General features: G+C 69.9%; 44 protein-coding genes, 1 tRNA gene and 3 pseudogenes. 21 read left to right on the top strand and 27 right to left on the bottom strand.

What is annotated here, in order from left to right; genetic code table 11:
* Positions 1 to 27: 27 nt before the first annotated feature.
* Complete coding sequence (locus D3105_RS13730; protein ID WP_240646898.1) at positions 28 to 891, top strand: D-alanyl-D-alanine carboxypeptidase family protein; 864 nt, start codon at positions 28 to 30, stop codon at positions 889 to 891.
* Between the two features lie 18 nt (positions 892 to 909).
* Here D3105_RS13730 and D3105_RS13725 read toward each other — a convergent pair whose 3' ends face one another.
* Together D3105_RS13725 and D3105_RS35305 are read right to left on the bottom strand one after the other, a co-directional pair.
* On the bottom strand, positions 910 to 2,022 hold the full coding sequence (locus D3105_RS13725; RefSeq protein WP_118903513.1) for an NADH:flavin oxidoreductase: 1,113 nt from the start codon (positions 2,020 to 2,022) through the stop codon (positions 910 to 912).
* Positions 2,023 to 2,193: 171 nt separating this feature from the next.
* Positions 2,194 to 2,400 (bottom strand): hypothetical protein, encoded by a 207-nt coding sequence (locus D3105_RS35305; RefSeq protein WP_240646896.1) that lies wholly within the window; start codon positions 2,398 to 2,400, stop codon positions 2,194 to 2,196.
* A gap of 455 nt (positions 2,401 to 2,855) precedes the next feature.
* On the opposite strand from D3105_RS35305, the gene D3105_RS13715 reads away from it, so the two are divergent.
* The 3 genes from D3105_RS13715 (at position 2,856) to D3105_RS13705 (ending at position 4,513) form a co-directional block, all read left to right on the top strand.
* Positions 2,856 to 3,581 (top strand): DUF3159 domain-containing protein, encoded by a 726-nt coding sequence (locus D3105_RS13715; RefSeq protein ID WP_118903510.1) that lies wholly within the window; start codon positions 2,856 to 2,858, stop codon positions 3,579 to 3,581.
* 93 nt (positions 3,582 to 3,674) lie between these two features.
* Complete coding sequence (locus D3105_RS13710; protein ID WP_118903509.1) at positions 3,675 to 3,890, top strand: DUF4287 domain-containing protein; 216 nt, start codon at positions 3,675 to 3,677, stop codon at positions 3,888 to 3,890.
* Positions 3,891 to 4,084: 194 nt separating this feature from the next.
* Positions 4,085 to 4,513, top strand: a complete 429-nt coding sequence (locus D3105_RS13705) for a hypothetical protein (RefSeq protein WP_118903508.1) — start codon at positions 4,085 to 4,087, stop codon at positions 4,511 to 4,513.
* Between the two features lie 25 nt (positions 4,514 to 4,538).
* On the opposite strand, the gene D3105_RS13700 is transcribed toward D3105_RS13705, so the two are convergent.
* Positions 4,539 to 5,213: a response regulator gene (locus tag D3105_RS13700; RefSeq protein WP_165891010.1), complete on the bottom strand. Its 675-nt coding sequence runs from the start codon at positions 5,211 to 5,213 to the stop codon at positions 4,539 to 4,541.
* Positions 5,214 to 5,431: 218 nt separating this feature from the next.
* On the opposite strand from D3105_RS13700, the gene D3105_RS13695 reads away from it, so the two are divergent.
* From D3105_RS13695 to D3105_RS13685, 3 genes are all read left to right on the top strand, one after another.
* Positions 5,432 to 6,409 (top strand): ATP-binding cassette domain-containing protein, encoded by a 978-nt coding sequence (locus D3105_RS13695; RefSeq protein ID WP_118903506.1) that lies wholly within the window; start codon positions 5,432 to 5,434, stop codon positions 6,407 to 6,409.
* Entirely contained in the window at positions 6,406 to 7,245 is an 840-nt protein-coding gene (locus tag D3105_RS13690; RefSeq protein ID WP_118903505.1) for an ABC transporter permease, read from the top strand. Before D3105_RS13695 ends, D3105_RS13690 begins: the two co-directional genes overlap by 4 nt.
* A gap of 152 nt (positions 7,246 to 7,397) precedes the next feature.
* On the top strand, positions 7,398 to 9,035 hold the full coding sequence (locus D3105_RS13685) for a sensor histidine kinase (RefSeq protein WP_240646897.1): 1,638 nt from the start codon (positions 7,398 to 7,400) through the stop codon (positions 9,033 to 9,035).
* On the opposite strand, the gene D3105_RS34925 is transcribed toward D3105_RS13685, so the two are convergent.
* From D3105_RS34925 to D3105_RS13645, 7 genes are all read right to left on the bottom strand, one after another.
* Positions 9,019 to 9,549 carry a hypothetical protein gene (locus tag D3105_RS34925; RefSeq protein ID WP_240646895.1) on the bottom strand — a complete coding sequence of 177 codons (531 nt, stop codon included), beginning with the start codon at positions 9,547 to 9,549 and terminating at the stop codon, positions 9,019 to 9,021. The two genes, D3105_RS13685 and D3105_RS34925, sit on opposite strands and share 17 nt — an antisense overlap.
* A 160-nt stretch (positions 9,550 to 9,709) precedes the next feature.
* Entirely contained in the window at positions 9,710 to 9,967 is a 258-nt protein-coding gene (locus D3105_RS13675; protein WP_118903504.1) for a DUF6243 family protein, read from the bottom strand.
* A 534-nt stretch (positions 9,968 to 10,501) separates the two neighbouring features.
* Positions 10,502 to 10,873: a DUF6193 family natural product biosynthesis protein gene (locus D3105_RS13665; protein ID WP_118903503.1), complete on the bottom strand. Its 372-nt coding sequence runs from the start codon at positions 10,871 to 10,873 to the stop codon at positions 10,502 to 10,504.
* Between the two features lie 203 nt (positions 10,874 to 11,076).
* A complete protein-coding gene (locus D3105_RS13660; RefSeq protein ID WP_118903502.1) occupies positions 11,077 to 14,805 on the bottom strand; it encodes an SAV_2336 N-terminal domain-related protein in 3,729 nt (1,242 codons plus the stop codon).
* Positions 14,806 to 14,807: 2 nt separating this feature from the next.
* Positions 14,808 to 15,800 carry an AAA family ATPase gene (locus D3105_RS13655; RefSeq protein WP_118903501.1) on the bottom strand — a complete coding sequence of 331 codons (993 nt, stop codon included), beginning with the start codon at positions 15,798 to 15,800 and terminating at the stop codon, positions 14,808 to 14,810.
* Entirely contained in the window at positions 15,797 to 17,938 is a 2,142-nt protein-coding gene (locus tag D3105_RS13650) for a trypsin-like peptidase domain-containing protein (protein WP_165891009.1), read from the bottom strand. Before D3105_RS13650 ends, D3105_RS13655 begins: the two co-directional genes overlap by 4 nt.
* A gap of 58 nt (positions 17,939 to 17,996) precedes the next feature.
* Positions 17,997 to 18,365: a CU044_2847 family protein gene (locus D3105_RS13645; protein ID WP_240646894.1), complete on the bottom strand. Its 369-nt coding sequence runs from the start codon at positions 18,363 to 18,365 to the stop codon at positions 17,997 to 17,999.
* Positions 18,366 to 18,518: 153 nt separating this feature from the next.
* Between D3105_RS13645 and D3105_RS13640 the strand changes: the two genes are divergently transcribed.
* The gene (locus D3105_RS13640) at positions 18,519 to 18,899 is read left to right on the top strand and encodes a hypothetical protein (RefSeq protein ID WP_123947577.1); all 381 of its coding nucleotides are present in this window, start codon (positions 18,519 to 18,521) and stop codon (positions 18,897 to 18,899) included.
* A gap of 107 nt (positions 18,900 to 19,006) precedes the next feature.
* On the opposite strand, the gene D3105_RS13635 is transcribed toward D3105_RS13640, so the two are convergent.
* Both D3105_RS13635 and D3105_RS13630 read right to left on the bottom strand, forming a co-directional pair.
* Positions 19,007 to 19,345, bottom strand: coding sequence for a thioredoxin family protein (locus D3105_RS13635; protein WP_118903497.1), 339 nt, complete (start codon positions 19,343 to 19,345; stop codon positions 19,007 to 19,009).
* A 264-nt stretch (positions 19,346 to 19,609) separates the two neighbouring features.
* The gene (locus tag D3105_RS13630; protein WP_118903496.1) at positions 19,610 to 20,749 is read right to left on the bottom strand and encodes a PucR family transcriptional regulator; all 1,140 of its coding nucleotides are present in this window, start codon (positions 20,747 to 20,749) and stop codon (positions 19,610 to 19,612) included.
* A gap of 131 nt (positions 20,750 to 20,880) precedes the next feature.
* On the opposite strand from D3105_RS13630, the gene D3105_RS13625 reads away from it, so the two are divergent.
* The 3 genes from D3105_RS13625 (at position 20,881) to D3105_RS13615 (ending at position 23,298) form a co-directional block, all read left to right on the top strand.
* Positions 20,881 to 21,891, top strand: a complete 1,011-nt coding sequence (locus D3105_RS13625) for a ferredoxin reductase (protein WP_118903495.1) — start codon at positions 20,881 to 20,883, stop codon at positions 21,889 to 21,891.
* Positions 21,892 to 21,898: 7 nt separating this feature from the next.
* Positions 21,899 to 23,017 (top strand): fatty acid desaturase family protein, encoded by a 1,119-nt coding sequence (locus D3105_RS13620; protein WP_118903494.1) that lies wholly within the window; start codon positions 21,899 to 21,901, stop codon positions 23,015 to 23,017.
* A 62-nt stretch (positions 23,018 to 23,079) separates the two neighbouring features.
* Positions 23,080 to 23,298 (top strand): hypothetical protein, encoded by a 219-nt coding sequence (locus tag D3105_RS13615; RefSeq protein ID WP_240646893.1) that lies wholly within the window; start codon positions 23,080 to 23,082, stop codon positions 23,296 to 23,298.
* A 202-nt stretch (positions 23,299 to 23,500) separates the two neighbouring features.
* Here the strand turns inward: D3105_RS13615 and D3105_RS13610 are convergent, their stop codons facing one another.
* The 3 genes and pseudogenes from D3105_RS13610 to D3105_RS13600 form a co-directional block, all read right to left on the bottom strand.
* Positions 23,501 to 24,880 (bottom strand): FAD-binding oxidoreductase, encoded by a 1,380-nt coding sequence (locus D3105_RS13610; protein ID WP_206272729.1) that lies wholly within the window; start codon positions 24,878 to 24,880, stop codon positions 23,501 to 23,503.
* A 586-nt stretch (positions 24,881 to 25,466) separates the two neighbouring features.
* The gene (locus D3105_RS13605; protein WP_240646892.1) at positions 25,467 to 25,745 is read right to left on the bottom strand and encodes a hypothetical protein; all 279 of its coding nucleotides are present in this window, start codon (positions 25,743 to 25,745) and stop codon (positions 25,467 to 25,469) included.
* A gap of 278 nt (positions 25,746 to 26,023) precedes the next feature.
* Positions 26,024 to 26,322: pseudogene (locus D3105_RS13600) on the bottom strand (hypothetical protein).
* A gap of 124 nt (positions 26,323 to 26,446) precedes the next feature.
* Between D3105_RS13600 and D3105_RS13595 the strand changes: the two are divergent.
* Positions 26,447 to 27,079: an RNA polymerase sigma factor gene (locus tag D3105_RS13595; RefSeq protein WP_118903491.1), complete on the top strand. Its 633-nt coding sequence runs from the start codon at positions 26,447 to 26,449 to the stop codon at positions 27,077 to 27,079.
* The gene (locus tag D3105_RS13590; protein WP_118903490.1) at positions 27,072 to 28,043 is read left to right on the top strand and encodes a CU044_5270 family protein; all 972 of its coding nucleotides are present in this window, start codon (positions 27,072 to 27,074) and stop codon (positions 28,041 to 28,043) included. Before D3105_RS13595 ends, D3105_RS13590 begins: the two co-directional genes overlap by 8 nt.
* Positions 28,044 to 28,080: 37 nt before the next feature.
* On the opposite strand, the pseudogene D3105_RS13585 reads toward D3105_RS13590, so the two are convergent.
* From D3105_RS13585 to D3105_RS13540, 10 genes and pseudogenes are all read right to left on the bottom strand, one after another.
* Positions 28,081 to 28,419 (bottom strand): annotated as a pseudogene (locus D3105_RS13585) (hypothetical protein); the annotation flags it as partial.
* Positions 28,416 to 28,763 carry a transcriptional regulator gene (locus D3105_RS13580; RefSeq protein WP_118903489.1) on the bottom strand — a complete coding sequence of 116 codons (348 nt, stop codon included), beginning with the start codon at positions 28,761 to 28,763 and terminating at the stop codon, positions 28,416 to 28,418. The pseudogene D3105_RS13585 and the gene D3105_RS13580, both read right to left, overlap by 4 nt.
* Positions 28,764 to 29,087: 324 nt before the next feature.
* Positions 29,088 to 29,489 carry a DNA-binding protein gene (locus tag D3105_RS13575; protein ID WP_118903488.1) on the bottom strand — a complete coding sequence of 134 codons (402 nt, stop codon included), beginning with the start codon at positions 29,487 to 29,489 and terminating at the stop codon, positions 29,088 to 29,090.
* Entirely contained in the window at positions 29,486 to 29,734 is a 249-nt protein-coding gene (locus D3105_RS13570) for a type II toxin-antitoxin system CcdA family antitoxin (RefSeq protein WP_118903487.1), read from the bottom strand. Before D3105_RS13570 ends, D3105_RS13575 begins: the two co-directional genes overlap by 4 nt.
* A gap of 501 nt (positions 29,735 to 30,235) precedes the next feature.
* Positions 30,236 to 30,631, bottom strand: a complete 396-nt coding sequence (locus D3105_RS13565; protein ID WP_030815686.1) for an Imm7 family immunity protein — start codon at positions 30,629 to 30,631, stop codon at positions 30,236 to 30,238.
* 5 nt (positions 30,632 to 30,636) lie between these two features.
* A pseudogene (locus D3105_RS13560) lies at positions 30,637 to 31,334 on the bottom strand (restriction endonuclease fold toxin); the annotation flags it as partial.
* Positions 31,335 to 31,701: 367 nt separating this feature from the next.
* Complete coding sequence (locus tag D3105_RS35300) at positions 31,702 to 31,845, bottom strand: hypothetical protein (protein ID WP_240646890.1); 144 nt, start codon at positions 31,843 to 31,845, stop codon at positions 31,702 to 31,704.
* Between the two features lie 179 nt (positions 31,846 to 32,024).
* Positions 32,025 to 32,396: a DUF6193 family natural product biosynthesis protein gene (locus tag D3105_RS13550; protein ID WP_118903486.1), complete on the bottom strand. Its 372-nt coding sequence runs from the start codon at positions 32,394 to 32,396 to the stop codon at positions 32,025 to 32,027.
* 6 nt (positions 32,397 to 32,402) lie between these two features.
* Positions 32,403 to 37,208 carry an RHS repeat-associated core domain-containing protein gene (locus D3105_RS13545; protein ID WP_118903485.1) on the bottom strand — a complete coding sequence of 1,602 codons (4,806 nt, stop codon included), beginning with the start codon at positions 37,206 to 37,208 and terminating at the stop codon, positions 32,403 to 32,405.
* 406 nt (positions 37,209 to 37,614) lie between these two features.
* A tRNA-Gly gene (locus tag D3105_RS13540) sits at positions 37,615 to 37,688 on the bottom strand.
* Between the two features lie 558 nt (positions 37,689 to 38,246).
* On the opposite strand from D3105_RS13540, the gene dcd reads away from it, so the two are divergent.
* Both dcd and D3105_RS13530 read left to right on the top strand, forming a co-directional pair.
* Positions 38,247 to 38,822, top strand: a complete 576-nt coding sequence (gene dcd, locus D3105_RS13535; RefSeq protein ID WP_118903484.1) for a dCTP deaminase — start codon at positions 38,247 to 38,249, stop codon at positions 38,820 to 38,822.
* A 6-nt stretch (positions 38,823 to 38,828) separates the two neighbouring features.
* Complete coding sequence (locus D3105_RS13530; RefSeq protein ID WP_118903483.1) at positions 38,829 to 39,341, top strand: phosphoribosyltransferase; 513 nt, start codon at positions 38,829 to 38,831, stop codon at positions 39,339 to 39,341.
* An 840-nt stretch (positions 39,342 to 40,181) separates the two neighbouring features.
* Here the strand turns inward: D3105_RS13530 and D3105_RS13525 are convergent.
* Positions 40,182 to 40,880: an HAD family hydrolase gene (locus D3105_RS13525; RefSeq protein WP_118903482.1), complete on the bottom strand. Its 699-nt coding sequence runs from the start codon at positions 40,878 to 40,880 to the stop codon at positions 40,182 to 40,184.
* Positions 40,870 to 41,736 (bottom strand): GntR family transcriptional regulator, encoded by an 867-nt coding sequence (locus D3105_RS13520; protein WP_118903481.1) that lies wholly within the window; start codon positions 41,734 to 41,736, stop codon positions 40,870 to 40,872. Before D3105_RS13520 ends, D3105_RS13525 begins: the two co-directional genes overlap by 11 nt.
* Before the next feature lie 138 nt (positions 41,737 to 41,874).
* Between D3105_RS13520 and D3105_RS13515 the strand changes: the two genes are divergently transcribed.
* The 6 genes from D3105_RS13515 to D3105_RS13490 all read left to right on the top strand — a co-directional run.
* Positions 41,875 to 42,207 (top strand): hypothetical protein, encoded by a 333-nt coding sequence (locus D3105_RS13515; protein WP_007452857.1) that lies wholly within the window; start codon positions 41,875 to 41,877, stop codon positions 42,205 to 42,207.
* 2 nt (positions 42,208 to 42,209) lie between these two features.
* A complete protein-coding gene (locus D3105_RS13510; RefSeq protein WP_118903480.1) occupies positions 42,210 to 43,559 on the top strand; it encodes an FtsK/SpoIIIE domain-containing protein in 1,350 nt (449 codons plus the stop codon).
* Positions 43,560 to 43,646: 87 nt separating this feature from the next.
* Positions 43,647 to 43,835, top strand: a complete 189-nt coding sequence (locus D3105_RS13505) for a hypothetical protein (RefSeq protein ID WP_118903479.1) — start codon at positions 43,647 to 43,649, stop codon at positions 43,833 to 43,835.
* Between the two features lie 79 nt (positions 43,836 to 43,914).
* On the top strand, positions 43,915 to 44,604 hold the full coding sequence (locus D3105_RS13500; RefSeq protein ID WP_103536238.1) for a DUF2637 domain-containing protein: 690 nt from the start codon (positions 43,915 to 43,917) through the stop codon (positions 44,602 to 44,604).
* Between the two features lie 18 nt (positions 44,605 to 44,622).
* A complete protein-coding gene (locus D3105_RS13495) occupies positions 44,623 to 44,808 on the top strand; it encodes a hypothetical protein (RefSeq protein WP_118903478.1) in 186 nt (61 codons plus the stop codon).
* 3 nt (positions 44,809 to 44,811) lie between these two features.
* Positions 44,812 to 44,936 (top strand): mobile element transfer protein (locus D3105_RS13490; RefSeq protein ID WP_118903477.1); only part of this gene is annotated, 125 nt, incomplete at its 3' end.

Raw genomic sequence — 44,936 nt, 5'->3', positions numbered from 1 at the left:
CGCCTGGCCCTCGCGCGGCCACGGCAGATGCAGCGACCGGGCGGCGGCGACGGCCCGGGGGAGGGGGTGGCGCCGCTCGCCCGGTCGCTGCATCTGCCGTGGCCGCGCGAGGGCCAGGCGAGCGTGGCGGTCGAGGGGATCGGCAGCCTCGGCACCCGGGGCGCGCAGAAGCCGGTTCCGATCGCCAGCGTCACCAAGGTCATGACGGCCTACGTGATCCTCAAAGACCGTCCGATGAGCGCCGACGCCCCCGGCGCGACCGTGGTCGCCGACCAGCGGGCGGCCGACGAGTCGTACTCCTCCGTCGAGACGACCGCGCCCGTGCTCGCCGGGCGGAAGTACACCCAACGCCGTTTGCTGGAGCTGATGATGGTGCCGTCGGGCAACAACGTGGCCCGGCTGCTGGCCCGTTGGGACGCGGGCGACGAGAAGGCGTTCGTCGCGAAGATGAACCGGGCCGCCGCCGGGCTCGGCATGCGCGCCACCACGTACACCGGGGTGAGCGGGATGGAGACGAGTACGCGGAGCACGGCGGCGGACCAACTGCGGCTGGCCCGCGCCGCGATGAAGGTCCCGGCCTTCCGCCAGATCGTGGCGACCGCCTCCGTCACGGCCCCGGGCGCCGGGGTGACCTTCCGCAACACCAACAGGCTGCTCGGGCACGACGGGGTCATCGGCCTGAAGACCGGCTCGTCCACCCCGGCGGGCGGCAACCTCGTCTGGGCCACGAGGCAGGAGGTCGCCGGGACCGACCGCCTGGTCATCGGCGTCGTGCTGCACCAGCGTGCCGGTACGACGCCCGCCGAGGGCAGCGCCGCCGCGCACGAGGCGAGCCGCGCCCTGATCGCCGCGATCCGGTCGGAGCTTCCGGCAGCGGCGAGAAGGGCGTAGGGCAGCGGGATTCGCGTGTCAGTGCAGCGTCTTCAGCATCTCCGCGGCGAACGGGGTGATCTCGGCGGTGCGCCCGCGCAGGGTCTTCGCCGCCCACTCGGGGTCGGCGATGAGCGCCCGCCCGACGGCGACCATGTCGAACTCGTCGCGCTCCAACCGGTCCAGCAGCTGCTCGATGCCGGTGACGCTGGAGTCGTTGCCCTGGAAGGCGCTGAAGAAGTCGCCGTCCAGGCCCACCGAGCCGACGGTGAGGGTCGGCCGGCCGCTGATCTTCTTCACCCATCCGGCCAGGTTCAGGTCGGAGTCCTCGAACTCCGGCAGCCAGTAGCGGCGGGTGGAGGCGTGGAAGACATCGACACCGGCCTCGGCCAGCGGCGTGAGCAGGGCGTCCAGCTCCTGCGGGGTCTCGGCGAGCTTCGCCTCGTACGCGTCCGCCTTCCACTGGGACATCCGGAAGAAGAGAGGGAAGGCGTCGGACACGGCGGCGCGGCAGGCGGCCACGATCTCGGCCGCGAACCGGGTGCGGGCGACCAGGCCCCCGCCGTAGGCGTCGGTACGCCGGTTGCTGCCCGACCACAGGAACTGGTCGATCAAGTAGCCGTGCGCGCCGTGCAGTTCGGCGCCGTCGAAGCCGAGGCGCTCGGCGGCGGCCGCCGCGTCGGCGAAGGCGGCGATGACGTCGTCGAGGTCCTTCTGCGTCATGGCGCGGCCCTTGGGCTCGCCGCTGAGGGAGATCCCCGAGGGCCCGACCGGCTGGGCGGCCGGGACGGGCCCGGCGCCCTCGGTGCGGGTGACGCCCACGTGCCACAGCTGCGGGATGATCGCGCCGCCGGCCCGGTGCACGGAGTCCGCCACGTCGGCCCAGCCCGCGAGCGCGGCCTCGCCGTGGAAGCGCGGGACCCGGTCGCTGGTCCCGGCGGACTCGTGGTCGACGTAGGTGCCCTCGGTGATGATCAGCCCGACGTCCGCTGCGGCGCGGCGGGTGTAGTAGTCCGCCACGTCCTGCCCGGGAACGCCGTCCGGGGAGAACTGCCGGGTCATGGGCGCCATCGCGATCCGGTTCCGGGCGGTGAGCCCGCGCACCGAGAACGGCCGGGAGAGGGCGTTCGCGGCACGGTCGGCGGCGCTCACGGCGTCCGCCGCGCCCGTCGTGTTCGCCGTCGTCGCGTCTGCCGTCGTCGTGTCTGTCACGTCGGTGTCCTGTTCGTAGCCGGGGGTGTCCACCCGGGGCCAACACGTCCGGGCCGCGTGGACATCCCGGCTCCGGCCGCGACGGCGGTAAAGAGTGGGCAAAGAACGGAGTCACCCTCCGGTGACCTGTGGGGACCGGGTCACCCCGGTTCGCCGGCGTACGTCGGGGCCGGGCACCCGCTCGTACGTCCAGATGTCCTCGCACACGGCCCCGGCGGCGCGGATCCGCACCCCGTGGGCTCCCCACGCCGCCCGCGCCTCGGCCGCCGCCGCGACACCGGTCGGCAGCTCCGGGGTCCGCCCTCCTCCATCCGCCACGAGGCGGGCGCGACCACGAAGTCCAGGTCACCGGGCTCGCGCGCCTCCTCGCCGAACCACAGGGCCATGAGCGCACTCCCGCGTATCACCAGCGCCCCGGACCATGGGGACGCGGCCACGCCGTCCTGTACGGCGTCGAGCGCCGCGGCCCGTGCCCGCTGCCAGGCCCGGGTGGCCGCATGGCTCTCGTACACCGGGACAGCATGCGGCAGCCGATGCGAACAGGCAGGTGAATACCCCGGCGTCGAGCACCGGTATCGCGGGCCGGGCGCCGGGTGCCGGGCATGGCGGTGCCCATGACATCCGTCATGCGGATCCATGACAGTCGGCATCCCGCCGGGCGGCCGTACCCGGGCAGGTTGGAGGTACGGAGTTACGCACACGATCACGGAGACCGTCGATGCGAAGGGGACCACCGCATCGACGGGCGACGACCGGGGAGTTGATCTCGCACCATGACGGCATCCGTACACCCCTCCCACACCGGGCCCGAAGCGCAGGAACCGGGCAGCGCCCCGGGAAGGCACGGGAAGCGGCAGACCACCCTGGAGCAGCTGGGCGGACCGGCCGGCCTGGTGTACACCATGGTGCCGGTCACCGCCTTCGTCATCGCCAACGCGGCGCTCGGCCTCACGGGCGCCATCGTCACCGCCCTCGGCGCCGGCCTGGCGGTCACCGTGCTGCGCCTGGTCCGCAAGGAGCCCCTGCAGCCCGCCCTGTCCGGCCTGTTCGGCGTCGCGGTGGCCGCGTTCGTCGCCTGGAAGACGGGATCGGCCAAGGGCTACTTCCTGCTGGGCATCTGGTCCAACCTCGTGCTGGCCGCGGTCTTCCTGCTCTCGGTGGCGGTACGCAGGCCGCTGGCCGGAATCGTCTGGGGCGCGCTCAACGGGACCGGTACGGCCTGGCTGCGCGACAAGCCCTCGCGGCGCGCCTACGACATCGCCACGCTCACCCTGACCGCCGTCTTCGCCGCCCGGTTCGTCGTCCAGCAGTGGCTGTACGACGAGGACCGGACCGGTTGGCTGGCCTTCGCGAAGCTCGCCATGGGCTATCCGCTGCTCGCCGTCGCCCTGCTCGTCGTCCTGTGGGCGGGCCGGAGTTCGGCGAAGCGGCTGAAGGGGGCGGCGGGTCACGCTCCCCGCCCCGAAGGACCGGACGACTGCCCTCTGATCCACCGATGATTTCTCCGCCCCCCGCCGGTCATAGCTGTGACACCGACCGGACGGGGGTGGGCGCTCGCCGGGCCCACCCTCACCCAACAGACGGGACACGCTGTGACCGACAACGCCGTGAAGGGCCCTGCCAGTTACTTCCCCTCGATCGAGAAGAAGTACGGCCGCCCGGTCGCCGAGTGGAAGGGCCTCATCCGTACTTCCCCGCTGACCAAGCACATGGAGCTGGTCGGCTGGCTCAAATCCGAACACGGCCTGGGCCACGGGCACGCCAACGCCCTGGTGGCGCACACGCTCGCCGAGGACAGCGCGGGCTGACCCCCACGTAACGGAAGGCCGATTGCCCCCTCTTCCACGACGCGGGCGGCGAACGCTCCGCGAATCAGCTGCCCCGGGCGAACACACAATCTGCACACGCCAGTAGAGTGCGATGCTTGTTCGATTCGCCGGGAAGCGGAGGGGGAGGGGACGTGGGGGCACAACTGCGCGACACCGCTACGGAATTGGCGGGCGTGCTGTGGCGCGAGCACACCGTGTACCGGGAGCGGTCCGGGGGGATGGTCATCCGGGGCGAGCACGTACGGCGGTGGATCAGCCTCGCCCCGGCGGGCGGCCGGGACGAGATCCTCGTGCGCGCCGGCCGCATCCTGGACGGCGGCACCACCGCCCCGGCACGCTCGGAGGCCGTGGTGCCCCTCTCCGCCGGTACGGCCGTACTCGCCGCCGCCTGCCGCCGCCTGCTGGCCGAGGCGGCGTCCGATGCGGCGCGGGCCCCGCGGAGCGGGGAGGAGTCCGGGTCCGGCCGGGCCCGCCGACCGGGAAGGGCCGCGCGCCGCAAGGGCAGGGGACGGCACACCGGGTTCGGCTCGTGGGTGATCGTCATCTGCATCGTCGGTGTGATCGGCCTGTACGTCTACAGCAACGCGGCGCTGCACGGCTGACGGGATCGACCGGGCCGGGCCGGGGTCAGGCCCGGCCCGGTGGCGCGGCCAGTCCCGCCTCATGGGCGGCGATGGCCGCCTCCACCCGGTTGCGTACGCCCAACTTCGCGAGCACCGCGCTGACATGGGCCTTCACCGTGCCCTCGACCAGATGCAGGCGGCCCGCGATCTCGGCGTTGGACAGCCCCGCCCCGATCCCGGCCAGCACCTCGTTCTCCCGGTCCGTGAGCCGCTCCAGCGGGCGGTGGGGATGGGCCGCCCGGTGGGCGCGCATTCCGGCGATCACCCGCCCGGCGACCCGCGGGGACAGATAGGCGCCACCCGCCCCGACGGCCCGGACCCCGTTGAGCAGTTCCCTCGGGTCGTCCGCCTTCAGCAGGAAACCGTCGGCGCCTTCCTCCAGGGCGCGGGTGACGTACGTGTCCTGACCGAAGGTCGTCAGCATGATCACGCCGACCGGCGTCGGTTCCCGGTGGAGCCTTGCCACTGCGGTCAGACCGTCCAGGCCGGGCATCTGGATGTCCAACAGGACGACGTCCGGACGGTGCCGGCGAACGAGAGCGATGGCCTCGTGCCCGTCCGCGGCCTCGGCGACCACCTCGACCTGCGGGTCCCTGGCCAGGATGGCCCGTACGCCCGCCCGGACCAACGCCTCGTCGTCGGCCACCAGGACCCGGACCGGCCGACTGCCCGCCGTCATCTCTCCGCCCTCCACTCGCCCTCCGCCCGCTGCGGGGAGCCTACGGCCGGCGCAACACCGTGCGACCCGGAATCCCCGCAGATCCGTCCCGGGGTGGAGCACACCCCCGACGAAAGGCAGGAGACCGCTGCCGTCCGGCCGATGGGCGCGGGTGTCACGGCCTCCTAGCGTCACTTCCGTAGGAGACCGGACGAGACCGACACCAGCGAAGGACCTCTGTGATCACCCTCCGAGGACTCACGAAACGCTACGGCGAAACCGTCGCCGTGGACGGGCTGACCTGCGACATCAAGGCCGGTCGCGTGACCGGCTTCCTCGGTCCCAACGGGGCCGGGAAGTCCACCACGATGCGCATGATCCTGGGCCTGGACCACCCCACCCGGGGCCGGGCCCTGATCGCCGGCCTGCCGTACGCGAGCCTGCGTCGCCCCCTGTGCGCGGTCGGCGCGATGCTCGACGCCCGGGCCGTCCACCCGGCCCGCTCCGGCCGCACGCATCTCGTGGCCCAGGCCCGCGCCAACGGCATCCCGGTGCGCCGCGTGGACGAGGTGCTGGAGACGGTGGGCCTGACCAAGGCGGCCCGCCGCCCGGCGGGCACGTACTCGCTCGGCATGAGCGGGCGGCTCGGGGTGGCGGGCGCGCTGCTCGGCGACCCGCCGGTGCTCGTCCTGGACGAGCCGGTCAACGGCCTCGACCCGGACGGGGTGCGCTGGATCCGCCGGCTCGTCCGCGACCAGGCGGCGGAAGGGCGCACGGTGTTCCTCTCCAGCCACCTCATGAGCGAGATGCAGCTGACGGCCGATCATCTCGTCGTGATCGGGCGGGGCCGGCTGCTCAGCGACAGTTCCATGGCGGAGTTCCTCGCCGCGGCGTCTCCCGCGTCGGCGCGGGCCGTGGTGCCCGACCCGGGGGAACGGGCGACGCTGGTCCGTCGCCTGATGGCGGCCGAGGGGGTGCGCGTCGGGACGACCGAGTCCGGCGAACTCACCGTCGAGGGCCGCACCGCCGCCGAGATCGGCGACCTGGCCCACCACTGCCGGGTCCGGCTGCACGGGCTGAGCGACGTACGGGTCTCGCTGGAGGAGGCGTACATGGACCTGACCGCGCGCAGTGTCGAGTACGCCACTGGCGGCAGCGGCAGCACCACGGGAACGCCGGGCGCGACGGTGGCGCAGCACCAGGGAGAAGCCCCGTGACCGAGCCGACGACGACCCCCGGCCGACGGACGGACGCACTCCACGCCGTACGCGGCACCACGCCCGCCCCACGCACACCCGCCCCAGGCACACCGGGTGGCTTCGCCGGGGCCGTCGCCTGCGAGTGGACCAAGCTGTGGTCGGTCCGGGCCCCCTACCTCTGCCTCCTCGCGGGCCTGGCGATCACCGGGGTCTTCACCTTCTACTACGCCTCGATCGCCCGCATCAACGATCATCCGGTGGAGCCCGTCGGGAACGCGGTGGCCTCGTCGGCCGTCCTCGCCCAGTTCGCCGTCGTCATCCTGGCGACGGTCGCCGTGACCTCCGAGTACGCGACGGGGAGTGTGCGGGCATCGCTGCTGTGGGTGCCCCGGCGCCATCGGGTCCAGGCGGCGAAGGCGCTGGTGGTGGCCGTCGTCTCGTTCGCCGCGGGCGTCGTGTACGCGGTCGTCGGCACGGCGGTCGCGTGGGGGGCGTTCGACGGACGGGCCTCGTTCGACGCCGGTACGACGCTCCGGCAGGCCTTGTCCGTCGGCCTCTACCTGGCGCTCGTCGCCGCGCTGGCCGTCGGGACCGCCTTCGCCACGCGCCACCCGGCGGGTGCGCTGTCGATCCTCGTCACGCTGTTGTGGGGGCTGCCGTCCGTGCTCCTGGGGGTCGGCGGCCCGGATCTCGCCGCCGTCAACGACTACCTGCCGCACGGTGCGGGGGACCACTTCATGCGCTCCGGCGTCGAGGCCCCGTACGCGCCGGTGGCGGCGACGCTGATCGTGGTGGCGTGGGCGGGGGTGGCGCACCTGGTCGGCCTGTACGTGCTGCGCGGCCGGGACGCCTGACCGCTCGACCCCGCAGAATCGACGGCACCGGTCAGGCGATTCAGACCTGTCGGACGAGTCAAGCGATCCAGCTGATCCAGGTGATCCATCGGAAGGACGGTCGACGCACCATGCCGCACGAGCACACGACGCGCCCGTGGCTGCGGCTGCGCATGCCCCGGCCCCCGGCCCGGTCCGTGCCGGTCGACGTGGCGCTGTGGGGGGTGCTGGCCGCCGCGACCGGTTACGGGTTCCGGGACGCGGGCGCGCGGTCACTGTTCCTGGACCTGCTGCTCCCACTGGCGGTCCTGGCCGTGGCGGTGCCGTTGTCCCGCCACCGGCCGGGGGCCGCGGTCGTCCTGGTCAACGGGCTGTGTGCGCTGGGCCTGGCCGACGCGGCGACGCCCGCCAACGCCCAGGTCCTGTCGCTGGCCGTGCTGAGCTGCCTGCTGGGAGCCAGGATCGCCGGGGCCCGGGGCCCGCTCCTGGTGCTCGTCGGGTGCCTCGCGCTCGATGTGGCTACGTGCGCGGTGCTGTGGGTCCAGCCCGTGTGGTGGTTCTACACGCTGGCCGTGCTGGCCGCCGCCCTTCTGCTGCCGTGGCTGGCCGGGCGGTACGTGCGTGGCCGCCGCGAACTCGTACGGGAGGGCTGGCGGTTGGCCCACCGTCTCGAAGAGCGGCAGCACCTGGTCGCGGAGCGGGCGCGGCTGGCCGAACGCGCGGACATCGCGGCCGACATGCACGACTCGCTCGGCCACGCCCTGAGCCTGGTCGCCCTGCGCGCCGGGGCCCTGGAACTCTCCCCGGACCTCACCGACCGCGACCGCGCCGACCTGGCCGAGCTGCGCGGGACGATCGCGGACGCCGTGGAACACCTGCGGGAAACCGTGGCGGTCCTGCACGACGCACCGGACCCGGACCCGGAGACGGCACCGAACGGGGAGGCGGGAACGGCTGTGGACGGACCCGCCCACGACACCCTGGAAGATCTCGTGGCCCGGGCGGTCGCCTTCGGCGTGCCGGTCCGATGGGAGCGGCACGGTCCGGCCCCCACGCTGTCCCCCCTGGTCGAACGCGGCCTGTACCGGATCGTGCAGGAGGCCCTGACCAACGCCCTGAAGCACGCGCCGGGCGGGGCGATCCGGCTGCGGATCACCCACCGGACCGACCGTACCCACGTGAGTGTCGTGAACGACGTCCCGACGGGTGCCGCGATGGCGGCGGAGGGGCCGGCGGCGGGCATCGGCGGACGAGGACTGACGGGCCTCCGGGAGCGGGTGACGGTCCTCGGCGGAACCTTGCGGACCGGCCCGCACGAAGGCGGTTTCCGCGTCACGGCCGACCTCCCGCACCAGGTCACGGCCCACACCCGACGACGAGGACCGAGCCCCGCGTCGAGCCCCGCCGCACGGTCCCCGGAGTCGGCGGGCCGACTCGCCGTCGTCCGGGGAGCGGCCCGCCGCCGGTACGCCGCCGCGGTCGTGGCACCCGTCGTCGCGGCAGCGTTCTTCGTGCCCGCGGCTGTCCTCCTGGCCTGGCAACTGACGACGAGCGCACTCCCGCCGTCCCGTTTCGACGAGCTGACCCCGGGCCGCCCCCGCACCGAACTGGCCCCGCTGCTGCCGGCCCGCGCCTACCCCTACCCACCCGACCACGCCCGCTTCGCCCCCCGACCACCGGGCACCACCTGCGAGTTCTACCGTTCCGGCCGGGACCTGCTGGACGAGGTCGACCTCTACCGACTCTGCTGGTCGGGAGAGAGGCTGGTGGCGAAGGACACCGTGCCCGGGAGAATCAGTGACGCCCCGTGAGGCCGTCGACTCCCCACGCCCGGCAGTCCTCCGCGGAGATCTCGGCGACGGCCGCATCCCCCACCTGCTCCAGGCCCGGGATGTAGGGGCGAACGTCGGCAAGCGGGGTGCAGAAGGTGACGTTCGCGGTGAGGAGCCCCTCGTCGGTATCGGCGCATGACAACGAGACGTACGCCTTCACCCGGGAGTCGCCGAACTTCCCCTGCGCCTTCCGGAGACAGGCACTCACGTACGCCAGACACCGACGGACGAGGAGCGGTGTGCGTCCGTGCGGCGCGGTGGGGAGGTCGTAGTCGGTCATTCCTCTCCCGTTGACCGTGGTCTCCTCCGCGAGCCGGTCGACGTAGCGGCCGGGCGTCTCCGGCCGGAGGCCGGTCAGCACGCGTCCACCGGCGGCGGTGACGGACCACCCGCGTTCCGCGACGTCGCGGAACAGGGGCGGGATGTCCTGATGGCTCAGCCCGGAGAGGTCGGTCACCCGGATGAGTGCCTGCATGCATGCGTTGCTTCGCACTTACGTCGGCTCCTGCTGGAAGGGGTCGGCCGTCCCACCCCAGGAGAAGGCGAACCCACCCCGTGAAGCGTCGTACGTGACGGCGGCACCCGAGCTCTCCAGACCGAACCGCTCATGGAGCCACCCGTCCATGGCCGAGGCCGCAGCCTCGGACCGATAGTCACTCAGCGGATTCCTGCCCGGCGCCGTCGGTAGCGCCCGCCTGCCCGGAGCTCTCGGCCGCGCCCGTCTGCCCGGCATCCCCGCTCGCGCCCGCCTTCTCCCGCATCTTGCGCACCAGCTCCGCCTTCTGCTCGGCCGCGTTCTTGCGGTCGAGGTTGCGGTGCGGCCCGTTGTTCTGCCGCTCGGCGCGGGACTGCCGCTTGCGCTGGCCTCCGCCCATGCCCACGGGATTGTTGATGTTCTTGCTGTCGGTCATGAGTTCTCCCGGAATGAGACGAAAATAAGATGCAGCGGTCTACGGATTCGGCTGGGAATTCCGTTCCGCGGACCACACGGCGGCCTTCTGAACCGTCGGCCCCTCGACGCGGACCGCCCCCGCCGTGAATGCGGCCCAGAGCAGATCCTGGCATCCGAAGAAGGACTCCCCCCCAACTGTCCACCCAGACATGGACACGGGACGGACCGGCCACCGTGGCGTCCCACCACTCCCAGCCCCGGGAGTCCTCGTCCGGGGCGAAGCGGTACAGCCAGTCCTGGAGATCCCAGGGCCGCCCGCCCCCGGTGTGCTCCGCGTACGCCCCGCGGCCCGCCCGGGCGAACTGCGGTACCCGCTCCTCGTCCCCGGAACCCACCGCGGCGAACCACCCCGGCACCTCGTCGACCGGCAGGCTCTCCTGCTCGAAGTCCGCCGTGCAGCCCAGCCGTACGGCGGGCGCGAGCACCGAGCGCAGGCGCTCCGCCGCCACGGTCTCGGCCGCGCTTCGGGACTCTTCGCTACTCGCCGGGGTGGTCACAGGTCTTCAACCGACCCGTCGATGGCCGGCCCGCAGCCTTCGGGAAGGTTGGCGACGATCAGGGCCACCGCCTCCTCCACCGTGTCGGGCTCCCCCAGGACGGTGCCGTCGGACTGGCGGATCACCATGAACCCGCCACCGCTGCGGCGGAACAGGGCGCCCACGTCGTGGGGTCGCGGGTAGCGAATGCATCGGCTGAGGTACAGGGCGCCGTGGCTGACCGTCGGAAAGAGTTCCCGTAGGCGAGGGTGTGCGTGGGCCGCGCGGGGCATGGCGGGATCGATCAGGCCGCCCTCGTAATCGAGGATGGTCTTCCATGCGGCCGCGACGATCTCGGCGGTCTGCGCAAGGACTTCATCGCCTGCCATCGGTCGCTCCGTCACTTCCTGGGGTTCGACTCCTGATGAAAGGAGTAGCAGGCGGCGTCGAGCTCTTGTGCTCGGGGTCGGGTGGTTCGCGAACGGCCGCCTTCTTCCGGGAGCAGGCCAGGCCACGTGAGGTCGGCGAGAACGCTGGGCGTCGCGGCTGAGCGCTGCTGTCCCGGCGGAGGTGACGAGGGGCAGCCCCCGACTCAGCGGAAGAGGGCGCGGGCGGCCGTGCGGAAGGCCTCTTGCGTCATCGGCGTGAGATCGGAGAAGTCGACCAGTCCGCCGTCGCGCAACGCCGGTTCGTGCGGGATGCGCACCACAGTCCGTACGCGAGCGCCGAGTTGGCTCTCCGCCTCGGCGAGAGCGGACTGCCCTTCGGCCGATTCCGTCAGGTCGGACAGGACGAGGACGGCCTCGGACACGAGCCGGGCGTGTCCGTGCTGGTCGAGCCAGGTCAGCTCCGCCGCGGTGTCCGCCAGCTGCCCGGGGTCTCCGGAGCAGGCGACCACGAGCCGGTCGAGGTCACCGAAGGTCCCGCGCAAGGATGGCCCGGGCGGTGCGAAGCCGCCTGCGTAGTCGATCACGAGGGTGCCGAGCCTGCGCATGCGGGACAGGATGTCCCGGTGCTGCCGGGGCGGGGGCGGCGGTTGTCCGGCGGGAGCGTACTGGTGCACGAAGTCCGCGCCGTTGGAGTCCTTGAGCGTCACCCAGCCCCCCGAGGGGAAGAGGGCCAGGGCGTCGGGGGAGATGGTCGCCGACACCCGGGGGCCGGGGAAGACCTGCCGGTACCCGGCCGTCTCGTCGGTCGCCATCCGGTATCCGATGACGTTCGCCGCGGGATGGAACGGCAGCATCAGTACGGGGGGACGCCCGGGAGCGGGTTCGGCCTCGGCGACGGCGGAGGCGAGCTGCACGGCGACGGTGGACCGACCGCAGCCGGTTCCCCCGCCGAAGACCAGGGCGAGACGGCCCTGGTGGCCCGTTCCGCTGTCGGCCGGCCGGATGACCGTCCGCGCGCCCGCCTTCCTGCGGCGCAGGAGACCACGGCGAGGGACCTGCTCGGGGCGGCCCGGCAACCGGAACCACTTCGTGAGCTGCCGCCCGCGCCGCCCGGGCTCATGGATGTCCGTGTCCTCGTCGTCCGTGGCGAGCTCCCTCCCCGGAACGAGGGGGACTTCGGCCTCGGGCGGCACCGGCACCGGGTGCAGGAGGTGCGGATCCGGCTCGGCTCGGGAGGACAGGTCGAGCCGGGCGTCGTCGATGAGGACCCTGGTGCTCTCGGGGAGCCACCAGGAGAACGGCTGCAGGAACGCGTCCCGGGGGACTCGGTCCCGGAAGGCGGCCAGCAGGGACTCCGCCGACATCGCCCCGTCCCGCGCCGGCAGCGTCAGGAACGGGCGCAGGACGGAGGACAGGCACGGATCCGTGATCTCCTCGGCGAGCTCGTGGCCCATCGCCTGCGCCTGTGCCTCGTCGTCCCCGGTCAGCAGGGGGGCGAAGTGCTCCCCGCCCGTCGGGTGCCAGTCCGTACGGGCCCCGAGCAGCCCGAGCAGAGCGGCGAGCGCGCGCACGTCCGCCCCCGTCCGGCCGGGTGCGGGGGCGGTCCCCGGGGCGGCGATCCGGGAGCGGTGCCAGCCGACGAGCAGGGGTCCGTCGAGGGTGAGCAGTACGCGGTCCGCCGACAGATGGCCGTGCACGACTCCCGCGTGATGGCTGTGATCGAGTGCCGAGGCGAGCCGCTGGCCGAGCACCAGGATCAGGTCCGTGCCGAAGCTCTCGTGCATCCGGAGCCCCTGGGCGAGGGTGCGCAGCGTCGGTGCCCCCTGCCCGAGCCGGGTGAGCGCGCCGGTGGCGGCGGCCCAGGAGTCGCCCAGGTCGGCGTCGAGGAGCGAGGGGAGGCAGGGGTGATCGAACCGGGCGAGGGCCAGGGCTTCCCGGCGGATCACGGACGCGCCGCGCGCCGTGCTCGCACGGATCACCGCGGTGTGCCGGCCGTCGGTTCCGGCGTAGAGGGAGGGCCCGCCCGGTTTCCTGGCCTGCCAGGTGAGCCGGTAGTCACCGAGGGACTGGACGCCGTCGGTGGCTGACCAGGTGGTGTTCGTCTGCGAGTAGCCCACCATCGGGAACTGGGGGTAGATGCTCCCCGGGGGACTGAACCGGATCTCCCGTGGCAGCGTGGGCTGTTCCGCCCACTCCTGTGCCGAGAGCCCGCTCAGCCCGAGCCGGTCCTGGAGCGCGGGGCTCAGCCAGGCGAAGGCCGTGGTGTCGTCGGCCAGCCGGCTCGTCCCGTCGGGCCGGCTCAGCCACGCGGGAAAGTCCGGTGACCGGCCCACCAGCTCGGCGATGTGCTCGGACACCCGACGGGTGGAGGCGAGCACTTCGGTGGTGGGGACGGCGTCCAGAAGGATGTCCCGGGACCGGCTGGTGAACGCGAAGACGCGCTGCTGGGGCAGGACCGCGGCGGCTGGTGACCCGTGTTCGGCCTCCGCCGGACGGAGCATGCCGCTCAGGAACACCTCGGCCAGATGGGCCGTGGTGACCGGGCGGGGCAGGGATCGGACCACCAGCCGCATCACCGGGATCGTCAGAGGTGACACCGCCGCCAGGTGGGCGGCCAGGCGGTAGGCCTCGGGGGAGACGGCGCGGCGGAACCGCTGCACCTGCGCGTCGGGCCGGACGCGGCGAGCCCGCTCCTTCGTGCGCGAGGAGGCCCCGGCCCCGGGCGGACGCTGTTGCTCCGCCGCGTCGGCGTCCCACAGGGCGAGCACCCTGCTGGAGCCTCCGGACGCGGTGACCACGGCCCACTCGGCGAACGCCTCGGGCGACGGCGTCAGGACCGGGACGGGGGTCATGTCGAACGGGGCGAGCGCCTCGGGCAGGACGGGATGACGCACCCGCCACGTGGCGTTGGCGGCCCCCGGGCCCGGTGCCTGCACCGACCAGCGCCGGGTGGGCAGTCCGGAACCGCGCCACATCCGGGGCGGCAGCGTGTGGATCACCGCGGTGGGGCCGCAGGCGGCCCAGCGCGACAGTACGGCCCGCATGGCACCGGTGCGCCATCCGGGTCCGGCCCCGTCGGAGATGACCAGGGTCATGGTGCGGCCCGACGGGTCGGTGAGGACCTCGGTGGACACGGTCGGCGCGTCGGGGACGAAGGGACGGGAGCTCAGCCGGGGCATCCGGCCGGGCCGCAGACGCAGCCCGTAGGTGCGGATCTGGCGGAAGGCGCCGAGGTGTGCGAGCAGCGAGTTGAGCTCCGAACACAGCTGCTGCCACAGGAGCATCGAGACACCGTCGTCGACGACCACGGTGAGGTCCAGCCAGCGGTCGCGGGCGGGGCGCGTCACCACGTCGAGGAGGCCCGAGTGGGCGATCTGCGCGGCGGTCCCGGCTTCGTCCAGCCGCTCGGCCGAGGGGTGCGGGCGGTACTGCTTCAGGGGGCGCAGCGCGCGTGCCGTCCGTAACGGGAGGGCGAGTGCGTGCGGATGAGGGATGCGTACGGGCAGGGCGCGGCTCCGGTCCTCCTCGGGCCGCTCGTTCTCCCCCGTCCCGGGATCCGGGGCGTCGGATCCGCCGTCGGGGTCCTGGTCCCCCGTGGGACCGTCGTCGGGGCGGGTGCCGTCGCCCCCGTCGGCCGGGGGCGGTTGCGCGGGCGCGGCCTCGGCGGCGTGCAGTTCGGCTCGCGGAGGTCCGGCCTCCGGCGACCCCGTCCGGCCGGCCCTCTCCTTCGTCTCCGGCCACGTGGTCACCGGCGGGGCGCCGGGTTCCCCGGGGGCGCCGGGCGGACGGGTGTCCCCGCCCAGGAGGCCGGCGGCCAGCGCCAGAGGCGCGTCGGCGGGCATCCGCTCGGCCAGCCACAGGCAGTCGACCAGCTCCTCGGCCGTGACGTCGAAGCCGACGTCCCGCAGCAGGGAGAGCAGACGGTCGGGCATGCCTACAGAGCACCCCCCAGCCGGTGCAGCACCGCTTCCAGCAGCCCTTCGGCGTCCAGATCGACCCCGCCGAGGCGAAGGAACGCGGCGTTCAGCAGCTGGTCCGTGGCCAGCTCGCCGGGGGCCCGCTTGGCCAGGAACGCCCGTACCAGATCGTCGACCTGGGGCAGCGCGTCCGCGCCCAGATGCGCCGCCACGATGGCGCGCAGCCGCTCCTCGTCGGGGTCCGGCAGGTCCAGCCGCAGGCAGCGGCGCAGGAAGGCGGGAGGGAACTCCCTCTCGCCGTTGCTCGTGATGACGACGACCGGGAACTCCTGGCAGCGCACGACACCCCTGTGGACGGTGACGGTGTCGCCGCCCCGCGCGCTGTGGACCTCGATGTCGTCCTCGCCGGGGGGCAGCCGGGAGAGTTCGGGGATCTCGAACTCGCCCTCCTCGAAGACCGTCAGGAGGTCGTTGGGCAGGTCGACGTCCCCCTTGTCGAGCTCGTCCACGAGCAGCACGCGGGGAGGTCCGTCCGACACCAGCGCGGTGCCCAGCGGCCCGAGCCTGATGAAGTAGCCGATGCCGGGGGCGTCGCCGTCCTCCTGCCGCCGGAGGTTCGTCTCGCGCAGCCTGCCCACCGCGTCGTAGTGGTACAGCGCATCGGCCAGCGTGGACCGGCTGTTCACCGGCCACCGCAGGACGGGCCCCAGGGAGAGCTCGTGGGCCACCGCATGGGCCAGCGACGACTTGCCGGTGCCCGGATGGCCGGTGACCAGCAGCGGCCTGCGCAGATGCAGGGCGGCGTTGACGATGTCCCGCTGGGTGGGCCCGATCAGATAGGGGCGGGGGTCCCCGGGGGCGGTCGTTCCGCCGGCCCCGGTGTGGTGCCGCTCGCCGAACCGCCGCCAGGGCGGCGCCGGCGGCATGTCCACCCGGCGCGGCGGTCCTTCGCCGCGGAACAGCCGCCAGCTGCCGGGGTCCTGCGGCGGGGTGCGTTCTGCTGCCGTCATGAGGTCGCGTCCTCCCAGGACGGGTCGCTCCAGTAGGGCTCGGGCGGGGTGCGGGACGCGTCGTCCCACACGAGTACGGGGGCGACCGCTTCCTCCCCGGCGCTGCCCGGTGTCCGCGCGCGGTGCGCCCGGACCCGTTCGGGCAGGCTCCGGGGGTGGCCGTTGAGCATGAGTGCGGTGAGCTGGTCGATCCGGCGCGGTGAGTCGTTGCGGTCCCACAGTGCGACGGGTATGCCCTGCGCCAGGCAGACGACCTGGAGCCGGGGGCGGTGCTCCGGCGAGCAGCCGATGGCGAGCCGGCCCGTCTGCTGGTCCTGGTGCAGGAGCCGGTACACGTGCTCCGGCTCGCTGTGCTCCGGCATGAGCCGGGTGAACGCCCCCGCGGGGAAGCCCACGGACCGCGCCTCCCAGGCCCGGAGCCTCTTCAGCGACTGCGTGCGCAGTTCCGGGCACCGTACGACGACGGCGTACTCCACCCCGAGGACGGAGGGGAAGCCGCCGTCCGTGTCGCCGTCGTCCCAGCGGTCCACCGGGAGGTCGAGGTCCTCCGGCTCGACCACGAACTCGACCAGAGGGGACCTGCGTACCCGCACGGCGGCGGGGACCTCCCGCAGGAGGATGTCCTGGACCAGCCGGGCCACCTCCTGCGGACCGCGTGGTTCGTCGTCCGCCAGCACCTGCCGCACCACACCGTCCTCGCCGGTGCCGGGGTCGTACCAGACGGTGCAGAGGTGACCGCCCGACGGGGACCTGGTCAGCTGTACGGTCAGACGCGGTTCGGCGGGTGTCGTACGGGCCCTTCTGACGTGAGCCCAGTCCTCCGCGTCGGTGCGGCGGGACAACAGGACCGACTCGTGCACGCCGATCCTCGCGGCCACCGCCGCGACCCACTCCCGCAGCTCGTCCCGCTGTGCGGGGGCCGTCAGGGCGGCGACGTACTCCACCGCCGTGAGCAGGGCGGGAACCCGGTGCGGGGTGTCGGTGGATCCGCTGTCGCCCCAGTAGTTCTCCAGGGCGAGCACGAGATGGCGCACGGCGTCGTCCGGTTCGCCGCGGCGCGCTTCGAGCGGCTCGTCCCAGAAGGTGGTGTTGACCAGTGCGTCGCGTGCCGCCTCTTCGAGCAGCCGGCCGGGCTCTCCGTCGAGAAGGGCCAGCAGGGAGGCGAGTTCCAGCGGTGTGAGGATGCCCGGGACCAGAGCGCCGCGGCACAGCGAGAGCAGCTTCAGCGCCGTCTCGCGCAGGGCGCGGGGCAGTTCGTCGGTGAGGACGGCGGCGGCGCGGGGCTGGGTCAGTACGAGCTCCACCAGCGCGGCGACCGACGCGTCGGCCCCGGAGCCGCCCGGCAGCCCGAGCGCCGAGAGGACCCGGTGGGTGTGGCGCAGCCGCTGGTCCTCGTCCGGCAGGAGGTTCAGGACCACGGTGTGGAGTTTGTGCCGCAGCACCGGGGCGACCGCACCGGACGGCCTTCCGGTGTCGCCGTGCGCCGGACCGGCGGGGATCTCCGTCGTGTCCAGGAACCGTTCGACGGCCTGCCACGGGGCGACGATGGCCCGGCGCAGCACGTTCTCGCCGCGGAAGGGGCCGTCCGGCGGTGACATCACCCCCAGCACGAGCCCGACCGACGCCTGTTCCTTGTCGCACCACAGGGGGCCTCCGCTGTAGCCGGGGCCGATCGCGGCGCCACGCGGCGCACCGTCCACGAATCCGTGGTCGTGCTGGACCGAGCCGACGCTGCTGTCCGCGTACGTGAACGAGGAGCCGTCGCCGTACCACGCGCGGACCTCCTGACCACGGTCCATGTACCGCCAGGACGCGGCGGCAGCGGGAGCCGCGGGCTCCACCGCCAGCTCCAGCACGGCCAGGTCGCCGCCCCAGAGAGGCTCGCCCAGCACCACGGGAATGTCGGGAGCTCCCGCGCGGTGCGCGGCTTTCCAGGCCACGAGCCGTGCGGGGAGCGCGGGCCCCTCGGGCAGGCAGGGGAAGCGCACCCGCAGGGAGGCGTCCTCCGGGGCCCGCCGCGCGAACATGGTGCGGCCCAGCGCCTCGTTGACCACATGGGCGCAGGTCAGCAGCTGCCGCCGGCCCAGATAGACGCCGCTTCCCACGACCCGGGCCGTGCCGGAGCTCAGGACCGACACGAGGGACAGTCGTGCGGCGTCGCGATCGGACGCGTCACGATCGCCCCGTCCGCGCATCTCAGCGGTCCGTGGCGGTCTGCTGTCCCAGGTGCCAGTTCGCGGTGACGGTCAGCGTCGCCTCGCCCGCCACGCCGACGACCCCCAGCTTGAGGTCGTTGCCGATCCTGACCCCGAAGCTGACCGATATCTCGTCGGGAGCATCGGGCACGGAGGCCGCGGTGTCACGGATCTGCTGGAGGAGGGGGACCAGGGGGGACAGCACCCCCCGCAACGCGGTTCCGGCGACGGCTCCCAGCCGCGATCCTCTCGCCACGGGTACGGAGGTGCCGAAGCCGGGCGCCGAGGTCTCGTCGGGGGCGGCTGCCGGGAAGACCTGAAGCGCCAGCGACGACCCGTCTTCGAACGTGAACTCCATGAAGTCTGACACGGAGCAATCTTCTCCCAACTGACCGATTGTTAGGCGCGATCAGGCAAAAAAGATCGGCTGGGAGTACGGTCGCCAGGGCGCTCGCCGGAGCTGTCACGGCTGTGGCTCGTAGAACCAGCCGGCCCTCCTGCCGGTCCTGCTCGACGACGTCTGATGATCGACATCGGACGCCGACCAGGACTGAAGGACTTGATGAACCCGGAGACCCCGTACAACTGGAAGGGAATCTGGCGGCGGGCGCACATGAGCGACGAGGGAACGCCGAACGCGCATGGGCCTGCGGTCTGGGGGCGCCCGGCGGATGATGGCCGAAGCCTTGCGCGGGGGGCTGCTGCGGTTGACGCAGGACGACGGTGGCGCGAAGCGTCGCCGATCATGGCGGAGGCGTATCGAATCGGGCGGATGGTCGAGGAGGAGTGCGGCCTCGAAGGCTACGACGGCGAAGTCGAGCAGCCTGTCCGAACCGACGATATCGAGGTGGCGGCCTCCAGGCTCGGTGGCCTTGCACGCTGGGCGCAGGAAACTCTGACCTGACGCGCTCGAGGCGCGACGTCACTGTGTCCGGTTCAGCCGACGGCCGCCGTGACTCCGACGCGAGGGCCAGTTCCGTGAAGCGGTGGTCCGGGTGCCGCAGCGGTCGCTCAGAGGTGACCGTCCAGGAACCGCCGTACCTCATCGATGGTCATAGGCCCCGTGCCGTGCGCCACCGCCGCTCTCTCCTTCAGCAGGAGGCAGGACGGGGCTCCGGTGATCCCGTATCGCTCGGTAGCCGCCGGGCAACGCGTGATGTCGGTGCGGACGACCGCCAGGCGGCCCGTGTAGGCGGCGGCGATGTCGCCCACGACGACATCCATCGCCCGACAGGGCTCGATCGCCTTGGGCCAAGCCCCGGTGAAGTACGCGAGAACCGGAACCTTGCTCATCCCGAGGATGAAATCGAACTCCGCGTCCTCACGAGGACGGTGAACCAGTTTTGTCATGGGAGCTCCTGACCTCACGTTCCGTACTCCATCCCATCATCCCTCGCGCGGTGTGCCAGTTCGGCCCTGGCCGGTCGTCCGACCCGCTGCCGGGAGGGAGGTACGGGCCGCCGCAGGACGGCGGTGGCCCCTGGGACGAGCGGCCCCGCCCCTTGTCACGACGACCGGAAAGCCGTTTTTCGGGTCGTAGCGGCTCGGCACCGGGAACGGGCACGATCTTTGGACGCTCGCGGACGCGGCGGTAGACGGGTGACGGGTGACGCGTCAGCGGACCCGGAGACCGACCGCCAGCGTCAGTTCGAGGACCCGGTGTGGTGATGCGAGATCGGGAAACAGCTCCCGCAGCTGCGACATCCGGTATCGGACCGTCTGGGGATGGACGAACAACGCCGCCGCGACCTTGTCCCGCCTGCCCTGGTGCAGCAGCCACGCCCGCAACGTCTCCTCCAGCCGTCGTGCGGTTGCGGCGGGCAGGGCCTGCAACGGTGCGAGGGCTCGGGCGCGCAGGTCTGCGAACGCGTCCGCGTCGGCGCTGAGGACCAGGTCGGGCAGGTGGTCCTCGGTGTCGCGGATGTCGGAGGAGAGGGAGCGCGCGCGTACGGCTCGTGCGTACGAGGCGGAAGCGTGGATCCATGGCCGGGCCGGGCCGACCACGGCGGCGCGGTCGGTCAGCTGCCGCAGGAGACGTGATCGGTCGGCGTCGGGGACGAGGAGCACACCGGTGGCATCCGGCAGATCGTCGAGGACGAGGGTGCTCGGGTCGAGTGTCCGGTACGCAGGCCGGGCCTGGGCGGCGGGCAGCAGGACGGCGGTCAGCGAAACCGGAGGCTGCCATCCCGCCCGTTGGCCGGAGGCCAGCAGTACGTCCGGGCTCGCGCCGGCGAGGAGGTCGCGGGCCAGGTGTTCGAGGTGGCGCTCGTGGGCTCTCCCCCGGGCGGCCAGTTCGTCGGCGTGGCCGGCGGCGCTCGCGGCGGAGAGCTCGTCGATGTAGGCGAAGGTCAGCTCGGCGAACTTGGCTACCTCGGCGGCGGGCAGCCCGGCGGGTACGGCACCCGCTGCGAGACATCGCCACGCCACGCGGGCGCCTACGCGGTAGGCGCTGAGCAGGGCATCCATCGAACGCCCGTCGCGCACCTCGCCGCGGCCCAGCTCGTAGGCCGCGTCATCGCCGTCGCCGCCCGTGGCGTTCCCGCTCGCGAGGTCCAGATAGTGCCCCAGGGCGGTGCGGACGGCTCGCCGGATGGTGGCGCCCATCCGGCCCGAAAGAGCATTGGCGTAGGAGGGGACCTCGTCGATGATCGCTTGGACGATCTCGTCGGCGGTGGTCTTCAGCGCGGCCCGAAGCGCGGTGACCGTCGTCCCGTCCAGAGCGAGTTCGCTGGCCCTCCGGGCTGCATGACTCACGTTTTGTTCCTTGCGAACAATTCAGTCGACCAGATTCACGTCTTGAGGTCAGGACTTTACACCTTCCCGCGCAGCAAGCTGGAGCCATGACGAGTACAGCCCTCCGCAGTAGGGCGTGGAAACTTCTGGAGATGGTCACGACGCCGCTGCTGCCGTCGGACTACCTCGACCTGGTCAGCCCGCTGCGTGCGGGCGCCGACCTGCGGGGGCGCATCGAGGCCGTGCGCCCCGAGACGGATGACGCCGCGACGGTCGTGATCAGACCGGGGCGGGGCTGGCGCGGCCACACGGCCGGTCAGTACGTGCGGATCGGGGTCGACGTCGACGGGGTGCGCCTGTGGCGTGCCTACTCCATCACCTCGCCGACGAACCGCCGGGACGGCCGCGTCACCATCACCGTGAAGGCGATCCCGGACGGCAAGGTCAGCAACCATCTGGTGCGCCGGGCGAAACCGGGCACGCTGATCCAGATCGACCAGCCTGCCGGTGACTTCGTCCTGCCGCGGGCCAAGCCCGCCAAGGTGCTCTACCTGACGGCCGGCAGCGGCATCACGCCCGTCATGGGCATGCTGCGCGACACCGAGTTCGACGACGTCGTCATGGTCCACTGCGCACCACGGCCGCAAGACGTGATCTTCCGTGATGAACTGCACGATCTGGTCGCGGGCCGGAAGCTGCGGCTCACCGAGGTGCACACCGACACGGACGGCATGCTCGACATCGCCCGTCTCGACGAACTCGTGCCCGACTGGGCCGAGCGCGAGACCTGGGCGTGCGGGCCCGCGGGACTGCTCGACGCCGCCGAGAAGCACTGGAGAGAGCACGGCGCTCATGAGCGCCTGCACACCGAACGCTTCCGCCCCGCCATCGTCGTCGCCGGCGAAGGCGGCGAGGTCACGTTCAGCGCCACCGGCAAGACCATCGACGCGGACGGCGCCACGCCGTTGCTCGACATCGGCGAGGAGGGCGGCGTGCTCATGCCCTCCGGGTGCCGTATGGGCATCTGCTTCGGCTGCGTCACGCCGCTCAAGGCCGGCGCTGTCCGCGACCTGCGTACCGGCGAGATCACCGAGGCCGAACCGGGCGTCCTCATCCAGACCTGTGTGTCCGCCGCGGCGGGCCCCTGCGACATCGAACGGTAGGAGCACCTTGACCGCCATCGACCCCACCGCCCACCTGACCGCGGAGCAGATCGAGGAACTGGGCCGCGAGCTGGACGCCATCCGCGACGAGGTGATCGCCGACCGCGGCGAGAAGGACGCCGCCTACATCCGGCGGGTCATCTCGGCGCAGCGCAAGCTGGAGCTGGTCAGCAGGGGTGTGCTGCTGTTCTCGATCTTCCCGCCCGCGTGGCTGATCGGCACCGCCGGGCTGTCCGTGGCGAAGATCATGGACAACATGGAGATCGGCCACAACGTCCTGCACGGCCAGTGGGACTGGATGCGCGACCCGAAGATCCACTCCACCACCTGGGAGTGGGACCACGTCTCGCCGTCCGATCAGTGGAAGCACTCGCACAACGAGCTGCACCACACGTACACCAACGTGATCGGCAAGGACAACGACCTCGGCTACGGCATCATGCGCGTCGACGAGGACCAGAAGTGGCACCCCTTCCACCTCGGTCAGCCGCTGTGGAACTTCCTCAACGCCTGTTTCTTCGAGTACGGCATCGCGGCGTACGACCTGGAGCTCGGCAAGAACCTCCACAAGCGCCGCCGCAAGAACCCGGAGTTCCGCGCGCGGGCCAGGGCCGTGGGCCGCAAGATCCGCAAGCAGGTGCTCAAGGACTACGTGATCCACCCGCTGCTGTCGGGCCCCTCGTTCCTCCCCACACTCGCCGCCACGTTCACCGCGAATCTGGTCCGCAACCTCTGGACCCACTCGGTGATCATGTGCGGGCACTTCCCCGAGGGCGTACAGGTCTTCGAGCGCCGGTCGATCACGGGCGAGACACGCGGCCAGTGGTACCTGCGCCAGATGATGGGCTCGGCGAACATCAGCGGCAGCAAGGCCATGCACTTCATGACCGGCAACCTGTCGCACCAGATCGAGCACCACCTGTTCCCGGACCTGCCGAGCAACCGGTACGCCGAGGTCGCGGTGAAGGTGCGCGCACTGTTCGAGAAGTACGAGCTGGAGTACGTCACCGGCCCGCTGCCCAAGCAGGTGTTCTCCGCGTGGCACAAGGTCTTCCGGCTCGCACTGCCGAACAAGCAGCCCAAGGCCGGAACGCCGGACCGCGAGCAGGACCTCATCGCTGCCTGACTTCCCGCCGCACCTCAGCCCTCGGCGACGTCACCGCTGCGACACGACGGCCTGGTCGGCCGGTGGAGTTCCCTGCTGCCCGGGACCTCGGTGTCCACCGGGCCGACGTCTACGGCACGTCCACGGGCGGACGCCTGGCCCAGCAACTCGCAGCCCGCAACCTGCACTTGGTGCGCGCCCTGGGGCTCGGCTGCACGTCACCCGGTGGCCTGCACGGCATCGAAGCAGGTCGCTGGTACCAGCACGGCCGGGAGCGGCGCGGCAGGCCCTTGTTGGGCTGACCTACCGAGTCCAGGACCGAGGAGTCTGGTCAAGTCGTCACCGGTCCTCGCACAGCAGTTGATTCCGGATCCGGCGGGCCACCCGCTTGCGCAACGTTCACGAGTGGGGGTGCTCGCGCCTGCCTCTCCCGGGCGATGCCTCGGGTGAGCCCAGCCGCTCAGGTACGTCCATCCCCCCGTCCCATGCGAACGCCGGTCACCCCTACGGCTTGATGTTCTGGTTCACGTGGAACAGGTTGCCGGGGTCGTAAGCCCTCTTGACCTCCACGAGGCGTTCGTAGTTGCCCCGGTAGTTGGCCCTGATCCGGTCCTGGTCGTCCTCGGCCATGAAGTTGATGTACCCGCCTTCCTCCGAGTGCGGAGCGGTGGCCTGGTAGTAGTCACGCACCCAGGCGGTGTTGGCCTGGTTGTCGGCAGGGTCCGGCCACATTCCGGCGATGACGGTGGCGAACGTGGCATCCCGGTAGGCGAATGCCGTGTCCTGCGGTGCCACGCGGTGGCAGGCACCGTTGATCGGGTAGATGTGGACCGTCGAATTCATGGCGGGTAGCCGAGGCCCGTGATCGAGGTGTGCTGCGATCGCCGCATCACTGAGCTCTGTCACGAAGTTGGCCTTCCAGTAATGCTGCAGGCCAGGCGGCACCAGCGCGTCGAACGCGCTGTTGAGCGCGGAGTACGGCATCGGGCCTACATGCTCGGCAACCACCGGTGCGATATCGCGGAACCGCTGGACGGCGCGCTCTCCCTCATCCATGGGGCCGGACCAGCACGCGACGATCAGGATGAAGGTGTCGCCGTGCCGGTTCTCAGGTATGAACGGCAGAGGTGGGGCGATCTGGAAGGCGGGGAAGCCGCTGAGTTCCTCCGGGGCGTCAGCGATGAGCTCACGGAACGAACGCAGAACCGTGCCGGCATCTTCCAACTCGTACAGGATGGGCCCGCCATAGATGTCCTTGACCGGACTGAGCCGGAACTCGAACGATGTCACCGCGCCGAAGTTGCCGCCGCCACCGCGGATGGCCCAGAAGAGGTCGTCGTGTTCTTGCTCGCTCGCGACGAGTAGCTTGCCCTCCGCAGTCACAACGTCGGCCGAGATCAGGTTGTCGCAGCTCAGGCCCAGGCTGCGGGTGAGGTATCCGATGCCGCCACCGAGGGTGAGTCCCGCGACGCCGGTGGTGGAGACGATCCCGCCCGTGGTCGCCAGACCGAACGCGTGCGTCGCCGCGTCGAAGTCGCCCCAGGTCGCTCCGCCGTCCGCACGCGCGGTCCGTCGTTCGGGATCGACGCGGACGCCTCGCATGCCGGACAGATCGGCCACCACGCCGTCGTCGCAGGTTCCGAAGCCGGGCACACTGTGCCCACCACCTCGCACCGCGAGGTCCAGCTCGTTTTCACGTGCGAAATCGACCGCAGCCATGACATCGCCCGCATTGGCACACTGCACGACGGCAGCCGGTCGCCTGTCGATCATGGCGTTGTAGACCTTGCGCGCCTCGTCGTAGCCATCGCTGTCGGGAGTGACTACCGGCCCCCGTGCGCGTTCCCGCAACTGTTCGATCGATGAGTTGTTCACCAACCTCACTCCTTGCGCGTCGTTGCCGCGAGCTCCCGAGATACCCAGCCCTCAGCACCGATCGGCCCATGCTCCCCCGGCCACTCTCCGACCCGGCTGCGCCTGGCCTGGTTCCCTTTCACGCTACGCCCATGAGTCGGATGCTCAACTCGACAGCCTCGGGAACATCCACGCGGCACCAACGGTAAGGACCAGGCCGGCGGCATGGGCGACTCGGAAGGTCTCGCCGCCCTGCCCCCCGGTGGTCGGCCTTGTACGTCCAGGATCAGAGGTCAGCGAGCGATCCGCCCTCCTGCGGCACCCGTGGCCGGAGTTGAGCGTGATCGCTGAGGGCACGCGGCTGTGTACTCGCCACGAGGGGCGGGGCCGGGACGATGCCGCGGAGTCGCCGGGCGCAGTGCAGGGGGATCCGCCGGACAGCCGTGCGCCACGGGCCCGGTTGACACCCGACTCGGCGCAACGCCGATCGTGCGGATTGCCTGGCCATGGCCGGAGTCGAGCTCAGGCCCGGGGCAAGAACTGGCCCACACGCCTGAACAGGGGCCGCCCGCAGCCTCTCCGTGGGCGGGGGCCCTGTGTTCGTTCGCCGGTGGTGTCAGCGGGCGTCGGTGGGCGGGTCCTCGCCATCCGCCGGTCCGGTCCGCTCGGCGCCCTCCGACAGGGACCACGCGATCGCGAAGCCGAGGGCCGCCACGAGGGCATAGGAGAGGGACGCGCCCCAGGCGCTCATCATGCTGTCCGAGCCCTTGGTGGGGAACCAGAACTCGGCCGTCGGGCCGTCGGCGACGAACGCCACGAGCGCCGCGACGGCGAGCCCCGAGAACCCGAGCGCGGGAACGCTGCAGACCAGCATCCACTTCCATCGTCGCTTCACGACACCTCCCTGTAGGTAGGGCCGTATGGTACGGCCGGGGACGGGACGGCCGAAAAGTCAGAGGGCGAGGAGGCGGGCCGCGGTCGGCGTGAATCCTCAGGCGTCAAGGTAGAACGGGACCTGCCCCCCCCCGCGCTGTTCCAGGCCCCTTCGCACGGAAGTGGCAATGTCTTCCATGTGATCGGGGTTCTCGGTCGCGACATCGAGGTCCTGGCTGAGCCGATCGACCGGGCCGTGCGCCTGGACGCCAGGGGGTGTGCTCGGGGTGGGCCGGCGCGTCAGAGAGGGACGATGCGGACTTGGTTGCCGCAGAGTTTGGTCATGTCGTCGCTGTCGGAGGTCAGGAGGGCGACGGGTTTCGGCTGCCGCAGGGCGGCCTCGGCGACCGTGGAGTCGATGGCGTACGTGTGCCCCTGCAGTCCGGCACCTGACAGAAGGTCCGCTGCTGCTTTTCCCGCCTGCTCGGTGACCGGCTCCACCTTGACACGGGAGAGGGCCCAGTTATGCGAGGCATCTTGGTGCGTGAGTCGCTGACTTTCGCAATGGTGTTGGCCCCGATCACCAGGTCGGCTCCCATGCCGTCGAAGATCCGCAGACCACGGTGTTGCGGAGGAGCCGAGGGAACCGCTTCGGCGCGAGGGGCGAAGGACCGGTGAAAGCCCCAGTAGCCGAGCATCGTCCCTGGGACGAGAGGAGCCCCGATGGCCATCGGACCAGGTGTCTGCATCGGCACCGCGCGTGCCGATGCAGAGAGCGACGCCTCAGTGATCGCGCGGTCCCGGGATGAGCCCGAGGCGTTTGCCGCGCTCTTCGACCGGCACTCCGACGCCGTGCACCGCTACACGGCCCGCCGCCTTGGTAACGAGGTCGCCGACGACGTCGTGGCGGAGACCTTCACCACCGCATTCCAGCAGCGCCATCGCTACGACCCGGCCCGCGGCACCGGCACCGACGCCCAGCCCTGGCTGTTCGGCATAGCGACGAACCTGATCGGCCGGCACCGGCGGGCCGAGGCCCGCCGGTTCAAGGCCATGGCCCGGGTCCCGGCCCTCACCGACCACGACGAGCCGCTGGCCGACCGTGCAGCGGACCGGGTGATGGCGCGGGCCGTACGCCGCGAGCTGGCTGCGGCGCTTGCCTCGCTGCCCGCTCGCCACCGGGACGTGCTGCTGCTGGTCGCCTGGGGCGATCTCAGCTACGAGGAGACTGCCCAGGCCCTCGGCATCCCCGTGGGCACGGTCAGATCACGGCTACACCGGGCTCGCGGCAAGTTGCGCGAAGCGTTGGGCGGATCAAACCCGACGGAACTGCGAGAGGTATCCGACCATGAATGACGAACTCGAACTCGTGAGGGAGTGGGACGCGGACGCGACCCCGCTCAACGGCCCTGCCAAGGCTCTGGCCCGGCACCGGCTGCTCCACGCGATGGCCCACGCGGACAAGCGCACCGGCACCGGCCTCAGCCGCCGCCATGCACTGCGCTTCGTGGCGGCCGCGGTGGTCGCCACGGCGGTCACGGGGACGGCAGTGCTGATCGGTACGGACGGCTCCGGCGAGGGCGGAGCACCGGCCGCGAGCACTCCGCGGTTGGAGTACGCCGCCGTCACGGTGCTGAACGGGGCGGCGGCGTGGGAGCGAGAGCAGGAAAGGGAGCCGGTGGCGCCGCGCGACGACCAATTCATCTACTCAAAGCGGATCATCAAGGAGACGGAGCAGAAGACCGGACAGGTGCAGACCTACACCGACGAGATGTGGGACTCGGTGGGTGTCTCCAAGCCCTCCCTCTCCATGGAACTGGGCCGCGAGATGTGGGAGGAGCCCGCAGGAAAGGGCAACGGGGTGTGGCCACCCCGGAAGTGGAGCGAGCTGAAGAAGCTGCCCCAAGACCCCGAAAGGCTCGTCCTGGCCATTCTCTCCGCAGGCTCCCGACCCGACGGCCGGTCGATCGGCGATCTCGACGAACCCCATCGGTACGAGGCCTACTGGCTGCTCGGCGAGCTCCTGAAGAACCCGGTACTGCCCCAGGGCCTGCGCCCCGCGGCATACGAGGCGCTGGCCCATGTGCCCGGCGTCAAGACGATCCCGGGAGTGCAGGACTCCGCGGGGAGGACCGGCGTGGGGATCGCCCATACCGGGCGCGGGTCCTACAAGAGCAAGTACCTGATCTTCGACCCGGTGTCGTACGAGTTCCTGGGCTTCCGCGACGAGCGGACCTCGGCCTCGGGGAAGGAGACATACGCCCAGCTGTCGCATGTAGTCGAGTGGGGGATCGTCGACCGGTTGAGGCAGCGACCGTAGCCCCCTGTCACGGTGCGGGCCCCACAGGGCCGCCGGGACCGTGGTCGGTGTGTACGGACGGTCGCCGGAGCGCTTCCTTGAGGATGTCGACCCCGCACTTCTCGTGACTGACGGGATCGGTGACGATCAGGCGCGCGGAGAGCGGGTCTGTTTCCAGAGCGCTGCCCTGCCAGCCGTGTTGTTCCGGGCCAGCGCGCGGCAGCAGCAATGTCCTCCACGCGATCGGGGTTCTCGGTCGCCACGTTGAGGTCCTGGCTGAGCCGGTCGACCAGGCCGTGTGCCTGAACTGCTTGACGCCGGCAAGCGCCAGAGGGTAGGCACCGCCTACGGCGAGTACATCAGCCAGCAGGCGACGGTGCAGGTCGGTGAGGTTCACGCAGCAGCCCGGGCGCTGTGAGCCAGCTTATGGAAGGAGCGTTCCCAGACTTCACGGACATCACGGCTGATCAGTGTGCGCAGTGTGGGCCACAAGCTGACGAGTAGGCCGCGGTTGAGGTACCGGACCAGGTCGTCGTGCTGGCCCTCGGCCAACACGATGCGGTAATAGCTCATCCGCAGCCGTGGCTGGTCGAGGTCGAACGTGGTCAGCCCCGACCATGCGAGGTGAAGTGGCAGGCGCACCGTGCCGTGCTCGGGGCCGACGAGCTCGGAGAGCGCTGCGGGCGTTCGCCGGGCGAACTTGGCACGGCGGAGATCAGAAAGGCTGGGCTGTGATGCCATACGCCGATTATCCAGGGAGAGGCCACCGAAGCCGACCGGATGCATCCAGGGTGACCTGAACGAAGAAGCCCCGGGCCGCTGGCCTGGGGCTTTCATGTGGAGCGGGTGACGAGAATCGAACTCGCGCTCTGAGCTTGGGAATCAGCGGTGCTTGGGCTGCTGGAAGGGGTCTGACCTGGGGCTTCCTGCGGGGAAGCTTGGATTTCCATGGTCTCTGGAAGCTGTATCTGACCGCTGTTGTCCGCAGTGCTGGGCACGGATGGCGCACGAGGCTAGGGGTGCGGCGGGCCTTGCCAGGGGCTGTGCTCGGGGTGGGCCGGCTCGTCAGAGGGGGATGATGCGGACCTGGTTTCCGCAGAGTTTGGTCATGTCGTCGCCGTCGGAGGTCAGCAGGGCGACGGGTTTCGGTTGGCGCAGTGCTACCTCGGCGACTGTGGCGTCGATGGCGTACTTGTGTCCGTGCAGCCCGGCACCTTTGAGGAGTTCCGCTGCCGCTTTCGCCGCTTGTTCGGTGACCGGCTCCACCTTGACGCGGGAGAGAGCCCAGTTCAGGCGAGGCATGTTGGTACGAGAGTGGCTGACTTCCACGATGGTGTTCGCACCGATCACCAGGTCGGCTCCCATGTCGTGGAAGACCTGCAGCATGGCGAGGAGCTTACGGTCCTGCGCGATCCAGGCGGACAGTCCTTCCGAGTCCAGGACGACGGTGTCGACGCGCTCGCTCACGCGGCGTCCGCGCCCGTGGAGGAGCTGGCGGAGCCGAAGATCTTCCGGCGTGCCTCGGCGAGCTCCTCATCGCTGAAGGGTCCGTGCTCCTCCTCGTGGCGGCGGAGGTCGTCGCCCAGGAGCTGGTGCCGGATCTGGCGGGCCACGGCTTCCGCCACGTACCCGGAGACGTTGTCCGTGAGCTTGCGGAGTTCCGCCACCTGGTCGCTGGGCAGCGTGACGGTGATGCGAGTCGTCGAGGACATGAGCCCAAGCATACTGGAGTATGCACGCACTAGCTCGTGCTTCTGGTCCCCAGCCTTGACGCCTGCGGTCGCATGCTCGAGGGGCAGCCACAGGGGCGATTGCTCACTGGCTGTTCCTGGCGAGTGACGCTCCGGGCCGGTGCTGTTGGGCGGTAAGTAAAAGGCCCCAGTCATTGACCAGGGCCTTCGGCGTGGAGCGGGTGACGAGAATCGAACTCGCGCTCTGAGCTTGGGAATCAGCGGTGCTTGAGCCACCGAAGCGGCTCTGACCTGTGCTTTCCCGCGAGACGGTTTAGATGGCTATGGTCTGTGGAGACCGCACCTGACCGCTGTTGTCCGCTCTGCTGGGCACGGATGGGGCACGAGCGGGGGGTAAGGCCGAAGGGCCCTTACGGCCAAGTCGGCCGGACCCGGCTGGACCTTGCATGTCGTACGGGCCGAGTGGGGCAGCGAGGGGGCCTCATCGCCTCTATGGCCGGGCGCATTCGCTCTGGCCCTGGGTCAGTCTTCGATGACCGGCTGCACGGGTGACAGAAAAGGGTCCAAACGAAGGTGGATTTGTCCCCTGGCCATCACTCGAACGCGAAAGGCGCCCTGTCCTGGAGGTGCCTCCATTTCAGGTGAACGTTCGTAGAGCAGTCCCCAGGACCCGGGGAATCGGGCACAGATATGGTGAAGGAGTTCGTCCAGCTCCTCTGCCTCGTCGCGGCGGCGGTTCATCAGCCCGTTGGCAATGACGAAGAACTCGCCGTTGTGCGTTTTCAGGGCGACTTCGCCGGTAGCCCAGTCGATATTCCTGATCTTCACACTCAGTTCCGCAATTCCCGCATCAAGATTTCCGGCATCCGATTCTTCGGGCGACTCGGCAATGCCGAACCAACCGTGAAATTCGTACACGGCTCTCACTCCAGGGGTGTGGTGTCGATGACGGGTTCGATTCCATAACGGCGGCCGTACTCCTTCAGCTTGTTGACCACGCCTGGTCCTGGTTCGCCGTCGAAGTGGAAGTACGGTGTCCGGCCGGATTGTATAGCATACTCGAAAGTCACCTTCGCTTGGTTTCGTAGAGCGCTTCCCATCTGCATTCCTCCCGGCTTCGACTGCGCGACGTATTCATCGCTGATTGCATCGATTTCACGCCCCTTCGGATCGGTCTCAAATTTGACCCGAGATTCACCGCCGAGCCGCTCGGCCAACGCATCGGCTGCAGGATCCGGCTTGTGCATCTTGACCAACTGGCCGAGTCCGCCGTTGTTCTCGTAGGGCGACAGGCCGAGCGGATCACTCCACGTGTGCGGGTTGTGCACGTAGGCGGCGGGGTTGGGGACGGAGCAAGACCGAGCGGGTCGGGGGTGGTGTAGCGGGCCGTTTCCGGGTCGTAATAGCGGTGGTAGTTGTAATGGAGGCCCGTCTCGGGGTCGTAATACTGACCTGGGAACCGCAGCGGCGTATACGCGGCAGCGTCGGCGTTCCATGTAGTGGTGCCCCACAAGGTTGTGCGGCTGCGCCAAGCTATACCGCCCTGGTCGTCCAAGAGCTCGGTGGGGGTGCCGATGAGGTCTGTGGCAATGGCGAAGAACCGTGTGTCGATCTCGCACTGGCACAACCCCGTAGTTCCAGCCGTCCCCATAGCCTCCACAGTCGGGCCGATCCCGAACACAAGAAAGGCCCTGGTCTCCGACCAGGGCCTTCATCAAAGAGCGGGTGACGAGAATCGAACTCGCGCTCTGAGCTTGGGAATCAGCGGTTCTTTGGCTGCCAGGAGGGGGCTGAGCTGGGGATTTGCAGCCGGCAGGTGGATGGGCCCTTGTCTCTGAGTGCTGCATCTGACCGCTGTTGTCCGCTCTGCTGGGCACGGATGGGGCACGTCGACCGTGGGGCGTCAGTCTGAGCTTCTGTGCTGGAGCGGGTGACGGATATCGGAACGGGAGGCACCTGTGCTGCTGACGCCCCGGGTGGCGTAGACGTCAGGCCCAGAAGGCTTCGGTGACGATGATCTGAGGATCGGCGTGGCGCTGCATGAAGGTGTAGATGAGCCAGCCGCGTCCACTGGCCAGGTCCACGATGTGGGGGCCGCCGGGGCTTGTAGAGGCCAGAGGTCGGATGGCCATGCAGTGCGGAAAGCGAGGCATCGGCGCCGATCCCCCGGAAGTACTGGTCTTCGGCCGTGATCAGTTCCGCACGGGCGCTCATACTCAGGTCACTGCCTTCGGCGGGCATGTTCTGAGATGACGGTACCGCCACGAGATTAGCCGCGCATAGGGATGCATCCTTGCTCCCGACGGTGTAATCACAGATCGTCAGGGGTTCCGTCGACGGCAGGCCCGCAATCGTCGGGAAGACTGGCGGCGATCAATGCGTAGGCCTCTTCGACGGTGTCAACGACGCCGAGGAGGGACTTGTCGGACTTGCGACGCACTCGGTATCCACCCTCGACCAGCGGGTAGGCCGTACCGACATCGTTCGTCCAGGGCCACCGGGTGCACCGGCTCAGATACAGGACGCCGTGGCTGACCATGGGCCAGAGCTCGCGCAGCGACGGGTGCTGGTAAGCAGCTCGGGGAACGGCCGGATTGATGAGGTCCCTGTCGTAGGACAGGATATCGGACCACTCTGCTGCCACGATATCTGCCGCGCTTCGGGATTTTTCGTTGCTCGCCATGATCTATTACCTCAAGTGTGCCGGTAGGTTCGACAGGTCTGGTTGTATCTCGGGAATGTCCGGCTTGGGTACGCTGACTTCTCTGTATCCCCCCTCCTCGGTTCGCGTATACCACGATATCTCCTCCCACGGTCGCCCAGGACGTTCGTCTTCCGGGTCTCCCCAAGCGGCTGCCCCATCGTAATTGCGCACTGCGTAGGCTACTTCGCTCATCTCCCATGCTGTGCCGTGGCCTTGGCCGGGGTAGTTGTCCTCGTGCAGGGTGTTGAACGGAGCTCCATTCCGTGCCGCGTTCTGGAAAGCGTCTACAATATCCTCAGGTGAACTCCAGTTCCCGATCCTGCCACTGCTGTTGGGCATTCCGTCGAGTGTGATCGACAGAGTGGTACCGCGATCCCCGATGGCCCCCATCACGTTGGTCATCCAGACCGGCCCGCTTTCCTCGACTCCGGCATAGTCGTCCCCGTTATAGGTGTGGGCTCCCGGATCACCGTTGGCGCGGAGATGCTCGGCGAGGGAGTTCGAGGCGAAATCGGGCTTCTTGTTGATGCCCAGCACCACACTGTGCTTGTGCTCCCCGCCCCGATGTGGGCATTGCGCCAGCCCCAGCGGGTCGATCCACCGCGTCGGGTCGTCGACATAGGTGACCGCGTTCGGGGCTGGGGCCAGACCGAGCGGGTCGGGGGAGAGGTAGCGGCCCGACTCGGGGTCGTAATGGCGGTGGCGGTTGTAGTGGAGGCCCGATTCCGGGTCGAAGTACTGGCCGGGGAAGCGCAGGGGGGTGTACGCGCCGGCGTCGCGGTTCCACGACGTGGCCCCCCACAGGGCGGAACGGGTGCGCCACGCCACCTCGCCCTGCTCGTCGACCAGTTCACGAGGCGTGCCGATGAGGTCGGTGATGATCGCGAAGAAGCGGCTGTCGACTTCCGCCTGGTCCACGAGCCGGCGCTCCACCTGGGTCACCGGCTTCACGCCGTCGTGGTCCCAGGTGAGGGCGACGGAATCCGGGGAGCCCGTCGTGGACGTGGTCTGTTCGCAGAGGGTGTCGCCGTCCCAGGTGAAGGTCACCTCCTCGACCACCGTCGCCCCGCCCTCGGCCAGGCGCTGCTTGGCCGAGCGCCGGCCCAGGGCGTCGTAGAGGTAGCGCCAGCGCGTACCGTCCGGCGTGGTGACCGAGACGAGGCGGTCCTCCGCGTCCCAGCCGTAGCGCCAGGTCTCGGGCTTGCGGGAGAGGCAGGTCTTCTGGCGCACAATCACCCGGCCTTGGGGGTCATGCTCGTACCGGACACGGCCCGCGCGGGTGATGCGCGTTCCGGCGTACTCGCGCGGCCCGGAGGCGTCGCCCGCACCGGGCCAGGAGGCACTGGTCTGGTTCCCGGCCTCGTCGTACGCGTACCGCTCCGACCAGTTCTCCGCCGTGACGCCGGTGACCCGGCCGTCACGGGAGACCTCCAGCCGCTTGCGGCCTCCGGTCAGCTCCTCGGCCGAGGCGAGATGACCGTCGGGGCGGTACGTGTACGTGCGCCGCTGGAGGACCCGGTCACCGGTCGTCCGGACGAGCTGGTCGATCAGGCGCCCCGCCGGGTCGTACGCGAGGTCGACGGTCAGCGCGTCACCGATCCGGCGGCCGGTCTCGCGACCCGTCTCGTCGAAGTGGAAGCCCAGCCGGTGGCCGGAGGCGCTCAGCTCGGCGGTGCGGCCGGCCGGGAAGGACCAGGAGCTGACGGCACCGGACGGGGTGACGCGACGGGTGCGCCGCCCGGTCTCGTCGTAGGTGTTGACCAGTTCGCGGCCGTCGCACACCTCCCGGAGGACCCTGCCCGAGCTGTCCCGGACGAAGGAGAGGTCGGTGTCCGGCCCCGTCGCCGAGGCGAGGCGGCCGTGGATGTCGTAGGTGAAGCGGGTGACGCTCCCGTCGGCGTCCTTGGCGGTGATGCGGCCCGCGAGGTCGCGTTCGTAGCGGACGGTCTGGCCGAGTCCGTTCGCACGGGAGAGGAGTTGGCCGCAGGCGTCGTGGGAGTAGCGGAGGGTGCGGCCGTCGTAGTCGGTCTCCGCGCTCGTGTGGCCTGCCGCGTCGTAGGTGTAATCCCAGGTCAGACCCTGGGGGTTGGTGACCCGAGTCAGGCGCAACTCGGTGTCGTGGGTGAACTCCTGGCGGGCGCCGTCCGGTGAGGTGCGGGCGGAGACCAGATCGAAGTGGGTGTACTCGAAGCAGGTCTCCCCGCCCGCTGCGTCAGTGTGCGCAAGGCAGTTGCCCTCGCCGTCGTACGTCCACGACTGCTGCGAGCCGTCGGGGTCCGTCCGGCGGGCGAGCTTTCCCTCGACCGTCCACTCCAGCTCGGTGGTGCGGCCCTGGGGGTCGGTGATGCGCACCGGGCGTCCGAATGCGTCCCGGACGTAGCGGGTGACCGTACCGAGTGGCCCGCGCACCGCCAGCGGCAGACCGGCCGCGTCACAGCGCAGCCGGTCCAGCGCGCCCAGGGAGTCGTCGACTCCGAGGAGCTGGCCCTGCGGGCCGTGGGTGAGCCGGGTGGTGGACCCGTCAGGCCGGGTGAAGAGCGTCGGGTTGCCCCGGTCGTCGTACTCCTGCCGCGAAGTCCCGCCGTTGGGGCCGGTGACGGCGGCCAGCTGGTTCAGCTCGTTGTACTCGACCCGGGCGATGGTGCCGTCGGGGTGTTCGACCCGGACCGGGTTTCCGCGATCGTCGTAGGTGTACGTGGTGGTACGCCCGAGGGGGTCGGTCCGGGACAGCAGCCGGTCGTACCGGTCGAAGCTGCGGTGGATGGCGCCGCCCAGCGCATCGATCTCCGCGACAGCCTGGAGCCGGTCGTTGAACTGGTGGACCTTGGTCGCGCCGAGGGAGTCCGTGTACCGGGTGAAGCGGTCGCCTGTGTCCGGATGGACGTCGTACGCGAACGTGGACGACAGATAGCCGTCCGGGCCGACCGTGCGGACCACGCGGCCGGCATCGTCGTACACATAGCGGAACGTGGAGTCGTTACGGTCGGTCCACGAGGTGATCCGGTCGTCGGGGTCGTACGTGAAACTCAGGGGCAGCCCGGACGAGTTGATGACGGCGTCGAGGTTGCCGAGGGGGTCGTATCCGTAGCGCATGACGGTGACGGGACCGTCCGGTGTACGCAAGGACAGCTCCCGCATGCGGGAGTCCTCGACGGCCAGGGCGACCCGGTAGCCCCCGGAGTGGACGACGGCGGTCGGACTGCCGTCCCCGAGGCGGGCGAAGTCGATCCGGTTGAGGTTGCGGTCCTCGATCTCCCGGAGCCAGTAGGCGGAGGACGCGTTGTACGGGCCGCCGCGGAAGGAACGCGTCAGCCCTGAACGGGGGTCGGAGACGAGATAGGTGGTTTCGCCGTTGCCCTGGCCTCCGTGCCGGAGCGGCAGCCGGGGGCCTTCCACGGGGAGCACCCCGTCGTCGTCCTCGGGCAGGGGCAGCCGCGGATAGACGAGGAGCGAACCGTCCTCCCGGGACCACACCGCGCCCCCGCCGACCGGGTCCAGCTCGATCCGCTCGTCCAGCGTGGAAGCCCAACTACGTCCGAACCACTGGCCGTAGCGGTAGCCGGAGAGATGGGTCCGGCGTAGGACCAGGGGAAGGACTCCGGGCAGGGCCAGATCGGTCTGCGGGAGGGTCATCTCGCCGGTGGCGACGTCCACCGGGTCGTTCTCGCAGGTCTTCTTCTCCAACGAGATGGCGTTGCGGCGCGGCTCGTCCTTGGCGTTCTTCAGCGCGTCGGCCTTGGTGCGGGTGGAGTTCCGGGGTGCATCGGGGCGCAAACGGTCTCTCTCGTCGCCCTTCTGCACCTTGACGCCCTTGGACATCATCTCCTTGATGTCCAGTTCGATCTTCTTCTGGTTGTCGGAGATCTCCTTTACTGCCTTCGGTAGTGCCTTGCCGACGTGGTCGCCCATGGCCTTGTTGGCTTTGCCGAGCGCTTTCATGGCCTTGTCGATCACGGGGTCCAGGGCGCCGGCGATGTCGTCCTTGCCTCGACTTCGTCCATGATGCGTCCTGGCCTTGGAGAGCTTGCCCGCGGTCCTGCCGTGCACGTTCACGCTGACCAGGTTCAGCTGGGTACCGGCGCGCGTGTGCTCCGCGTGCTCGATGTGCACGCCCTTGCCGGGCGCGGGGCCGGGACCGGAGCCACCGGCCGAAGCGAGTTGGAGCGAATCCTTGGCCCCCGCCACCCCTTCCTTGAACCCTTCCTTGCCCGACTGGCCGACCTGGTTCATGTCGACGCCGTCCTGGAGGCCGAGCGCGTTGGCTCCGACCTGTACGGCGAGGTCTGCGGCCATGCTCTCCAGCGCGGCGACGGCCGGCTCGGTCAGGGCGGAGACGATGTAACCGACGACCTCCTCCATGCACTCCGTGATGATCCGGCGGATGGCCTGCTGGGCGACCGCGATGGCCGCCCCGCCGATGAGCATGGAGAGCCCGCCGGTCACCGGTATCAGCGCCATGGAGATGCCGGCCTTGCCGGCCAGCACGCCCAGGTGGACGAGTGCCGCGTACTTCATGGCCTCGATCGCCGTGGCCGCGTTGTCCAGGGCGCCGGCGATCGTACGAGCTCCGCCGGCCAGGTCCTTCACGTGCTTCTTCTGGACCTTGCCCCAGTGGCCCTTGAGCGCGTCGAGGGCTTCGCCGCTTCCGGAGGACAGCAGACGTTGCACGTGCTGGTTGGCAAGGTGACCGTCGTCCTCGACGTCGTCGGCGAACTCCCGGAGGGCATCCGCCATGTCCCGGTATGCGTCCTCGTCGACGTTCGGCCAGTTGATCCCGATGAGGTCAAGCATGGTGTCGGCCCAATCGGGCACGGTTACAGCCACAGTGCGAAGTCCCCCCGTGCAAAGCTGCGTTCACTGAATGCAGATGCGAACAGGATCTCATTCCTGCACCGCGATACCAAGATCGTTCACGGTCGGCGGGCACGGACGAGCGGGCAGTTGCGAGGTGAGGCCGTGGACGCCCGGAGCCCGGGCTATCGCAGCGAGGCGTGGCGGCGTCGGGCGGCGAGGCGGTGGGAGGGGACCTCCGCGGGCGCCTGCGGGGACGCAAGCGGTCGAGGCGGGCTGCCCGGAGGGTCGCCGGTGTTGTCCGAGTCGCACGAGGGCACACTGCCTGGCCCGGATCTGGTGTGCGACACCCTGAACAGGTTGAGACAACAAACAAGGCCCGGGTCGATGACCTGGGCCTCAGTCGTGGAGCGGGTGACGAGAATCGAACTCGCGCTCTGAGCTTGGGAAGCTCATGTTCTACCATTAAACTACACCCGCGAAGCATGCCGATCACCGGCTCTGCATCGTTCCACACTGTACCCCATGCCAGGCCCCCGGCGGATGCGCCGTGGGGCCTTCGTGTCGTGTGCACGGGGAGGGGTGAAGTATGGACGGGGGTGTGATGGGCGGGAGTTGGGGGCGTAGCGTGGGTGGTCGGAGTGCCGCGTGGAGTGGCGTCCTGTTCATCCCCTAATGTGGCGTTCTCGTCCAGATGTGGTTGGGGAAGGGACTTGATGGAGTCGATGGAGCGCACCGTCGTCCGCTGTGCCGAAGGGCACGTTTTCACTACCTCGTCGTTCCCGATGCAGCAGCTCGGGGCCGACAGGATCGGGCCGGGGCGGTTGATCCGGTGTCCCCGGTGCGCCCGGTTGCGGCAGGCCGTTCCCGTGGCGTTCGAGAAGCGGTAACGGTAGCGGCAGCGGTATCAGTAGTCGTAGCGAAGCAGTTGCCGGCGGTAGCGGAGTGGTAGTGGAGCAGTAGTCGCAGAGACGTGGAGCAGGGGCGCGCGGGTGGTCCGGTTGGGGCGGGCTCGCGCGTTCTGCGTATCCTCGGGGCGTGCTTCTCTCAGACAAGGACATCCGGGCCGAGATCGACGCCGGGCGAGTCCGTATCGATCCGTACGACCCTTCGATGGTGCAGCCGTCGAGCATCGACGTGCGGCTGGACCGCTACTTCCGGGTGTTCGAGAACCACCGGTACCCGCACATCGATCCGGCGGTGGAACAGCCCGATCTGACGCGGACCGTCGAGCCCGAGGGGGATGAGGCGTTCATCCTGCACCCCGGCGAGTTCGTGCTGGCGTCCACGTACGAGGTGATCTCGCTCCCCGACGATCTGGCCTCGCGGCTGGAGGGCAAGAGTTCGCTCGGGCGGCTCGGTCTGGTGACGCACTCGACGGCCGGGTTCATCGACCCCGGGTTCTCCGGGCACGTGACCCTGGAGCTGTCGAACCTCGCCACGCTGCCGATAATGCTGTGGCCCGGGATGAAGATCGGGCAGCTGTGTCTGTTCCGGTTGACCTCGTCCGCTGAGTTCCCTTACGGGTCCGAGCGGTACGGGTCGCGGTACCAGGGGCAGCGGGGGCCGACGGCCTCGCGGTCCTTCCAGAACTTCCATCGGACCCAGGTGTGATCGACCATGGCTACTGACGTGCGGGAAAACCTTACCTACGAGGGCTTCGGGCGTGCCGTGCGCGAGCTCGCCCAGGCCGTTGCCGATGATGGCTATGAGCCCGATGTGGTGCTGAGCATCGCTCGCGGTGGCGTGTTCGTCGCCGGCGGGCTCGCCTACGCCCTCGACTGCAAGAACATCCACCTCGTCAACGTGGAGTTCTACACCGGGGTCGGGACCACCCTGGAAATGCCCGTCATGCTGGCGCCCGTCCCCAATGCGATCGACTTCTCCGAGAAGAAGGTTCTGATCGCCGATGACGTCGCCGATACCGGTAAGACCCTCAAGCTCGTCCATGACTTCTGCGTCGACCACGTCGCCGAAGTGCGCAGCGCCGTCATCTACGAGAAGTCCCACTCCCTCGTGAAGTGCGAGTACGTGTGGAAGAAGACCGATCAATGGATCAACTTCCCCTGGAGTGTCTTGCCTCCAGTACACAAGTCGGGTGAGGCTTCCAAGCCCAACAAGGAGGCGCTCTAGGGGAGTTCCAGCGTCGGTACGGCTCTCCGTGTGTACGTGGTTTGTCGGTGCCGACCGATATGCTTCTGCCGTCCACTTCCGGTCCATCCTGAGCTTCGGACCTTAGAGCCGAAGGCCCTGCTAACGCGGGGTTGGTTTCACCGGATCGGAAGTCGACATGGCAGATCTGCGAAAGCCAGATGATCAAGAAGAGCAACCGCGCGAACCAAGGCGAAGCCCGACGAAGGCCGAGATCTTGATCGCAGCACTCTCCGCGATCGCGGCACTCGCAGGCTGTGTGGAGCAGCTGGCGCGGTAAGCGCGTCAAACGCTAGGCGGTGAGCCGGACGGTGTGGCACGGGCAGCAAAGCGGGCCCGGCCGTTACTTAGTCGGCCGGACCCGCTTAACGACTCCACGCGATGAGCCCGGCCTCGGTCTTGCCCACCGAGGCTGGGCTTCTTTGCTTGGAGCCAGCCTGTGTGACCTGCGCAAACTCTGTCCGTTGAATGTTGCACACTGAGAACATAGTTTGCAGGTCTATAGCCCAGACTATAGCCCGCAGGTCCTGGCTGGCCCCATCTGGTCCCCGGTGGCCCTGTGGACCGACGATGTGTAACTCTCCGTCCTTCCCATACCCACCACTCACCTCGGCTCCCATCCCGTCCGCCTTCGACCCACACACCGTGGAGCGGTCGTGGTTCAGGGCGTCAAGGTGGAGCGCGCCACTGTACGAACGACCTTGACGCCCTGGGCCGCNGCGGGCGCAGCCAGAGCCGGGAAGCGCGCCCGGCGGAGCGGAGCGCAGCCGGGTGCCTTGATGAGGTAGAGAAACCTGTAACAACTCCGGGCGACGTGAGTAGTCAGGTGCCCGGCTGGGGGCTGATCGCCTGGGCGATGGCTTGCATGGAGTCGGTTACCGCTTCGGCTCCTGCCTCGACGAAGAGTTGATGCTTGCGCGGTTTGTTGGCGAAGCCGATGGCTGCACTGCCGATCGCGTGGGCGGCCTGGATGTCTGTCAGCGAGTCGCCGATCAAGGCGCACAAGGAGACGTCGACGTCCAACCATTCAGCCGCTGCGATCAGCGAGTGAGGGTTCGGCTTCATCAGCTCCGGATGCCCTTCGGGCCTTCCAACGATTGTGAGCACGTGTTCCGACAACCCGTGTCGATCAAGGAATGCCCTGACGGCCTCCGCGGAGTTGTTACTCACCACCGCCGCTCCCCTCCCCGACGCTCGAACTGCCTTCAGAGAGGCAACGGCTCCGGTAACCGGGTCTCCAGCCACCCCTACAGCCTCTACCTCGGCTGTGGTGAGCGCCCTCTCGATTGCCAGTCCAGCGGCATCATCCGCTTCGTGCGTCAGCCGCAGGACCTCCAGAGGGTCATCGATGCCGGACAGCTTCCCTTCCAGCTCCGGGTTGCTTTCGGTTGCAAGCTCGGTGAGATCCCTTGCAACCTGGTCCGCCGGGCGCCCCGCGAACACATCGCAGATGGGGCCGTCGAAGTCGAAAAGCACCACGGTAGTGCTGGCAAGCGCTGCGGCCAGGTCGTCAGTGTCCATCAAGGTCGAATCCCCTCGCGATGCTGTTCCACACGCTGTCGAACCACATGCCAGCTTGCTGGACCTGCTGCGTGCCGCTAGACGACTCGCTGTCGTTGACGGAGTGGTGGAAGAGGACGGTGTCCTTCCCAACCAGGTCGTAGATTTCGATGGGATCGCCCTGTGCCACAACCTTGTTGGGCTTGATCGGGTAGTAGCCGAAGAAGGCGTCTGCTCCGTTGATCACGTACAGCTTGAAGAACTGCGTACCACTGTGGACTCGGACGTCAACGCTCGTCTCGGGGACCAAGCCCAGGTGACTCAGCTCCGCCATTGAGTCACGGATGCTGCGGGCGTACCCGACCATGATGTCGTGCATGCGGGACCGGAGCCGTTCGTCGTCGCCGCAGTCCTCACGGCGGACCGGAGCTGCCTGGGGGACAGCCATGTCCGGAACGAGTATGCGGACCTTGATGCTTGCCGGTGTCAGCCTGCCGATCCGGATCTTGTCCAACGGCTCTTGCAGCGCTCCGTGCAGGGTTTCGCTGGAGAACCCGGCGAAGTCGATGGTGACGTCCGTGGCGGCAAAGGCCTGCTCTACGTAAGGACGTAGGCCCGCCGGCCGTTCCGTCCGGCTGCGGACGAAGACTCCGCTTCCCTTGCGGGAGACCACTAGCCTTTCGTCTTCGAGGTCCCGCAGTGCGCGCTGGATGGTCGCGCGCGCGAAGCCGTAGTGCTCCGTCAGCTCCTTCTGCGACGGCAGCTTCTCCCCTGGTGCGATTTTCCTCGTCCGGACTGCTGCTCCGAGGCTGCTCGCAACCTGCTCGTAGGGCGGCCGGTCATCGTCTGGGTCGAGGGGATCGGGAACGAAGGTCATGGGGCGATGGTACGCGGAGACCCCGACATTGGGACAGCCAGACAGTTAGGTGTTGACATTACTAGCCGCGTTGCTTACGTTGGTTATGCAGCCAAGAAGGCTAGCCAAGTCAGTCGCCTCTGTCTGAGGAGCAAGCTCATGCCGTCCTTCAAGATCGACGTTTCGACCGCTGTCGTGTTCGTGGCGACGCCTCCGACGCCGAAGCTCGTGAGCAAGCAGACCGGTGAGATCGCGATCGACCGGGAGACCGGTGCCCCGCTCGCGACGGTGGGCCTGCTGGTCGCGGACGAGGGTGAGGGCAACCTCTACCAGGTGACCGTGCCGAACACGGGCGTCCCGGAGAACCTCGCCCCCGGCACCCCGGTCACGGTGGTCGGCCTCAAGGCCCGGGACTGGGAGAACACGTTCAACGGTCAGACGCGGCACGGGATCAGCTTCCGCGCGGTCGCTGTGACCCCGCTGGGTGCCTGATCATGTCGGACCTATCCACGGTGATCGAGGTTGCGGGGGCCTTATCGGCCGCCGGTGGCCTCGGCTACGCGAAGGCCCGGTCTCCTCGGGTGTTCTGGTCGCTGGTCGGTGCCCCGGTCGCCCGGGTCCGCTTCTCGGTGACGTATCGGGCGACGATGGATGTGTGCGGGCTGACGGTCCAGCCGTCCCGCCTGCGGGCGTTCATGGTCCGCAACGTCGCCCGGCAGGAAGTCCAGCCCGTTCCCCCGCAGGTCCGCCGCGTCCGCTACTCCACCACCGGCATGCGGGCGACGCTTCGCCTTCCGGCCGGTCTGGAGCCTGCCGACGTGGCCGCCGCCTCGGAACGGCTCCGCCACGCCTGGGGCGTCCACTCGGTGCACGTGGTGGAGGTGAAGCCGGGGTTCGTGGAACTGCGGATGACCGGCTACGACGTGCTGCGCCGGGTGAAGATGCCCCGCCGACTCCCGCCCAAGCTCACCGCTGGCCCGCTGGTCGTGCCGGTGGCGTTGCGGGAGGACGGTTCGGCGTTCGTCCGGGACTACCAGAAGGTCCCGCACGCCCTCACCGTTGGGGCGAACCAGTCGGGCAAGTCGATGTATCAGCGCAACCTCATCTCCGGACTCGCCAAGCTCCCGGTCGGCCTGGTCGGCATCGACTGCAAACGGGGTGTGGAACAGCGCGGCTACGCACCCCGCCTCTCCGCCCTCGCGATCACCCCGGATGAAGCGGATGGCCTCCTGGAAGCCCTCGTCGGTGAAATGGAAGACCGCTTCGACCTCCTCAGTGCTCACGGTGTCCCGGACATCTGGGGCTTGCCCGCGAAACTTCGGCCGGTTCCGCTGGTGGTCCTGGTCGATGAGGTCGCGGAGCTGTTCCTCGTCGCCGCGAAGAAGGACGAGGAGCGGCGGGACCGGATGGTGATGCGGATGATCCGGCTCGCGCAGATGGCCCGCGCGGTCGGGATCTTCCTGGAGGTGTGCGGGCAGCGTTTCGGCTCCGACCTCGGCAAGGGCGCAACCGCCCTGCGGGCTCAGCTCACCGGGCGTGTGGTGCACCGGGTCAACGACAAGCAGACCGCCGAAATGGCGCTCGGGGACATCGCCCCCGAAGCGGTCTTCGCCGCCACCACCATCGCCCCCGATCGCCCCGGCGTCGCGGTGGCCGGGGACTCCTCCGGGGGCTGGTCCCGCATCCGCACCCCCGCTATGACCCCCGCCGATGCCGTGGCCGTCTGCCGGGAGTACGCGCACCTCACCCCGCACTTTGCCGCTCTGGCGCCGTTCCGGCCGGCCGTTTCTACCGCCCCGGCCCCGGGCTCCCCGCTCCTCAAGCCCCGCCCGGCAACCGGCTAACTCCTGCACCTGCGAGTCCAGTTGGCGTGACTGCTTCGCGCCAGGTCCCTATCCCGCCCATGCCCGGAACCGGAAGGAACCACCGCCATGGCCACCCGTCGGACCATCACCAAGCCCTCGAAGAACACCCCGCCCGCCCCGGCCGTCTGCTCGCCGTGCGACGGGTCCGGGATGGTCTCCGCCACGGTTCGCGTCGGACGCAAGCGCCGCCCGGTCGGCCAGCAGGACGGCCTCTGCCTCAACTGCTACGGCTCCGGCACCAACCCCGACGCCTGACCCCCTTGCCCCGGTGCCGGGCGGTGAACCCCGTGTCCCGCCCGGCCCCGGCCTCGCCCCCTCGAAAGGAGGTGAACCCGTGTCCCGCATCCGTATTGACGCCGTACTCATCCAGGCCGTGATCGCCGGTGCTCTGTCCTTCGCCCACCTGCACGACCTGGCCGAAGCGGCTGGTCAGGATGGCTGGAAAGCCTGGGCCTACCCCGTCAGCGTGGACCTGCTCTTGGTCGCGGCCTGGCGGCGCATGCGCACCACCGCGGACAACCGTGCGGCCTGGGCCTGGTTCGTCATCGCCCTCGCGGCGTCGCTGGGCGCGAACGTCGCCACCGCCGGACTCCTCGACCTCGGTGACGTCCCGGCCTGGTTGCGCATCCTCGTCGCCGGATGGCCCGCCCTCGCCTTCCTCGGCGGCACTCTCCTCGTCCACAGCCCTCAGGCTGCGCCGACTGAGACTGAAGCCGCCCCCGTGGTGGCTGCATCGCCGGTCGCTCCGGCCGCTGAACCGGTCCCGGACGTGACGGTGGAACGGGCTCCCGACCCGACCCCCGAGCTCTCGCCCGGACCTGCCCCTGAGGCGGCCCCGGCACCGGCGCCCGTCCCGGTCACGGCACCGGCTGTGTCGGTTCCTCCGGCCCTCCTCGACCACGCCCGGAAGCTCGCCGACACCCACCACGCCACCACCGGCAACCGGATCGACCCCGCAACCCTGCGCGCCCGCCTCGGCGTCCCCGCACCCCTCGCGGACGCCATCACCGCCCAACTCGCCTGATCAGAAAGGGACAACAGCATGGGCCTGTTCAACTTCAACCGCCCCGCCGACTACCTCGACGCCGCCCGGGAGATGGCCGACTCCGGCCGCCCCGCCCTGGCCCGGCTCCTCGCGGAAGAGGCGGCTGACCGCACCACCGACCCGGCCGAAGCCACCCGCATCCGCGCCGAGTTCTCCGGCAACAGCCTCCGACAGGAGGACTGATCCATGGCCCGCCCGAACCGCTTCACCAACGTGCTCCGCGTCGGCCCCGTCCAGGTCGGCACCCACCACGACGGCCGCGGCCGGACCAAGCACACCGCCGCCTGCACCGCCCCCGGCTGCAACTTCTC

Source organism: Streptomyces globisporus (assembly GCF_003501885.1).
GTDB classification, from domain to species: domain Bacteria; phylum Actinomycetota; class Actinomycetes; order Streptomycetales; family Streptomycetaceae; genus Streptomyces; species Streptomyces globisporus_D.
This window is presented reverse-complemented; position numbering and strand designations above follow the sequence as displayed.

What these genes read in the sequence shown, in the direction of transcription:
- D3105_RS13655 (WP_118903501.1), bottom strand. Translation starts at nt 15,800, where the DNA reads ATGACGGCAGCAGAACGCACCCCGCCGCAGGACCCCGGCAGCTGGCGG.
- D3105_RS13665 (WP_118903503.1), bottom strand. Translation starts at nt 10,873, where the DNA reads ATGGCAGGCGATGAAGTCCTTGCGCAGACCGCCGAGATCGTCGCGGCC.
- D3105_RS13635 (WP_118903497.1), bottom strand. Translation starts at nt 19,345, where the DNA reads ATGACAAAACTGGTTCACCGTCCTCGTGAGGACGCGGAGTTCGATTTC.
- D3105_RS13570 (WP_118903487.1), bottom strand. Translation starts at nt 29,734, where the DNA reads ATGTCCTCGACGACTCGCATCACCGTCACGCTGCCCAGCGACCAGGTG.
- D3105_RS35300 (WP_240646890.1), bottom strand. Translation starts at nt 31,845, where the DNA reads ATGGCCATCCGACCTCTGGCCTCTACAAGCCCCGGCGGCCCCCACATC.
- D3105_RS13545 (WP_118903485.1), bottom strand. Translation starts at nt 37,208, where the DNA reads ATGCTTGACCTCATCGGGATCAACTGGCCGAACGTCGACGAGGACGCA.
- D3105_RS13515 (WP_007452857.1), top strand. Translation starts at nt 41,875, where the DNA reads ATGCCGTCCTTCAAGATCGACGTTTCGACCGCTGTCGTGTTCGTGGCG.
- D3105_RS13530 (WP_118903483.1), top strand. Translation starts at nt 38,829, where the DNA reads ATGGCTACTGACGTGCGGGAAAACCTTACCTACGAGGGCTTCGGGCGT.
- D3105_RS13510 (WP_118903480.1), top strand. Translation starts at nt 42,210, where the DNA reads ATGTCGGACCTATCCACGGTGATCGAGGTTGCGGGGGCCTTATCGGCC.
- D3105_RS13660 (WP_118903502.1), bottom strand. Translation starts at nt 14,805, where the DNA reads ATGCCCGACCGTCTGCTCTCCCTGCTGCGGGACGTCGGCTTCGACGTC.
- D3105_RS13640 (WP_123947577.1), top strand. Translation starts at nt 18,519, where the DNA reads ATGATCGACATCGGACGCCGACCAGGACTGAAGGACTTGATGAACCCG.
- D3105_RS13685 (WP_240646897.1), top strand. Translation starts at nt 7,398, where the DNA reads ATGCCCCGGCCCCCGGCCCGGTCCGTGCCGGTCGACGTGGCGCTGTGG.
- D3105_RS13495 (WP_118903478.1), top strand. Translation starts at nt 44,623, where the DNA reads ATGGGCCTGTTCAACTTCAACCGCCCCGCCGACTACCTCGACGCCGCC.
- D3105_RS13625 (WP_118903495.1), top strand. Translation starts at nt 20,881, where the DNA reads ATGGTCACGACGCCGCTGCTGCCGTCGGACTACCTCGACCTGGTCAGC.
- D3105_RS13525 (WP_118903482.1), bottom strand. Translation starts at nt 40,880, where the DNA reads ATGGACACTGACGACCTGGCCGCAGCGCTTGCCAGCACTACCGTGGTG.
- D3105_RS13700 (WP_165891010.1), bottom strand. Translation starts at nt 5,213, where the DNA reads ATGACGGCGGGCAGTCGGCCGGTCCGGGTCCTGGTGGCCGACGACGAG.
- D3105_RS13715 (WP_118903510.1), top strand. Translation starts at nt 2,856, where the DNA reads ATGACGGCATCCGTACACCCCTCCCACACCGGGCCCGAAGCGCAGGAA.
- D3105_RS13590 (WP_118903490.1), top strand. Translation starts at nt 27,072, where the DNA reads ATGAATGACGAACTCGAACTCGTGAGGGAGTGGGACGCGGACGCGACC.
- D3105_RS13520 (WP_118903481.1), bottom strand. Translation starts at nt 41,736, where the DNA reads ATGACCTTCGTTCCCGATCCCCTCGACCCAGACGATGACCGGCCGCCC.
- D3105_RS13730 (WP_240646898.1), top strand. Translation starts at nt 28, where the DNA reads ATGCAGCGACCGGGCGGCGGCGACGGCCCGGGGGAGGGGGTGGCGCCG.
- D3105_RS13550 (WP_118903486.1), bottom strand. Translation starts at nt 32,396, where the DNA reads ATGGCGAGCAACGAAAAATCCCGAAGCGCGGCAGATATCGTGGCAGCA.
- D3105_RS13505 (WP_118903479.1), top strand. Translation starts at nt 43,647, where the DNA reads ATGGCCACCCGTCGGACCATCACCAAGCCCTCGAAGAACACCCCGCCC.
- D3105_RS13580 (WP_118903489.1), bottom strand. Translation starts at nt 28,763, where the DNA reads ATGGCATCACAGCCCAGCCTTTCTGATCTCCGCCGTGCCAAGTTCGCC.
- D3105_RS13595 (WP_118903491.1), top strand. Translation starts at nt 26,447, where the DNA reads ATGGCCATCGGACCAGGTGTCTGCATCGGCACCGCGCGTGCCGATGCA.
- D3105_RS13675 (WP_118903504.1), bottom strand. Translation starts at nt 9,967, where the DNA reads ATGACCGACAGCAAGAACATCAACAATCCCGTGGGCATGGGCGGAGGC.